The following is a 57,303-nucleotide window of genomic DNA, read 5'->3' on the forward strand; positions in this document are numbered from 1 at the left end:
TTCTGAACCGAAAACGCGTGCCATACTCCAAGGCACTCCGATCAGACAAATGAAGCCGCACATGCCCAAAGGATTGATTCGCGCTATCGGCGCCTTGCTGACTGCCCTGGCCCTCTACAGCCTGCTGGGGTTTCTGATTTTGCCGGGCATCGCCTTGCGGATCGCCAACCAGCAACTGGCCAACTACGCCACGATGCCCGCGCATATTCAGCGGATCGAACTCAACCCTTTCAGCCTTGAAGTCACTCTGTGGGGCCTGGTCATCGGTGAACCGGGCAAGGAACAGGTCGGCTTTGAACGTCTGTACGCCAACCTGCAGATCGACAGTCTTTGGACCAAGGCTCTGCACTTGTCCGATATCGAACTGGACAAACCCAAGACCGAAATCCTTTTCGGCAAGGACGGCAAACTCAATCTGCTCGGTCTGTTCAAACTACCCGCCAGCGAACCGACCCCGGCCGATCCGAACGCCAAGCCGTTCCCGCTGCGGGTAGAGCGAATCAAACTGGCCGGCGGCTATGTGCACTTCCAGGATGCGCGCCCAAGCGAGCCCATCGAATTCCTTTACGACAAACTCGATTTCGAGCTGAATAACCTCAGCACCCTGCCCGATGATAATGCCGACATGACCCTGGTCGCGGCCGGCCCGGAAGGCGGGAAAATCGACTGGAGCGGCAATTTCAGCCTGATCCCGATCGCCTCCGAAGGTAAGTTGAAAGTCACCGACGGCCAGATGAAAGTCTGGTGGCCGTACGTACGGGACACGCTGCCGCTGGCCCTGGAAAACGGCGTGCTGAACCTAAGCACCGACTACAAACTCAATCTGGCCAAAGAAACCGAACTGCTGCTGAGCAACGTCGCGGTCAGCGTCGCGCCTTTTGCTATCAACACGCCGGACGGTCGGCCGCTGGTGAAACTCGAACGCCTGGACGTCAGTGACACCACCGTCGACCTGGCCAAGCAGCAAGTCGTCGTCGGGAAAATCCGCAGCAACAAACTCGAAACCTGGGCGGCCCTGGAAGCCGATGGCCAACTGGACTGGCAGAAACTGTTCGCCAGCCAGCCATCCAAGGCAGCGGTAAAAGCTAAAGCCGAACCGACAAGCACTCCAGCAGCAGCCGATTCGCCAAAACCTGAACCGGCGCCACCGAGCAAACCGTGGCAGGTGCTGCTCAAAGACGTGCAACTGCGCGACTACCAAGTGCATCTGGCGGACCGCAAAGCACAACCGGCAGTGGCGCTGGAAGTCGGCCCGCTGAACCTGGATTTGCAGAACTTCGATAGCCTCAATGGCTCGCCTTTCAACCTCAAGCTCGACACCGGCGTGGGCAAGCAAGGCAAGATCACGGCCGACGGCCTGGTCAATCTGGCGCCGGTCAGTGCCAAGTTGAAAGTGCAAACCAAAGACATCGACCTGCGAGTCGCCCAGTCCTACATCACCCCGTTCATTCGCCTGGAACTACGCAGCGGCATGCTCGGCAGTGACTTGGCAGTGGACCTGAAAAGCACCGATCCGCTGGCGTTCAGCGTGACCGGCCGTGCCCAGGTCGATCAACTGCACACCCTCGACACCCTGAAAACCCGCGACTTCCTCAAGTGGCAGCAACTGGTGCTCGAAGGCCTGAACTATCAGCACGGCAACAGCCTGTCGATCGACAAGGTCAACCTGTTCCAGCCCTATGTGCGTTTCATGATCAACGATGACCGCACCACCAACATCGATGACTTGCTGATTCCGCAACCCGCCGATTCCGGTGCAAAAAGTGCTGCGGCCAAACCGGCGGCCAGCAAAGACAAACCGATGGGCATTCATGTAGGCGGTATTGCCATCAATGACGGCTCGGCGAACTTCGCCGACTTCAGCCTGACCCCGAACTTCGCCACTGCCGTTCAAGAGCTCAACGGAGCGATCGGCACCATCGACAGCCGTCAGGCGAAACCCGCGAGTGATCGACGTCAAGGGCAAGGTTGATCGCTATGCGCCGGTGACCATCAAGGGCGCGGTCAACCCGTTCGACCCGATGGCCAGCCTCGACATTGCCACCAGTTTCAAACGTGTTGAGCTGACCACCCTGACGCCTTACTCCGGCAAGTTCGCCGGCTACCGCATCCGCAAGGGCCGGCTCAATCTCGACCTGCATTACCTGATCACCAAGGGCCAACTGAAGGCCGAAAACAAGGTCGTGGTCGAACAACTGCAACTGGGCGAGAAAGTCGACAGCCCCGACGCCACGAGCCTGCCGCTGAAACTGGCGATCGCTTTGCTCAAGGACGTCGACGGCAAGATTTCCATCGAGTTACCGGTGACCGGCGACCTGAACAACCCGCAGTTCAGTGTGATGCCAATTGTCTGGCAGACCCTGCGTAACCTGATCGTGAAGGCGGCCGCCGCGCCGTTCAAACTGATTGGCGGGTTGATCAGTGGTGGCGGTTCGGAAGACCTCGGTACCGTGTCGTTTGCACCCGGCTCCAGTGACCTGAGCAAGGACGCCGAAGCGTCACTGATCAAACTCTCCGGCGCGCTCAAGGAACGTCCGGCCCTGCGCCTGGAAATCGAAGGCACCGCTGCGCAGAGCAGCGATGGTCCGTTGATTGCCGAGCAACGACTGGAACGCGAATACCAGTACAACTACTACAAAATGCTCCAGCGTCGCGGCGACAAAGTCCCGGCCCAGGCGTCCTTGCTGCAAGTGCCGGATGGCGAGAAAGGTCCGCTGCTGGAAGGGATTTACCGCACACGCCTCAAGACCCAACCGCCGGCTGAATGGAAGGACCTTGGCAAGGAAGAACGCACCGCCAAAATGCGCGCCGACGTGATCAAGTTCTGGAGTTCCAGCGACGTGCTGCTGCGTCAACTGGGCCAGGAACGGGCCAGCAGCATCAAGGACTTCCTGGTGGACAAGGCGCAAATGGCCGACGACCGCGTGTACTTCATCGACGCCAACCTGGGTGAAGCGCAAAGTGACGGTCGGGTGATTACACCACTGCACCTGGACGCCGAGTGATGATCAGACCATTGCTGATCGGCCTGGCCCTGGCGATGGCTGCCAGTCAGGCCAGCGCAGCCGATACCCTGCGCTGTGGCAGTCAATTGGTCAGTGTGGGGGACAGGTCCGGCGAGGTGCTGCAAAAGTGTGGCGAACCGGTCAGCCGCGATCTGCTGGGCTACAAAAAAAGCGCCAACCGACGGGAAGAGTTTCAGGTCGAGGAATGGACCTACGGACCGAATGGCGGGATGTATCAGTACCTGCGGTTTGAGGGTAATCGATTGAGAGCGATCAGCAGCAAACGCGGTAACTGAAGATCAAAAGATCGTCCGAAGGCTGCGATCTTTTGCTTTTGCGACGCTCACAATAGAACAGGCCTGCGACACGAATGTCGCAGGCCTGTAATGACCACATCCTTGTGGCCGTTCGCATGAACTCTCAGATGCGGCAGACGTATTGCTCGGCCCGCCTACCGCGCCCTCTCCCAGTCCAGGCGAGAAGTCTTGCCTTACTCGGCTTTCAGGCCGTCAGCGGAAACCGCTTTGACGCCTTTGATTTTCTTGGTGATGGCAACAGCGGTGGTCTTCTGAGCTGCGGTAACGGCTACAGTCGACGACAGCGATACAACGCCTTTGTTGGTTTCAACTTTGATGTCGGTGCCTGGAATGCCTTTTTCGGTGACCAGGTCGCTTTTGACTTTGGTAGTGATCCAGGTATCGGACGTAGCGCCTTCAGCCTTGGTCATTTCACCGGCCGCCAGAGTCATCGGGGCTTGAGTGGTGGTGGTCTGAGCGAATGCAGCGTTGGCCATGGTCAGGGTCAGCGCGGTTGCAGTAGCAGCAGCGATAGCGAACTTCTTCATACGAGTAACTCCTGTTTTTCTAGAAAGTCTGCTGCATGTCTTCTCAGCAGGGTTACTGGGTATATTGCGAACGCTGTGCCAACGTCGAATAACAAATTAACTTTATATAAATCAACAAGTTATAAAAACAGGCTATTTTCGCAATCATGCAAAATGCATGAAGATGAAATTCTGTACATGCAACTTGCCGGTTTTATCGCAGGCCTAAGGCCATGAATTGTCGAGAGTTTCCCTGCCTGCGTAACGACCGCGAAAAAAGGTTGAACCCATTACGCTCTTTTTGAGTAATCGCCTGGTCAGCAGACAAAAAAATACCCCGCCGTTGAGGGCGGGGTACGGGTCCGGCAAAGCGAGAATCAAGCGCCAGGGCAGCTCGGGGTCGAGTACATGACCAGAGCTGTGGTTGCACAACTCCAACCTGTGGTCGCACTGCGCGACAAGGTGATGACCTTACTCAATACAGGTGCAGGGGCATTAAGCAGTGTGCAAGTAATGGTGCCAGCGCCAGTGGCTACAGTGCCCGTCACAGCCAGCGTGCAGTTCTGTGTGGCCGCTAGATTGTTCGTTACGTTGGCTAGCGTCGGATCCGCAGAACCTGCATTCATCACGTCCTCATAAGCCACTTTGAGCGCCGAAATTTCCGCGATCCCGGCGGTCACCTTGGCCCGCGCCTGGTACTTGGTATAAGCCGGCAACGCAAATGTCGCCAGAATCCCGATGATCGCCACCACGATCAACAGCTCGATCAGGGTAAAACCTTTTTGAGTGTTCATAGACAAGCTCCATGCATGAGTCGGAATCTCATGATCTGAATAAGCCCCAGCACGCTCCATGCCAAACCTGCCGGGCCCTGCCCACAGGGCGCGACGTGACAATAACACCCTCTCCTACCCCCGGTAACCGCACTATCTGACACTTTTTGTCACCTGAACGCCGCTGGTTTCGCTGCATCCCTTGACTAGGCTATAAGTCATGAACTGTCTGCGTCCGGTATCCCCATGAACGACATCGCCCTTAGCGGCCTGGCCAAGCAATTGGTGCTGGCCGAACTGCTCACTGACAAAAGCGCGCAACAGGCGTATCAGCAAGCCCAACGCAATCGCATTTCCCTGGTCAGTTATCTGGTCCAGAACAAACTGGTGAGAAGCCGGCAAGTGGCGGAGATCGCCTCGGAACATTTCGGCATGGCCCTGCTGGACCTCAACTGCCTCGACAAGGAAACCCAGCCCAAAGGCCTGGTCAGCGAAAAACTGGTCCGCCAGCATCACGCCCTGCCCCTCTGGCGACGTGGCAATAAACTGTTCGTGGGGATTTCCGACCCGACCAATCACCAGGCGATCAACGACATCCAGTTCAGCACCGGGCTGAGCACCGAAGCAATTCTGGTCGAGGACGACAAGCTCAGCGACGCCATCGAGAAATTCTTCGACACCCACGCCACCGGCCTCGAAGAGATGGCCGACGTTGATCTTGATGGAGTGGAAGTCGAATCGTTCGACGACAGGCATCAGGACTCCATCGCCGGGCAAGATGCGGATGATGCGCCGGTGGTGCGTTTCGTCCACAAGATGTTGCTCGATGCGATCAAGAGCGGCTCTTCCGACTTGCACTTCGAGCCCTACGAAAAAACCTACCGCGTACGGATGCGCACCGACGGCATTCTGCGCGAAGTCGCCAAGCCACCGATTCAACTGGCCGGCCGGATCGCCGCCAGGCTGAAAGTCATGGCCAGCCTCGACATTTCCGAACGGCGGCGCCCTCAGGACGGGCGGATCAAGATGCGCCTGTCCAAGACCAAGTCCATCGACTTCCGGGTAAACACCCTGCCGACCCTGTGGGGCGAAAAAGTGGTGATCCGGATTCTCGACCCGTCCAGCGCCCAAATGGGCATCGACGCCCTCGGCTACGAACCTGACCAGAAAGCCCTGTTCATGGCCGCCCTCAAGCAGCCACAAGGGATGATTCTGGTCACCGGCCCCACCGGCTCGGGCAAAACCGTGTCGCTCTACACCGGGCTGAATATCCTCAACACCGTGGACATCAACATATCCACCGCCGAAGACCCGGTGGAGATCAACATGGAAGGCATCAACCAGGTGAACGTCAATCCCAAGCAGGGACTGGATTTCGCCCAGGCGTTGCGCTCGTTCCTGCGTCAGGACCCGGACGTGATCATGGTCGGCGAGATTCGCGACCTGGAAACCGCAGAAATAGCGATCAAGGCTGCTCAGACCGGCCACTTGGTACTGTCGACCCTGCACACCAATAGCGCCGCGGAAACCCTGACTCGCCTGCACAACATGGGCATTCCGGGTTTCAACATCGCCACCTCGGTCAGCCTGATCATCGCCCAGCGCCTGGCGCGCAAACTGTGCAGCCATTGCAAGACAGCCATCGAAATACCCCGGGAAACGCTGATCAAGGAAGGCTTCCCCGAGGAACGCATCGGCTCGTTCACGATCTATGAGCCGGTCGGTTGCGATCTCTGCAACAACGGCTACAAAGGACGAATCGGGATCTATGAAGTGGTGAAAAACACACCAGAACTGCAACGGCTGATCATGGCCGAAGGCAACTCCCTGGAAATCGAGATTCAGATGCGCAAGGACGGCTTCAACGACCTGCGTACTTCGGGCCTGATCAAGGCCATGCAAGGCATCACCAGCCTGGAAGAAATCAACCGGGTCACCAAGGACTGAACATGGCGGTCAAGGCAGCAAAAATCAGCGTGTACGCCTGGGAAGGCACGGACAAGAAAGGTACGAAAATGACCGGCGAACTGAGCGGTCAGAACCCGGCACTGATCAAGGCGCAGCTACGCAAGCAAGGCATCAATCCGGGCAAGATACGCAAAAATCCGCCTCGATTTTCAACTTCGGCAAACGCATCAAGGCTCAGGACATTTCGCTGTTCACTCGACAGATGGCGACCATGATGAAGGCCGGCGTGCCGCTGTTGCAGTCGTTCGACATCATCGGCGAAGGCTTCGAAAACCCGGCCATGCGCAAGCTGGTGGACGAGGTGAAACAAGAAGTCGCGGCGGGCAACAGCTTCGCGGCATCGCTGCGCAAGAAGCCGCAATATTTCGATGAGTTGTACTGCAACCTGGTGGACGCCGGTGAACAAGCCGGCGCCCTGGATACATTGCTGGACCGGGTGGCCACCTATAAGGAAAAGAGCGAAAGCCTCAAGGCCAAGATCAAGAAAGCCATGACGTATCCACTGGCCGTGGTGTTCGTCGCGATCATCGTCACCGGCATTCTGCTGGTCAAAGTGGTGCCGCAATTCAAAACGGTGTTCGCCGGGTTTGGCGCCGAACTGCCGTCCTTCACCCTGATGGTGATCGGCCTGTCGGAGTTCATGCAGGAGTGGTGGTGGCTGATCCTCGGCGCATTGGTCGTGGCGATCTACGGCGTGCGTCGCGCCTTCAAAAAGTCTCAGGTTTTTCGCGACCGGATGGACACCTGGCTGTTGAAACTGCCATTGGTAGGCACGCTGATGTACAAGTCCGCCGTAGCCCGTTACGCGCGCACGCTGTCGACCACGTTCGCCGCCGGCGTACCACTGGTAGATGCCCTGGAATCGGTGGCCGGCGCAACCGGCAATATCGTGTTCAAACGCGCGGTGTTGCGCATCAGGCAGGACGTGTCGACCGGCATGCAGCTGAATTTCGCCATGCGCACTTCCGGCATCTTCCCGAACATGGCGATCCAGATGGCCGCCATTGGCGAAGAGTCCGGCGCCCTGGACGACATGCTCGACAAGGTCGCCAGTTTTTACGAGGACGAAGTGGACAACATGGTCGACAACCTCACCAGCCTGATGGAGCCGTTCATCATGGTGGTGCTGGGGGTTATCGTCGGCGGGCTGGTGATTGCCATGTACCTGCCCATCTTCCAACTCGGCTCAGCGGTCTGACATGCCTTTGAATGAATACCTGAGTCTCTATCCGTTGGCCTTCGTGATCACTGCCCTGGTACTCGGCCTGGTGATCGGCAGCTTCCTCAACGTGGTGATCTGGCGCCTGCCGAAAATGCTCGAGCGGGAATGGCGAATGCAAGCCCACGATGTATTGGGCCTGCCCGGCGAAACGCCCCTGCCAACCTACAACCTGATGCTGCCCCACTCTCAGTGCCCGCACTGCGCCCACAGAATCCGTGCCTGGGAAAACATCCCGGTGCTCAGCTATCTGTTTTTGCGTGGCCGTTGCTCAAACTGCGCAACACCGATCAGCAAGCGTTACCCGCTGACCGAACTGGCCTGCGGTCTGCTTTCGGCATTTATCGCCTGGCATTTCGGTTTCGGCTGGCCTGCCTGTCTGGTGCTGGTGTTGACTTGGGGCCTGCTGGCCATGAGCCTGATCGATGCCGAACATCAACTGTTGCCCGATGTGTTGGTGCTGCCACTGTTGTGGCTGGGGCTGATCGTCAACAGCTTCGACCTGTTCGTGCCGCTGCACGATGCCTTGTGGGGCGCAGTGGCCGGCTATATGGCGCTGTGGTCGGTGTTCTGGCTGTTCAAGCTGATCACCGGCAAGGATGGCATCGGTCACGGGGACTTCAAGTTGCTGGCGATGCTGGGGGCCTGGGGCGGTTGGCAGATCCTGCCGCTGACGATCCTGTTGTCATCCTTGGTGGGCGCCATTCTCGGGGTGATTTTGTTGCGCCTGCGGGACGCGAAAACCTCGACGCCGATCCCCTTTGGTCCCTATCTGGCAATTGCCGGCTGGATTGCCTTGCTCTGGGGTGGTCAAATAACCGACTTCTATTGGCAGTTTGTCGGTTTTAAATGAATACCCCCGTGGAAAAACCCTGGATTCTCGGCCTGACCGGCGGCATCGGCAGCGGTAAAAGCGCGGCCGCCCAGCACTTTATCGACTTGGGCGTGCACGTGATCGATGCCGATCACGCCGCACGCTGGGTGGTGGAACCGGGGCGCCCGGCTCTGGCGAAGATCGCCGAGCACTTCGGCCCCGGCGTGCTGCAAGCCGACGGGCAACTGGATCGCGGCGCACTGCGCAAGCTGATCTTCGAAGTCCCGGAAGAACGCCGCTGGCTCGAAGCGCTGCTGCATCCGCTGATCGCCGAGGAAATCGTTAATCATCTGGCCAAGGCACAATCGCCTTACGCGATTCTGGTGTCGCCGCTGTTGATCGAGTCCGGGCAGTACGCCATGACCCAACGGGTTTTAGTGATCGACGCCCCGGAACAACTGCAGATCGAACGCACACTGCAGCGTGATCAGACCAGCGAGCAACAGGTTCAGGCGATCCTCAAGGCCCAGTCCAACAGGCAGGATCGCGTGAGCCATGCCGACGATGTGGTGGTCAATGACCGCGACCTCGCCTGGCTGCACAGTGAGGTCGAACGCCTGCATCACTTTTACCTAACTTTGCGTGGAGGCCAGTCATGAGCCAACCCCCTGTCGTCACCTGCCCAACTTGCGGCGCCCCTGTTGAATGGAGCGCCACCAGCACGTTCCGGCCTTTCTGTTCGGACCGTTGCAAACTGATTGACCTGGGTGCCTGGGCGTCGGAAGAACACAAGATTCCGGTCAGCCCGGATGCCGAGGACGACCTGTTCAGCGAAGACTTCGAGCCGCGTCACTGAACCGAGTCTTTATCCTCAAAAGTCAGGGCCGCATAAAACCGTAGTCCTGGCCTTCATCGAGGTTCTCTGCGAGAAACTGCAACTCATCCGCCAGATCCTCGACACTGCGCACCGCCTTGCTCTGTTGCACCACCGCGCTGAGCAAGGCGCGCAGGCTCAACCCCGGATCAAACCCCACTTCCTGCGCCGCATCCAGACTGTGACGCAACTCCTGCCTTGCCCACTCGTAGACACTCATTTCGATGCTCCTGTAGGTTTCCCGAAGCATGGAAGCGTCAGTGATTGAGGGATTTGATGTGGATCAAGACTTGGGGTCGTCGTCTTTCCACGGTGCCGAAAGGTAGCGGGTGCGATTGAACGTCTCCAGCCATTCGGGGCTAAACACCACCAATGCGCTGATCACCATGCCGTTGATGAATGCCTCGGGAAAGATGATCAGCCACAGATAGCCGATGAAGTCTTCCAGCCAGTACGGCATGGCAAAAATTTCGTCGAACCACAGCAACCAGAGCCCCACCAGCAGACAGAGCAATGCCGACAGCGCCGCCGCAAAGAAACCGGAAACGAAGATATACACAAAGGGATTACGCGGTTGCGCCCGCTCCACCAGGATCGCGCAGCACTCGGTGACCAGTACAGGAAGCAGAATCAGCAGCGAGCCATTCACCCCGACAGCCACCAAATCCTGTCGCCCAAGCAGCACCAGCCCCAGTTGCGCGACCAATCCACCGACAATCGCCAGCGGCCAGTCCAACAAGAGCGTCACCGCCGTCATGCCGATAAAGTGATACGACACGCCGGTATCAAAATCCCGTCGCACCAACCACAGCATAAACAGCGCGAACACCGTGCCAAACAGCAAATGCTGCCGACGCCGGTCGGAGAATAACTCGACCCACGGAGCGCGGCAGATCGCCCAAATCACCACGGGCACATAAATCAGCCAGCCGACTGTCAGGCTCTGCGGTGACAGCAGCTCGGCGCTTATCATGGCCGGACCTTCTCCAGCGCCTCACGCAATTGCGCAGCGCTAGCGTATTCGTGCTGCTCAACCAATTGACCGTCCTTGAGCTGTAACCACAGCACGTTATCCACAGCCCCGGGGTAGCGCGGCGCCACGCGGCCATCACGGTCAAGCATGACCCGATAGGCATAGGCGCGCATGGCGGGCACGGCGAACATTTTTGCAATCAGCCGAGGCATGCGCTGGATGTCAGCGACGAATACTGTGTGTCGCGCCTCCAGAAACCCCTTGGGCTGACCTTGTAACGCGGCATCAACCAGTTTCGCGGCGTTCATGCTGCGTGCCACCAGCAACGTCTGCGTCTGGTTGTCGAGGCTGTAGGCCTGATCGAACTGATCGAGCAGGGTCCAGGGTGCCAATCGCTCGCCTACCTCCAGCGCCTGGGCCAGAAGAGGCAGAAGACTGAGCAGTAACACCGGCCAATATTTCACGTCATTCCCTTAGTTGAGGCGCACACGCGCAGCGACTGCCAGTCTACATCGACCGTTTCGCATGCCTAGTCCGCGGCCCAAAGCAGCTACCGATTAAAGGGGCCGGAGAGTGTGTACCGTCGCGCGTGTTTTAGAAGGTCGCTGCACATGACATTGCCTTGAATGGCCCCCTTGGAGCCGATAGACAATAGGGTCAGATCAAGTCCGGTTTCTTGCCAGGTTTGAATAAGCCTGTTTCCGGTGGCGCTTGTGACCTGGCTCTCGTTTTATCGAGTCGTTTTGCGTCAGAACTCCGGCGCCAAAGCAGGATTGCACAATTTCGCGTTTTATCACGGATTCGCGCACTGAATTGGTGCATATAAAGTAGTTATTTCCCGTAGAAAAATGATGACACACTAATTAAGACTGGATATTCTCTCGTCGAGAAGAAAGGAATCTCGTTGCACTAACGTGCTCTCATTGTGATTGGACAAGGATGTGACATACATGTCTTCCCAAATGACTTCGCCTGCCACTCTCTACGAAACCGTCGGTGACGGCGTAGAATCCAGTAATGCCTCATGGAGTTTCGGAGGCGCGACCCCGCAGCACTTTGACTCGCATGTATCGAAGTCCGTACCTAAATATAAGGATGGACACGACATTGTGCTGTCGCTCAGCGACTTTTTTGTAAAGAGCGATAGCATCTGCTACGAACTTGGTAGTTCAACCGGCACCCTTACTCGGCAGCTTGCACAGCGCCACTGCGCCTCGGCGAAGTGGGTGGGTATTGATGTAGAAGATGCCATGACCCGCAAGGCGAATGAGCTCTTGAGTGCATCACCGCAGCACAACGTCAGCTTCATTACCGACGATATCCTGACCTTTCCCTACGAAAAAAGCGATCTGATAGTTGCTTACTACACTATCCAGTTTGTGCACCCGCGTATTCGCCAAGCCTTGTTCGATCGTATCTACGAGTCCTTGAACTGGGGCGGCACTTTTATCATGTTTGAAAAAGTACGCGGCCCAGATGCACGTTTTCAAGACATCCTCAGTAGCCTATATGTAGATTATAAGCGCGACCAAGGTTATAACGCCGATGAAATCCTGGCTAAAACCAGAAGTTTGAAAGGTGTACTTGAACCTTTCTCCACGGCTGGCAATATCGACATGTTATCCCGGGCCGGCTTCAAGGATATAACCAGTATATTCAAGTATATTTGCTTTGAAGGTTTCTTCTGCATCAAGTGACCGGGATGTCATCGTGAATACAACTATAGAACAACAGTATTTGCAACTTCTGCAAATGCCTGAGACATTTCGCGCGCAGAAAATGAATTGTGAACTGTGCAATTCCAAAGAGCATTGGGTTTTGTTGGAGAGTGTCCAGGGCCCCGGTGACCAGGCAATGGCATTGCCGGTGCTCGGTTGCCAGGATTGTGGGCATATTTTCCAGCAATACCGCTTCGATGAAGCCTTCTACAGCGCTTACTACGACAAATTCTACCGCCTGAGCCTGTTCGGCAATACGGAACCGGAGCGCGCCTTCTTTCTCGACCAGGTACGCCGTGGCGAACACCTGTGTCGCTACTTGCAAGATGTGCTTCCCGCCAAAGGCAAAATGCTTGACGTCGGTTGTTCCGCCGGCGGCCTGATGATTCCCTTCGCTAAGCGGGGCTGGACAGTAAGAGGCAATGACCCCGATAGGGCCTACGTGGAATACGGCAAAAATATCGGCCTGGACATCGACCTGGTGGGTGCCGAACGTATGAGCCCCAGTGGTGATTACAACCTGATCATCATCAATGGTTCGCTGGAACATGTTCATGACGTCAACCAAGTCATGCAACTTTGCCGACAGGCCAGTGCCGAGGACGGGTTGCTGTTGATTGAAGGTCGCGCGCTGGGCTATGGCATCGAGCAAGGGTTTCTAACCCATAACCATCGCCGTTACCTGAGTGCCAGCAGCATCGAGTACTTGATGTGCCTGCATGGCTGGGAACCGATCCGGACCACCCATGAGCCCGTGTGCGGGCCGACTCGGCCGGGAGCGGTGTTCGTGCTGGGGCGCGCTTGTGCCCAGCCTGCCACCGAACACCTCGAAAGCATTAAGGCCCAGGGTCGCAAGGCGCTTCAGGAGTCTTATATGCCCAGCCTGCACGCGTTGCGAGCCCGCGCATGAGTGCCTCGGCCTGTGTCCTCGAAAAATCGAGCACCCAAGTCCATTCCTGCTTCAGGGATGACCTGGTCGTGACCCCGCCGCCAGCCGATTCGGGGGCGGGGCGCTACAACCTCTACGACCCTCGTAATGATATTGGCTTTGAACTGGGCCGGGCCGAGTACTCACTCGCTTTGCTCTTCGATGGCCAGCGAAGCCAGCAAGACATTGCCGACGCCGCCCTTGCGCAGCATCGAATCAGAGGTCAGCCCTGAGAAGCTTGCGCAATTCGAGCGCAAGCTGCTCCACCTGAAACTGCTGAGCAGCGAGCAAACCGATCATAAAAAGGACCTGCGCGACCCCGCCACGGGCATCACCTACGGTCCGCTAAAAGAGCATCTGCTGATTAATCTGGTGAAAACCGACCCGCAGCGATTGCTCGATCATATTTACCGGTTGGCGCCCTGGTGCTGTCGCGCGGCATTCATTTTGCCGTTGCTGGCCCTCGCCCTGGCGAGCTTCGTGTACCTGGGCGCGCACTTCGACACGTTCATGGCCGATGCGGGCGAGACCTATATCCACAGTTACCGCTGGTTGCTCTGGCACTTCCCGGTCATTTTGACATCCATCGCCCTTCACGAATTGGGGCACGCGATGGCCTGTCGTCACTATGGGGTCAAGGTCAACGATTTCGGTATCGGCATCTACGTGTTGCTGGCCACCGGTTGGGTACGTCCGGTGCAGTCGCAATGGTCGCAGCTTCCGCTCAACCAGCGGGTGATCACCATCCTGGCAGGTCCCTTGGTCAGCCTGCTTTATGCCGGAGTGGGCATAGCCCTGTGGGCAATGTTCCGTGATACCCAAGGGGGTTTACCGGCGCTTTTTGTGGTGATGATCGTGGCATCGTTCATTTCCCTCGTACCGACGCTGCTGCCCATCTTCAATGGCGACACATACCTGGCGATTACCGAAGTGCTCGGGCAACCACGCCTGCGTCAGCGCGCTTTCAACCATGTAAAGCGCCATTGGCGCACCGCGCCGCTGGAAACGGTTCCCCCTGCATTGCGCAGGCTCTACTGGGGCACATTCCTGTTGACCTGCCTGGGCTGGGTAATCGCCTGGTGCTTCACCGCAGCCACCTTGATTCGCCTTTTCAACCACCCATAAGGACAGTGTCATGACTCAATCTACAGTGACCCCGGCTATCGCCAACACGGATGAACTCACCACCGAATCCACCACCAACGTCGCACCGCAAGCCCTCAACGAAACGGCGTTCGAGGAGTTCGACCTCGACGATATCGAAATCATCGAAAGCAAAGTTTTCGCCTGATCGCATCGCGCTTCCTCGGCGTTACGTCGAGGGAGCCGTCCTCTTTCTCTGACTGGGCAACCACATGGCTCATTTCGTTAAGCCCGAACCGATTGGTGTGGGTATCCAGTACAACCCCGAGATTCTCGACTGGTTTCCATTTGAGGACATCGAAGTCGATGTGCTGGAAATCCTTCTCGACAACATCATGGCCCCCATGGATGGCCCGCAGATTATCAGGCCCGCAGCCCAGGCGATGATCAATCGGCTGGCGGAGAAGTTCACCTTGCTGGCGCATTCCAATTACGGTTGCGACTTCGGTTTCAGCCCTATCGAAGAAACCGCCGCCGTGCAACGCCATGTGCCCTTGGCCAAGATGTTGAACAGCCCATGGGTTGCCAACCATTGTTTTTATGGCGACAACTCCTGGCTGGATATCTGGAGCAGCCCGCTGCAGTTTTCCAATGCCGAGGTGCTCCGTTGCGCCGAACGCGCGAAGACGTTGCAGGCCCGTTACGGAATGCCGCTGGCCCATGAAAACGCCGCCTATTACCTGCAATGCCCGGGCGCGGAAATGCGTGAAGCCGAGTTCCTGGCCAGGCTCGTGCAGCAGTCCGGAACCTTCTTGCACCTGGACTTGCACAACATCTACACCAATCACTTGAACCTGAAAAATTTCGACTTGCGCGACTACCTCGACACCTTGCCATTGGACAAGGTGATCTCGGTGCATCTGGCGGGCGGCAGCTGGCACGAAGGGCTTTACCACGACTGGCATGACTCGTGTGTGCCCGAACCTGTCTGGGATCTATACGAGGATCTGATGTCCCGCACCCAGCCTTCGGCGATCATCCTGGAATACCAGGGGCAGGCCCACCATGCGCTCACACGCGTGATGGACGCCAACGACGAACACATGATCGTCAGCGATGTGCGGCGCGCACAGAAAATCTGGAATCACTACACAACACCGGTAAAGGAACTGACGCATGGATGCTGAGCAGGTCTGGAAGCTGTGGCGACGCCTGCTTCGCGATGAAACACTGCAGCAGCAGTTGTACGACGCTCAGGGCGCGACGCAATGGCTGGAACATTTTCCCGATGACGAGCGGGCGATTCTGCAGGCCTATGCCAGTCAGTTTGAGCGGGTGAAATGGTTCGTCGAGAACTATCAGTTCCGCCTGGTCAATTCGTTTATCAATGCGCTGGAAACCGGTGCCCCGCTGACGTTGCGCGCACTGCTCAACATCGGGCTGGATCTGCCGGCATTGTCCAAGGCCTTTTTGCGCCAACAAAATTGGTTCGATTACGGGCCACGGGTTTATGGCTATTGCGATGCGGCGCTGGGCTTTATGCTCGAACGCCAGGAACTCGCGCCCTACCCGCAAATCCGTGACCTGATGGGGCTTGAGCGCGAATGTGTGCGCCTCTACACCGGATTGGTGGAAATCAGCGCCGTCGTGCCCGGCCATTATCAGCGCACTGATGGTGCGCGCATTTACCAGAGCCGCTATGCGCTGTCGCACTGGTTGCGGGATAAAAGCCTGCTGGGGCGCAGCAGCCCGGAAGAAACCAGCCAACACATCCTGGTGTATTTGCCCAACCCCGAGGCCCGCCACAAATTCACGCTCATCAGCCCGCGCGCGGCGCACCTGTATCGATGCCTGGAGCAACCGCAGTCGCTCGTCACCTTGATGCAGATGCTGAGTTGCGCCGACGCCGCGCAACCCAGCGGCGAAGACCTGGCATTGCTCGGTAAATTGCAACAACTCAACGCCATCAGGATGCCGGTCTAGAATATGGAAAGCTCACAGTACTTCTGGCTGCGCTCGACCGGTTTTCCCATTCACCACTTGACGGATCTGGGCCGGTTCGCCGACCTGCCATCGTGCCGCGTCTTTGAACAAGACTTCCGCTCATTGCAGGCGTTGAAGGCAACGCTGCTTGAGGAGGCCAACTCGCACTCGCCCCAGGCCTGCCGCAAACTTATCCGCAAACTCAACGAGCACCAAGTCCTGCAACTTTCTGACCTGCCGCAAGTACTGCGCGAGTCATTGGCCGAGCCTTTGCAGCACTGGAACGGTTTATTGAAGCGGACTGCGGCACGTGAAGAGGCCGTCCAGGAATATGACGCCTACCTGGAAAGTGCCCGCCAAGGGCTGATCGACTTCCTGGATGACGACGCGGTGGCCGAGGCCTTGTTCATATCCAACCCCTCGGCGATGACACGCATCAGTGAGCTGGTCCGGGATCGGTACAGCAGAAACGATACCCGCAAAAAGCAGAAGCTGCGTTTGGGCTGGAGTTACGCGCAACGTTTTTGCGCCAAGAACGATACCTCGAGTTTTTTCGGACCTTTGGCCTGGGGCCGGTTCGATGCCCACCAGACTGACAATGTACGTCTGACCCAGGGTGACAGGGCGTGGATCAAGGAGCGCCACACCTTCTTCGAGAATTGGGTGGTGCAACGACTGGTCGAACAGATCAACCGGCAATGTCCAGACACCGACCGCATGCCGTTGCAGCTCAATACCGGTTGCTATCTGCAAGGACAGGTCCTGTTCATGCCGATCGGCAAAAGCCAGCATCTCAACCCGCAAACCGCGCAGGTACTGCAGTACATCAGCGACCAACAGGGGCGGGAACCGACTTTTGCCGGGATATCGAGCGTCTGTGCCGACGTCGCGCCAGGCACGTTGCACGATCTGCTGGAACACCTGATAAGCAAACGGATCGTGCGCCGAGGCTGGCAAATATCGCCTCGCGAGCGCAACCCCATCGTGCGGTTGCAGCGCTGCCTGACCAACGCAGGAGTCTGCGCTGAGTTCGGCCAGGGCTGGCAATCGCGCCTTGAAGCATTGGAAGGCTTGCGCCGTGATTATGCCCACGGCGACCTGCTGCGCCGGACCGAATGCCTGGAGAGCTTGAACCAAGTGCTCGGAGAGGCCGGGGTCGACCTCAGCCGGGAAACCGGCGCCATGTATGTCGGCCGTTATCCGGTGTACGAAGATTGTTCGAGAAACCTGGACATCAGCCTCGGCCAAGCAATGCTCAGCCAGGTCAACGAAGAGCTGGCGCCGCTGATGCACATCAATCAGTGGCTGATCAAAGCCATCGCGCATCAGCTCAATGAAGCGTTCATTGAAGTCTGGGAGCAGCGCCAGGCTGCCAGTCCCGATCAGCCTGTAGATTTTCTCGACCTGCTCAACACCCTTGCTCCTCTGTTGCCGGCACTTGAAGCGCGCCTCATCCTCGACCTCGATCAGCGCCTGGAAACAGCCTGGACGCAACTGCTGCAGGACTTCCCAGCCCCCGAGGTGCAACTGTGTGCGGGCGACATCGAACGCCTGATCGCCCTGTTGAACGTCGATCTGGATGTCGCCGGCTTCGAGGTCTTTGGCAGCGACTATCACTCTCCGGACATCCTGCTTTCCAGTGCGTCGGTGGCGGCGTTCAATCGCGGCGACTACGAAATCATCGTGGGTGAAGTGCATCCGGCAGTCCATACGCTGAGCCAGCCCGTTGCCGCGCCATTCGGACCGTTCAATATTCAGATAAACCAACAGGTAGAGGCGATTTTCCAACGCCCTCGTCTGGTGCTGGCGGACTCGCCCGACAGTTACCAACGTTCGCACATCGACTGGCCGTTACAGCCCACGTACCTGCAATTGGTGCTGCCTTCGGGTGGCGGTTGTGTCGCGCCGAACCAGCAATTTGCCGCAGGCAGGGCAAAAGTGCTGCGGGTGGAGGGGCGCCTACAGGTGGTGGATGCCCTGGGGCAGTTCAGTGAAGACTTGCTGTGCGTGTATTCCACCCCAATGCATCGGCTGGGCTTCGCCCTGGCCGGCAGCGCAGTGGCCAAACACGAGCGCCGACGTATCTGGTTGGGCCGCACCCTCTATAAGCGCGCCTCCTGGCTGTTCGCCAGCGACTGTCTGCCCGAGCCGAAGGGCTCGGTCGACGAGCTTGAACACACACTGCAATGGCGTGCCTGGGCCGCCGATCATGGCTTGCCCCGTTATGCCTTCGTCAAGATCGATACCGAACCCAAACCGTTGTTTCTCGACTTCGACAACCCGTTGTCCTTCGACGGCATCACCAACGCGTTGAAGAACGCCGGTCAGGTGAAGTTCTCGGAAATGCGGCCGCGCCCCGATGAGCTTTGGCTTGAAGAAGAGCGGGGGCGTTTCTGCTGTGAAATACGCACAACCTTTTCCACATGCGAGGCTCTTCCAACATGAGCAATGAGAATATAGGTTCTTGCGCCAAGGCCGATCAGGAAGTCAAACACACATTTTTATACTTGTTTTTGACCATATTCGTCCCCTTTGGACTCGGGCATTTTGTGTCTTACCTGTTTCGTACTGTCAACGCCTTGATCTACGTGGATCTGGAACGGGAACTGCACCTGCCCGCCAGCAGCCTGGGCCTGCTGACCGGCGTGTACTTTCTGACTTTCGCCGCGGCGCAGATTCCGCTGGGCGTCATGCTCGACCGCTACGGTCCGCGCAGCGTGCAGGCCCCCATGCTGCTGTTCGCTGTATTGGGCTCGCTGATTTTCAGCTTCTCCCATACCGAACTGGGTCTGATCATTGGTCGCGGCCTGATCGGCCTGGGTGTTGCCGGTTCGCTGATGAGTGCGATCAAGGCGTGCGCCATCTGGCTGCCGGTCGAACGCCTGCCGCTGAGTACGGCGTGCCTGTTATCGGTAGGCGGCCTGGGTGCCATGGCGTCCACCACGCCGTTGCATGAACTGCTCAAGTGGATCTCATGGCGTGAAGCATTTTTGATTCTGGCGCTGCTGACGTTGTTCGTCTGCGTGGTCATTCATCTCAGCGTGCCGCGCACCTACAAACCCAAACACACCACTCTCGCCGAAATGTCCAAGGCCGTGGGGACGCTTTACTCCTCCTGGGTATTCTGGCGACTGGCGTTGTACTCGGTGTTTGCCCATGCGATCTACATGTCGGTGCTGTCGCTTTGGATGGGACCGTGGCTACGCGATGTCGCCCAGTTGAACGAGTCCAGCATGGCCAATACCTTGCTCTGGGGCACCGTGGCGATGGTGGCAGGCTCGCTGGCCTTCGGCTCGATCACCGACTACCTGCGGCGCTTTGGCGTGCAGCCGATCATGGTGTGCGGCGCCGGGGTTTCGATCTTCATCGTATTTCAATCGCTGATGATCAGCGGACTGCCTGTATCGCCGCTGCTGATTGCTATGGGTTTCAGCTTCTTCGGTACCTCCACCACCATGAACTACGCGATCGTGGCTCAGTCGGTATCGCCTGAACTGGCCGGGCGGGTCAGTTCGTCGTTCAATCTGGTGGTGTTCGTGCTGGCGTTCGTCCTGCAGTGGTTGATGGGGGAAATTCTGAACCTGTGGCCGGCAACCGGGCAAGGGCACCCCGTGGAGGCTTATCAGTGGTCGCTGGGAGTGATGATTGCGTTGCAGATACCGGGGGTGTTGTTGTGGCTGAGTTTTAAACCGTGGGAACTGAAAACAGCGGCGGCGCGATAAAACCAAGACTGTCAGGTCGTTTTCGCTCAGCACCCGTCAGTTAACCAGCGGCAAAAACCTGTCAGCCGCGCTCCGTATGAGCTAGCAAGATATGTCTCTGAAGGGCGGCGGCGCCAGGAGGTGCCACCCCCTTCATACACGACCAGGCAACCAAGCTCGGAGAAAGTTGCTCGCGTGTAAATGAACCACACATTCCTCCAGACGATCGAGGGTAATAATCCCTCAATGATCTGAGGCTCCCAGGAAGAATCGAGCCAATTGCTTCCTAAGCCCCACCTCGCGCAGAGCCCTGAAAATCACGACAGCCTTTTTCTCTTGTGAAAGACTTTATTTATTAAGATCACATTTGAACGCTAAGCTTGGGCCTATGGATGACTCAGATTATTTACGCCTGCTGACCATCGCGGCCGAGCAAGCCAACGCGTTCCTGTCCAATGCCCGCAAATGGGAGCGTGAGCGTTGGGTCTGTCAACGCCTGCTGCAAGGCTTGAACATTCCCTATCGCGCGGACGAATTCGCCCCGGCCGGCGAGCCACCGGACGTGCTGTTTCGAGACGCCAGTTTCGAGGTGTTCTTCGTGCTCGACGAAGGCCGGCGCCTCAACGACGAATGGCGCGACGAACTGCAACGTCGGCGCAGCGCGTTTTCCCTGAGTTCGCTGGTGCGCCGCGAGGCCAAGCCCCGGCGCATTCCGGCCAATGAGTTCTTGCTGAGACTGGCGCCGACCTTGCGCAAAAAAGCCCACAACTACAAAGAACGCGGGATGGACTTGGGGGAGCTCGATATCATCGCCTTCGCCAGTCTCAAGCGCGAAGTGCTGGACCTGAACAGCCATTTCCCGCCACCCACCGAATACCTGCGCCAAGGCTGGCGCTCGTTATCGCTGGTCGGCCCGACGTTCGCCCGCGTGCTCTTTGCCCATCCGGATGCCCCGGATTTCCTGCGCAGCAACCTGGGACGCAGCATCGTCTTCGACGTCGGGATCAGCCTTTGAGCCCGTTGCAGGAATTGATTGCCGAAGTGCCGCAACAAGGTCGCGTGCGCTGGATCGGTGTGCGCCCGGAACCTCACGTGCCGATGATCGAACTGGATGCCGTGGAAGCGCGACTTGAGGCAGGTCTGACCGGTGATCGCGCCCGTCCCGGAGTACGCAATGCGCGGCAAGTGACGCTGATTCAGTGGGAACATCTGGCTGTGATCAGTTCGCTGATGGGACGCCCGGACGAAAAACCGGTGCTGCCTGATGAATTGCGGCGCAACCTCGCTATCAGCGGTATTAACCTGTTCAGCCTCAAGGGACGTCGCTTCAAAATCGGCCAGGCGATTTTCGAAACCACCGGCTGGTGCCAACCTTGCGCACGTCTTCAAAACAACCTCGGCCCCGGGACATTTCAGGCCGTTCGCGGCCATGGCGGAATCACCGCCCGAGTGATACAAAGTGGAATCATTCGACTGGACGATACGGTGAGTGTCGAGCCCATCCCGGACAGCGGCTATGCTCCGTTCAACGTTCGTTAAATCTGCCTGTAGCTTCTACACATTCAGCAACGTCTACTCCCCTGACGAGGCCTAATATGACCAGCCGCCTGAACCCCGACGACCAGAAGCATGTCGAAGAGTACCTGCACTTGTCCCAACACCAAGTCGAGCGCCGGCCTTTCAGGCCGTGGATGCTCCTGGTGGTGGTGCTGGCAGTGACCATTGGTTTGGGCCTGTTGAGCCGACTGATCAGTTACCTGACGCTATGAGCTGCCTCGCGCTCGCTCGGGTAATCGCACCGATTTCTTTTAGCCTTGCGAGATATCCCCATGACTCATCGTATTGTTATCGTTGGCGGCGGCGCCGGCGGTCTGGAGTTGGCTACCCGTCTGGGTAAGACTCTGGGCAAGCGCGGCACGGCCAGTGTGATGCTGGTCGACGCGAACCTGACCCACATATGGAAACCGCTGTTGCACGAAGTGGCGGCAGGGTCGCTGAACTCATCCGAAGACGAACTCAACTATGTTGCCCAAGCGAAATGGAACCACTTCGAGTTCCAGCTGGGGCGCATGAGCGGGCTTGATCGCGCACAGAAAAAATCCAGCTGGCCGCCACCTACGACGACGCCGGCGTGGAACTGGTGCCGGCCCGTGAACTGGGCTACGACTCGCTGGTGATTGCCGTCGGCAGTACCACCAACGATTTCGGCACCCAGGGCGCAGCGCAGCACTGCCTGTTCCTCGACACCCGCAAACAGGCCGAGCGTTTTCATCAGCAATTGCTCAACCATTACCTGCGCGCCCATGCCGGGCAAACCGATGTCGAGGAGCAAATCAGCGTGGCCATCGTTGGCGCCGGGGCCACTGGCGTCGAGCTGGCGGCAGAACTGCACAACGCCGCCCATGAATTGGCAGCCTACGGTCTGGACCGGATCAAACCGGAAAACATGCACATCACCCTGATCGAAGCCGGGCCACGGGTGCTGCCAGCCTTGCCGGAACGTATCGGCGGGCCTGTGCATAAAACCCTGGAGAAACTCGGGGTCAACGTCATGACCAATGCGGCCGTCAGTGAAGTCACCGCCGACAGCCTGATCACTGCCGATGGCAAAGTGATCAACGCCAGCCTGAAAGTCTGGGCCGCCGGGATTCGTGCACCGGGTTTCCTGAAGGACATCGATGGCCTGGAAACCAACCGCATCAACCAGCTGCAAGTGCTGCCGACCCTGCAAACCAGCCGCGACGAGAACATCTTCGCCTTCGGTGACTGCGCCGCTTGCCCGCAACCGGGCACCGACCGCAACGTACCGCCCCGGGCCCAGGCTGCGCATCAACAGGCGTCGTTGCTGGCCAAATCCCTGAAGCTGCGGATCGAAGGCAAAGCATTGCCGGAGTACAAGTACACCGATTACGGCTCGCTGATCTCGCTGTCGCGTTTTTCGGCTGTGGGTAACTTGATGGGCAACCTCACCGGCAGCGTGATGCTGGAAGGCTGGCTGGCGCGGATGTTTTACGTGTCGTTGTACCGGATGCATCAGATGGCGTTGTATGGCGCGTTTCGGACGGCGATGTTGATGCTCGGTAGCAAGATTGGGCGCGGGACTGAGCCGCGGCTGAAACTGCACTAATATTTTCGGCGCTGGTTAGGACCTCTTCGCGGGCAAGCCTCGCTCCTACATTGGATCTGCGTCGCGCACAAAATGTGCGACCAACAAAGATCAATTGTGGGAGCGTGGCTTGCCCGCGATGCATTCACCTCGGTTTAACCTGCCTTTCGTTTACACCCGAAAGCGTTGCACCATGCCTTGCAGTGCATTGGCCAGTTTGGACAGTTCATGGCTGGAGGCGCTGGTCTGATCGGCGCCAGCGGCAGAGCGCACCGACAGGTCACGGATATTCACCAGGTTGCGATCAACTTCCCGCGCGACTTGCGCTTGCTCTTCGGCCGCACTGGCGATCACCAGGTTTCGTTCGTGAATCTCGTGCACCGAGGTAGTGATAGTCTGCAAGGCCTCGCCGGCACGCTCGGCCAACACCAACGTGCTGGCTGCCCGAGAAGCGCTGGCTTGCATGGAGTCGAGCGCCAGGCTCGACCCGCTGCGCATGCCCTGAACCATTTGCTCGATCTCCTGGGTCGACTGCTGCGTGCGATGCGCCAGTGCCCGCACTTCATCTGCGACCACCGCAAAACCGCGACCACTCTCCCCCGCGCGCGCTGCTTCAATCGCAGCGTTGAGCGCCAACAGGTTGGTTTGCTCAGCGATGGCCCGAATCACGTCCAGCACCTTGCCGATGTCCTGGGACTGATTGGCCAACGACTGCACCAGTTCGCCGGTGTGTTGTACATCGCTGGCGAGGGCGCTGATGGCGCTGGCGGTTTCGCTGACTCGCTCCTGGCCCAGATGCGCCGACTCGCTGGACTGGCGTGTGGCGTCAGACGTCGACACCGCATTGCGCGCGACTTCCTCCACGGCAGTGGTCATCTCATTGACTGCGGTGGCAGCCTGCTCGATCTCGTTGTTCTGCTGTTGCAGGCCTTGGGTGCTGTCGAGAGTCACTGCGTTCAATTCATCGGCCGCCGTGGCCAGTTGGGTGGCCGAACCGCTGATGCCTTGCAGGGTTTCGCGCAGGTTCTGCTGCATGGTCGCCAGCGCCTTGAGCAAGCGGCTGACTTCATCGTTGCCATGGGTCTGGATCGGGTTGGTGAGATCGCCTCGGGCCACGTTTTCTGCGGCATTCAAGGCTTCGTTCAGGGGGCGCACGATGCTGCGAGTCAGCAACATCGCCAAACCGACGGTGGCCAGCGCCGCCAGGGCGATGAACAGGCTGACGATCGTCCGCGATGTTTCGTAGTGCGCTGCAGAATTCTGGCTTTCGGCGGCGACTTGTTTAGCGAACAGATCTGCCAAGTCATTGAGCTGTTTGCCGGAACCATCGACCACGGTCTTCATGTCCACCAGCAGCAGCTTGGTCAACTCATCGTGACGACCTTGTTCGGCCAAGGTGAACGACTGGGCGATGCCCGAGCGGTATGCGGCGAAGGTGCTTTTGAATTGGTCATACAACTGCTTGCCTTCAGCGGTGTTGACCAATTTGTCATAGGCGGCAATCTTGTCGCTCAGCTCCTTGTCCCGGGTGTCCATCTGGCTGCGGTATTGCGCGATGTTCTTCGGATCCTGGTCCAGGGCCATGCGCAGGGAAATGGTGCGAATGCGCAGCATGATCTCGCGAATCTCGTCGCCGCCACGGATGCTCGGCAGCCACTGGCTTTCCACCGCCACCTCGCTGTCACGAATGCTCGACATCTGCCCCAGTGCAAATACCCCGAGCAATGCCACCAGCACCGCAATCAAGGCAAAACCCAGCGCTGCACGAGGGGCAATATTCAGCTGACGAAGAAACATAACGAGCGCCTTTTCTTTTTATGGGCGGGAGGGAAGCGCTGTTTGCGCTCCGATGGCTCGTTATCGGCAAGTTGTACGACGACTTGAAGCGTATTCACTTTTTCAAAGACAAAAAAATCCCCGTATCTTTCGATACGAGGATTTTTAATATGGTCGGGGTAAGGGGATTCGAACTCCTGACATCCTGCTCCCAAAGCAGGCGCGCTACCGGACTGCGCTATACCCCGGTAAAAAAAGGCGACCTCTCAGTCGCCTTCTTCTTCGATCAGCGCTTTTGGCCTCTGATCTTAAGATCTGATCCCAGCGTTAACTGGTTTCAAAAATGGTGGGTCGTGTGGGATTCGAACCGACGACCCAATTGGATTAAAAGTCCAACTGCTCTACCAACTGAGCTAACGACCCAAAAATGGTCGGGGTAAGGGGATTCGAACTCCTGACATCCTGCTCCCAAAGCAGGCGCGCTACCGGACTGCGCTATACCCCGGTTTGAAATTGGCTCCGTGACCAGGACTCGAACCTGGGACCCAATGATTAACAGTCATTTGCTCTACCGACTGAGCTATCACGGAACTACATATTTCAATTTACAACGGTGAAGCTTGCTGCATCTCTTCGACCCGTTCGCATCGCTGCGTTCGTGTGTCTGAGGCGCGCTATTCTACAATCTTAAGCACCTCTGTCAACCCCCTAAATTGCATTCAAGTTAATGATTTGCAACTTATTTCAGATTTCTGCTTGGGGAGCAGAAACCCTTCCGGGTGACTTACTGCGGGGCGCACTTTACAAGCCTTTTCCTTAGAGTTCAACAGCCTGGCGAAAAAAAGGCCTCGCAATGCGAGGCCTTCTTTATTTCACTGGCATTACGGCTCAGGAGAAAACGATTTCGTCGTTTTCTACAATGCCGACAGCCGTCTCGCCCGGCAGGAAACGACGGACAGAATCAACTGCGCCAACGGGTTCTCGATCCAGCGCTGGATCGCTCGTTTGAGCGGCCGTGCGCCATAGACCGGGTCGTAACCCACTGCGATCAACTTATCCATCGCCTCAGGGCTGAGCTCCAGTTTCAGCTCACGCTCGGTCAGGCGACTGCGCAGACGACCCAACTGGATCTCGGTGATGCCCGCAATCTGATCCCGCGCCAACGGTTCAAAGATCACCACTTCGTCGACTCGGTTGATGAACTCCGGCCGGAAGTGCGTGGAAATCGCATCCATCACTGCCGCGCGCTGGGCTTCACGATCACCGACCAACTCCTGGATCTGTACCGAGCCCAGGTTTGAGGTCATGACGATCACGGTGTTTTTGAAATCCACCGTGCGGCCATGGCTATCCGTCAGTCGGCCGTCTTCCAGCACTTGCAGCAAGATGTTGAAGACGTCCGGGTGGGCCTTCTCGACCTCGTCCAGGAGGATTACCGAGTAACGGCTTGCGACGCACCGCCTCAGTCAGGTAACCGCCCTCTTCGATAGCCTACGTAGCCTGGGTGGCGCACCGAATCAGTCGAGCCACGGAATGTTTCTCGCATGAACTCGGACATATCGATGCGAATCATCGCCTCTTCAGTCATCAAAGAGGAATTCGGCCAGCGCCTTACACAGCTCGGTCTTACCGACCCCGGTCGGGCCGAGGAACATGAACGAACCACTCGGGCGATTCGGGTCGGACAACCCGGCACGGGAACGCCGCACCGCATTGGAGACCGCGATCACCGCTTCGTCCTGGCCGATCACACGTTGGTGCAACAGGCTTTCCATCTTCATCAGCTTGTCGCGCTCGCCTTCGAGCATTTTCGACACCGGAATGCCGGTCCACTTCGACACGACTTCAGCGATCTCTTCTTCGGTCACCTTGCTGCGCAGCAACTGGTTTTCGCTTTTGCCGTGCTGGTCGACCATTTGCAGGCTGCGCTCCAAGTCCGGGATAACCCCGTATTGCAGCTCGGCCATGCGGTTCAAGTCGCCTTTGCGGCGGGCAGCTTCCAGCTCCTGACGGGACTGTTCGATTTTCTGCTGGATCTGCGCCGAGCCTTGGACTTCGGCCTTTTCCGCGTTCCAGATTTCTTCGAGGTCCGAATACTCACGTTCCAGCCGAACGATTTCTACCTGGAGTTTTTCCAGGCGTTTAATCGCCGCTTCGTCGCTTTCTTTCTTCAGCGCCTGGGATTCCACCTTCAGCTGAATCAGACGACGCTCCAGACGGTCGAGCACTTCCGGCTTGGAATCGATCTCCATGCGGATACGGCTGGCAGCCTCGTCGATCAGGTCGATGGCCTTGTCCGGCAGCTGACGCGCGGTGATGTAGCGATGGCTGAGCTTGGCCGCCGCGATGATCGCGCCGTCGGTGATCGCCACCTTGTGGTGAACCTCATACCGCTCTTTCAAGCCCCGCAAGATAGCAATGGTGTCTTCTTCACTCGGCTCTTCCACCAATACTTTCTGGAAGCGCCGCTCGAGGGCCGGCGTCCTTCTCGATGAACTCGCGGTATTCGTTGAGCGTCGTCGCTCCGATCAGGCGCAGTTCGCCGCGAGCCAGCATGCGGCTTGAGCATGTTGCCGGCATCCATGCGAGCCTTCGCCTGTTACCGGCGCCGACGACCGTGTGCAGCTCGTCGATGAACAAAATGATCTGCCCTTCCTGCTTCGACAGCTCATTAAGCAAGGATTTGAGGCGTTCTTCGAACTCGCCGCGATACTTGGCACCAGCAATCAGCGCGCCCATGTCCAGGGACAACAGACGTTTGCCTTTGAGACCATCCGGCACTTCGCCGTTGATGATCCGTTGGGCCAGGCCTTCGGCGATGGCGGTCTTACCCGACACCGGGTTCGCCGATCAGCACCGGGTTGTTCTTGGTACGGCGTTGCAGGACCTGAATGGTCCGGCGAATTTCATCGTCACGGCCAATCACCGGATCGAGCTTGCCTTCTTCGGCGCGCTTGGTCAGGTCGACGGTGTACTTATCCAGCGCCTGACGCGACTCTTCGTGGTTGGCGTCGTTAACCGCTTCGCCGCCACGCAGGTTGTTGATCGCGTTTTCCAGGGCTTTCTTGCTCACGCCTTGGCCGAGCAGCAGTTTGCCGAGCTTGTTGTTGTCGTCCATGGCGGCGAGCAACACCAGTTCGCTGGAGATGAACTGATCACCCTTCTGCTGGGCCAGGCGATCGGCCTGGTTGAGCAGACGCGCCAAATCTTGCGACATGTTCACGTCGCCAGTCGGATTCTGGATTTTCGGCAGTTGGTCGAGCTCTTTGGTCAGCTCTTTGCGCAGGCTGTTGACGTCAAAGCCGACTTGCATCAACAGGGGTTTGATCGAACCACCCTGTTGTTCAAGCATCGCTTGCATCAAGTGCGCCGGTTCAATGCCTGGATGATCGAGGCCGACGGCCAGGGATTGGGCGTCGGATAGAGCTAACTGCAATTTGCTGGTTAAACGGTCTATACGCATGGGTCACCTTCCTTTTGAGCAGGCCGGACCTAAAAAACCATCCTGAGTGAAGAAACCTGCCAGATACCTCACTAGATGCGGTCGATTCTGGGAGTTTCAAGCGTCATACGGTTGATGTAGATCAGGGAAGCTTAGTCTTCGAGCCAGATCAAAGAGGCAAACCGACCAGTGTGTGGACTGCGGCGGTAAGAAAAGAAGCGTGGATCGGTCACGGTGCAGAAACCGCCACCATAAACAGCGGTGACGCCACGAGCTGCCAGACGCAAACGCGCGAGCTCATAGATGTCGGCCATGAACTTGCCGGCGTTCTGACTCGGAACGAAGGCTTTAGCAGCCTCAGGCAGTTGCTGGATGAAGACTTCCCGTACTTCGGGGCCGACTTCAAAGGCTTGCGGGCCTATGGCCGGGCCGAGCCAGACCAGCACCTCATGCGGTGCCACGGCCAGACTGTCGAGGGTCGCCTCCAGCACACCCGCCGCCAGCCCGCGCCAGCCGGCATGGGCTGCCGCGACGCGAGTGCCGGCACGGTCGCAGAACAGTGCAGGCAGGCAATCTGCCGTCATCGCCGTGCAGGCAATACCGGGCGTCGCCGTCCAACTGGCGTCGGCAGTGGCTACCAGACCTGGATCAGCATGAGACACAGCAATGCCGTGAACCTGCTGTAACCAGGCCGGTTGAATAGAGAAATGATCGGTGAGGCGACGGCGATTTTCGGCCACAGCGTCTGGGCTGTCGTCGACGTGATCGCCGAGGTTGAGGCTGTCGAACGGCGCCAGACTGACGCCGCCCGCACGGGTGGTCACACAGGCTTTCACCCCGGCAGGCGCAGGCCAGTCGGGAATCAGCCAGCCGCTCATCCGATGAACGCCTCACGGTCTTGCTTGAGCAGGGTCAGCAACCAGACGAAATCGTCCGGAAGTGGCGATTCCCAGCTCATGCGTTTACCGGTCGTCGGATGATCCAGCTCCAGGAACCGCGCATGCAGTGCCTGACGTGGAAACGCCTTCAACGATTCGACCATGGTCACACTGGCTGCCGGCGGGATACGGAAACGACCGCCGTAGGCAGGATCTCCGACCAACGGGAAGTTGATGTGAGACATATGCACACGAATCTGGTGCGTACGACCGGTTTCCAGCTTCACCCGCACGTGAGTGTGGGAGCGGAAACGCTCGAGCACGCGGTAGTGGCTGACGGCTTGCTTGCCACCTTCCATCACCGCCATGCGCTGGCGTTGCTGGCCGTGACGACCGATCGGCGCGTTGATTTTGCCGCCGGCGGTCACCACACCGATCACGATGCACTCGTAGATCCGGCTGACGCTGCGACTCTGCAACTGTGTTACCAGCTGCGTCTGCGCTTGAATGGTCTTGGCCACCACCATCAGACCAGTGGTGTCCTTGTCCAGGCGATGCACGATACCGGCGCGGGGCACATTGATAATGTCCGGCACGTGGTGCAGCAAGGCGTTGAGCAAGGTGCCGTCAGCGTGACCGGCAGCCGGATGCACCACCAGACCCGCAGGTTTGTTGATCACCAGGATGTCGTCATCTTCATAGACGATGTCCAGCTCAATGTCCTGAGCGATCCATTCGCCCTGAGCTTCCTGCTCGGCGGTTAGCTCAAGAATGGCGCCACCATGAACGATGTCTCGCGGGCGGATAACCGCCCCATCCACAGTCAGGCGGCCGTCTTTGATCCAGGCGGAAAGGCGCGAGCGCGAGTGCTCAGCGAATAATTGTGCGGCGACTTGATCGAGGCGTTGGCCGCCCAATTCGGACGGCACCTCTGCGCGAAGTTCAATTTTATCGGACATGCTCAGACTAGGCGTCGGCACAGCCTTTGGTTTCGGCTGCGCGCTTGTGGTTAAATACGGCGTCTTTTGCCCCGATGCTATTCAAAGGGGCGCTCATCATAACAGGACGGCCCCGCCCAAGACAGCGGCCGTCATAGGGACGCAAGCCGCCATGCAAGTGAAACACCTGCTGCTGATCGCCATCCTCGCATTGACCGCTGCTTGCTCATCGAAGGAAGTCGTAGACGAAAACCTTAGCGAAGTCGAGCTGTACCAGCAGGCTCAGAAAGATCTGGATAACAGTAGCTACACCAGTGCCACAGCCAAGCTGAAGGCCCTGGAGTCGCGTTATCCGTTCGGGCGCTACGCTGATCAGGCTCAACTCGAGCTCATCTACGCCAACTACAAAAACGCCGAACCTGAGGCTGCCAAGTCTGCCGCCGAGCGTTTTATTCGTTTGCACCCACAGCATCCGAACGTGGATTACGCGTATTACCTCAAGGGTCTGACCTCCTTCGACCAGGACGTCGGCCTGCTGGCGCGCTTCCTGCCGCTGGACATGACCAAGCGTGACCCGGGCGCTGCCCGCGACTCGTACAACGAGTTCGCCCAGCTGACCAGCCGCTACCCGAACAGCCGCTACTCGCCGGATGCCAAGCAGCGCATGATTTATCTGCGCAACCTGCTGGCCTCCTACGAGATTCACGTTGCCGACTACTACCTGACTCGTCAGGCCTACGTCGCCGCCGCGAACCGTGGTCGTTATGTCGTGGAGAACTTCCAGGAAACCCCTTCGGTCGGTGACGGCCTGGCGGTGATGGTCGAGTCCTACCAGCGTCTGCACCTGGACGAACTGGCCAACACCAGCCTCGAAACCCTGAAGCTCAACTACCCGAACCACCCAAGCCTGGTGGACGGTCAGTTCAAGCCATCGGTAGCCGAAGCGGACAACCGTTCGTGGCTGAGCAAGGCGACCCTGGGCCTGATCGAATCCCGTCCGCCGCTGCCACCGGGCGAAACCCGCGCCAACCAGGACGTGCAGAAGCAGTTCCAGGACGCGAAAGATTCGATTCCTAGCGAGCTCAAGCCTAAAGATGGCAACGGCGAAGTGATCCAGGAAGAACAACACGAAGCGGAAGGCAACAACAGCGACCGTTCGTGGTTCAGCTACATGACCTTCGGTGTGTTTGACTGACACCTGCGGTTACGCAAAAAGGGAGACTTTCGAGTCTCCCTTTTTTATGGCCCTTTTTTTGTGAAGCGCTTATTACGCTGTGCGCCCGCCATGTCCTTGGCTAAACTGCCTGATCATCATTCATAAAGCAGCCCGCCATGCTTCGTTTACTGTTCTGGATCGCCCTGATTGCCGCTGCGGTATGGTTCTGGCGCAAGTTCAAAAGCCCGGCGTCTGCCGCACGGCCCAATGCCGAACTGGAAGCTGCACCGATGGTTCGCTGCGCCCACTGCGGCGTGCACCTGCCTCGCGACCGTGCGCTGAGTCTTCAACAACAGTGGTATTGCAGCCAGGCTCACCTCGAGCAAGGCCCGGGCTCCAGTGATCGCTGAGGCTTCCAGCCCCGGCAGCAAACAAGCCCAGCGACTGCTGCGCCTCTATCATCTCTACCGTTTAAGTATCGGCATCACCTTGGTGCTGTTGATCTCCAGCAACATGGACAACCAGTTGCTGATGTTCGCCAACAACGACCTGCTGCGCAGTGGCAGCTGGTTGTACCTGGTACTGAATATTCTGCTGGTGGTGTTCCTGGAGAATACCCGCCGTCCCGGCCAGTTATTCAGCCTGGCCCTGGCCGATGTGTTGCTGCTGTGCGGTCTGTTCTACGCTGCCGGCGGTGCGGCCAGCGCCATTGGCAATTTGCTGATCGTGTCCGTGGCCATCGGCAACACACTGTTGCGCGGGCGTATTGGCTTGCTGATCGCCGCAGTCGCGGCCATTGGCATTGTCGGTTTGAGCTTCCTGCTGAGTTTCAGCCGCCCCACCAGCCCCAACGACTACCTGCAAGCCGGCACGCTTGGCGCCCTGTGCTTTGCCGCGGCATTGCTGGTGCAAGGTCTGATCCGGCGTCTGGAGGTCAGCGAACACCTGGCCGAGCAGCGGGCCAGCGAAGTGGTCGGCCTTGAAGCCCTGAACGCGCTGATTTTGCAACGTATGCGCACCGGCATCCTGGTGCTCGATGACCAGCGGCGGGTGCAACTGGCCAACCACAGCGCCCGGTCCCAACTGGGCCAGGACCACCTCGACGGCGAGTTGATCGATGATTATTCACCGACCTTGGTCGAACGCCTGCAACTGTGGTTCAACAACCCGACCTTGCGACCCCAAAGTCTGAAAATCGCCAGTTCCGGCCTCGAGCTGCAACCAAGCTTCATTGCCCTGGACCAAAGCCCCCATCATCAGACCCTGGTCTTTCTCGAAGACCTCGCCCAGATCTCCCAGCAGGCCCAGCAACTGAAACTCGCCGCCCTGGGTCGCCTGACCGCCGGTATCGCCCACGAGATCCGTAATCCGCTGGGCGCCATCAGTCATGCCGCACAGTTGCTGCAGGAATCCGAGGAACTGAACGGCGCGGATAGACGTCTGACCCAGATTATTCAAGACCACTCTCAGCGAATGAATCGGGTTATCGAAAACGTCCTGCAACTGTCCCGCCGTCAGCAAACCACGCCGCAACGGCTCGATCTAAAGCCGTGGCTTGCGCGGTTCGTCGCCGAAGCCCGCGAGACCGCGACCGAACGCCAGACCATTCACCTGCGCATCGGCGCCGGCCATGTCACAACGCTGATGGACACGAATCAACTGTCCCAGATACTCGACAATTTGTTGCGCAATGGCTGGCGTCACAGCGCCCTGATTCATAAACAGGCAGAGGTCTGGCTTGAGTTGTTTGTCGACCCCGACAGCCAGTTGCCGGTCCTCGAGGTGCAGGACAATGGCCCCGGCGTGGCGCCGGACCAGCAGGCGCACTTGTTCGAACCCTTCTTCACCACCAGCAGCCAGGGCACTGGCCTGGGGCTTTATCTGTCCCGTGAGCTGTGCGAAAGCAACCAGGCGCGCCTAGACTTCAAACCACGCCAAGGCGGCGGCTGCTTTCGCATCACCTTTGCACACGGACGGAAACAAAGTTGAACATGAGCCCACGGCAAAAAGTCCTGATCGTCGACGACGAACCGGATATCCGCGAACTCCTGGAAATCACCCTGGGACGGATGAAACTCGACACTTTCAGTGCCCGCAACCTTGGCGAAGCCCAAGCCCTGCTGGCCCGGGAGTCATTCGACCTGTGCCTGACCGACATGCGCCTGCCGGACGGCACTGGTCTGGAACTGGTGCAGCACATCCAGCAACGTTACGCCCAAGTGCCGGTGGCGATGATCACCGCCTACGGCAGCCTGGAAACCGCCATCAACGCCCTCAAGGCTGGTGCCTTCGACTTTCTGACCAAACCGGTGGACCTGACCCGGCTCCGGGAACTGGTCACCAGTGCCCTGCGCCTGCCCGCACCCGGTGGCGCCAGTACCGCCATCGATCGCCGATTGCTCGGCGATTCGTTGCCCATGCGCAGCCTGCGTAAACAAATCGACAAGCTGGCCCGCAGCCAGGCACCGGTGTACATCAGCGGTGAATCCGGCAGCGGCAAGGAACTGGTCGCTCGTCTGATTCACGAACAAGGCCCGCGCGCCAATCGTCCCTTCGTCCCGGTCAACTGCGGGGCGATACCGTCGGAATTGATGGAAAGCGAATTTTTTGGCCATCGCAAAGGCAGTTTCAGCGGCGCCATCGAAGACAAACCAGGCCTGTTCCAGGCAGCCCATGGCGGCACTCTGTTCCTCGATGAAGTGGCTGATTTACCGCTGGCGATGCAGGTCAAACTGCTGCGGGCGATTCAGGAGAAAGCCGTGCGCAGCGTCGGCGGCCAGCAGGAAACCGTGGTCGATGTACGCATCCTTTGCGCCACCCATAAAGACCTCGACGCCGAAGTCAGTGCCGAACGTTTTCGTCAGGATTTGTATTATCGGCTCAACGTGATCGAGTTGCGGGTGCCGCCCCTGCGTGAACGCCGGGACGATATCGAGACACTCGCCAGCCATGTACTCAAGCGCCTGGCGGCCGGCACCGGCCAACCCGCGACAAAACTCCACCCGCTAGCCCTTGATGCGCTGAAAAGCTACCGCTTCCCAGGCAACGTGCGGGAACTGGAGAACATGCTCGAACGCGCCCACACCTTGTGCGAGAACAAACAGATCGAAGCCAGCGACTTGCGCCTGGCCGACGGTAACTGCGCTGCCGAAGCCGGCGTGCCGGACCTGACCCGGATCGACAATCTGGAAGATTATCTGGAAAACGTCGAGCGCAAACTCATCCTCCAGGCGCTGGAAGAAACCCGCTGGAACCGCACGGCGGCGGCGCAGCGGCTGAATCTGTCGTTTCGGTCGATGCGCTACAGGCTGAAGAAACTCGGTTTGGATTGAGGGCCCCTTCGCGAGCAAGCCCGCTCCCACTTTGATCTCCAGTGTTCACAAATAATATGTTCACCGACGTTCCAATGTGGGAGCGGGCTTGCTCGCGAATGCGATCTGACAGTCGACAAAGATCCTGCGACTAGATCCGCCCAACCGGCGCATACGGTGCCGGATCAATGATCGGCGCCCTGCCCAGCATCACATCCGCAAACAACTGACACGACGCCGGTGCCAGCACCAGCCCATTGCGATAATGCCCGCAATTGAGCCAGAGCCCGTCAAACCCTGGCACCCGGCCAATGTAGGGAATGCCTTCTGGCGAACCCGGCCGCAACCCGGCCCAGTGGCCCACCACCTCGGCATCCGCCAGCGCCGGAATCAACTCCACGGCCGAGGCTTTCAGGCTTTCCAGCGCCGATTCGGTGGGGGTCTTGTCGTATCCTTCGTGCTCCAGCGTACTGCCGATCAGGATATGCCCGTCGCGTCGCGGGATCGCATATCGCCCCTTGGCCAGCACCATGCTCGGCAGGAAGTTCGCCGCGCATTTGTAGAGAATCATCTGGCCTTTGACCGGCTCGACCGGGAGCTCCAGGCCAAGGCTTTTGAGCAAGTCGCCGCTCCAGGCACCAGCCGTCAGCACCACCTGATCGCCATAAATCGCGCCCGTTGATGTCTGCACCCCGACCACCGCATCGCCTTCACGGATAAACCCGCTGACTTCGCACTGCTCATGGATCGTCACGTTCGGCAGCGCCAACAGCGCCGCTTTCAAGGACTTCACCAGCCGTGGGTTGCGCACATTGGCCACATCGGCCATGTAGATCGCCCGGGAAAAACCGCTACCCAAGACAGGCACAGCGTCATGAGCCGCCGAGATATCCACAGCCCGTAGCGGACGATTTTCCCGTTTGGCCCAGGCCAGCGCTTCGGCCTCGTCGTCCAGGTCCAGCCAGTACAGCCCGGTTGTGTGCACTTCGGGGTCGACACCGGTGGCGGCAAAAAGCCTTTCACCCAGCTGTGGATAGAAATCCTGGGACCAGTGAGCCAACGCAGTAACCGCCGGGCTGTAGCGCCACGGATAGAGCGGCGAAACGATGCCACCCCCGGCCCACGATGACTCCTGGCCGACGTTCGAGCGATCCAGCAGCACAACGCTCTGTACTTCGGACGCGAGATTGAATGCGGTCAGCAGGCCGATCACCCCGCCGCCGACAATCACCACTTGCTGTTGCCTGCTCATGTTCTGATCCAACCGTTCAATAGACAGAGGGCGCAAGAGGCACCCGAAAAAGAAACTCAGCGACCCCAGCAATCCTTGGTGACCAGCCCGGCCTGGGCGTTGACCATGCCTCTGACGCCGGTACTGGTGATGGTGAAATCGCCGCACTTGTCAGTAGCCATGGCCGCGCCGACCTTGCGCACCGCCGTCACCAGGAAGGTCTGATCGGTGATGGTCGGTGTAATGGTGTAGTAGTCGTTACCCGCGCTCAGGCCTGTGACGTTGGTGTAAACGTTATTTTTTGAATAGAACCGCTCAAGAATCTGCGCTTGATCGGAAAGCAGCCCGACCACGTCGGCGCGACGGCCCTTTTTCACGTATTCGGTGAAGCTCGGATAGCCAATGGTGGCGATTATCCCGATGATCGCAATCACGATCATGATTTCGATCAGGGTAAAACCTCGGTTGGATCTGCGCATTGCCTCAACTCTCACTTACTGTATTTGTCGCCACATGATGCGACGGCTGCCGCCACCGCCGGGTTTCTCCACAAGGGAGGTGATGCCGCCGCTGGAGTCGTTCACGATCTTGCGGGACGCATTGTTGACGACCGCGTTCAGCGTTGGAATACCACCGGTGAAAATCACCCCGCTGGAAATCGCATCGTTGCTGTCGACCACCCCGTCACCATTGGTGTCGAGCACTGCGTAGTTGAGCATCTTACCGCTGAATGCATCCAGTTCGACCAGTTTGCCGGTGCCGAAACTGGCGCAAGGGTCGGTGGTATCCACGCTGGCCGTGGTGAACACGATCCGACCAGCCACCAGACTGGCCTGATTGATCACCCGCTCACCCGTCAGCACGTTGTTGTAAACCAGCGGCAGGTACCAGCCCTGCTCCGCCGGGTAAGTCGTTTCATTCTGAGTCGTGGTGATGAACTGCCCGCCGGTGCTGCTGGTGGTCACTCCGGTCACCGCCTGTGCCTGCAAACTCGACACGGTCAGTTGACCAGCGCCGCCATTGGCATCCCAGACTGCGTAAAAGGCCTGGAGATCCTTACTGGTCTTGTCGGTGGTCTCGTTGAATTTGCCGGTGCCGAAAAACACTTCCTTGCCGCCCAGGGAGTTGTCCGCCAGCAGCGGTTGCGCGGTAATCGGCTGAGTGGTGCCACCGGGAGTCGTGAACAACGGCTTGCCGGAAAAGGCCACGCCCCAGGTGTCGGTCGTCGCGCCGCTCAGGTCGAACTTCCACATGCGCCCTTTCAAGTCGCCGCCATAAGCGGCCTGCACCACGTTCTGCGAGTTGACCTTGAGCTTCACCGACGACAAGCCGTTGGTGGTTTCGGTACTGTCGATGACGATTTTCTTGATCAGCGAACCGTCACGAACATCCACCACATACAACGCCGCGACACCGGAATTGCTCCCATAACCATTGGAGATGAATGCCGCCCAGCGCCCATCGGCCAAGCGTGCCACTTCGGGGCGGGCATAGGCATAACCCAGGTCATTGAAAACGTTTGCCGTGTTCGCAGTGGTCGGCGCACTGATTTCCCACAACGCATTGAATACATTGCCCGCCGAGGCATCGAACAACTGCACGGCGTAGAACGTCTTGCCACCGGCCCCTACACCGCCAAGGGCCAGGGTTTTCCAGGCGCTGTTGAGTTGCATATCGAACACGCCGACCTGACCATCGACCAGAAACTTGTGGCTCACCCCGTTGATGTAGGCGGGATCGGCGATGTAGTGCAACGATGGCAACACACTCGAAGGCATATAGGCAAAACGTCGGGCGCCGTTGGCCGCGTTGATAACGTTGAGGAAGCCGTTGTTGGCATTGACCACCAGGCTGGCGCTCATGTTGGCCGCTTTGGTTGCCAGGTAGGCGGTGTAAGTGGAGTCGCCCACCAGGTCCGAAGCGGTTTGGTCTGTGGGCGAAGCCAGTGCCAGCGGCGAGTTGATGATGTCTCCCAGTAGCACCGTGCGTACTTTCAGCCCGGTCTTGTTGGTGCCCTTGCTCCATTCCACCAGATCATTGCCGACGATGCCGGTCGGCAGGCTCAGGCCGAGTGACGTTTGCTGGGCCGGGGAAAAGTTGCTGTAAGCCAGGGTAACCACGGCGTTGGTCAGGGAGTTCCAGGACTGGTAGATCGGAGCCGTGGCACCAGGCACGATGACCGTGTCGGTGGTCCATAACACCGCTGCGGTGTTCACCGAACCGCTAGTGGTGAAACCATAGGACTTGATCGTCCCGCGCCAGTCCTTGGGGTCGTACGTGGTCTGGTAGTAACTCGAACCGCTGGCCAGCGTGCTGCTGCTGGTGACACCACTCCCGCCGGATCCAGCCTTGGAGGTGATGTTACTCAGGGCAGAAGACAACGCCGCGTTGAGGCCGGCAGCGTCGTTAGCCTGGTAATACAAGCCTTGGCCGTAAGCCGCTGCATCCGACAACATCTGGTTGGACGAGGTGAATCCGACGGTATAGGTGTTCATGTTCTGCTTTGGGAAATCCGCGGAATTCCAGGCCTTGCCCGCCAGATCCGTACCGGTCGAACGCATGTCGATGTCGAAGGCGAACTTGGCGATATCGTCCAGATACAGCGTATCGCCCTCGTTGTCGCCATTGAGGTTGTTGCCGTCATTGTTGATCCCGTCCCAGTTCGGCAAACGGCTGCTGCCCAGAGGGTCGTTGGTCGGGAACGTGCGGTCGTAAGTCGGCAAGCCATCGGTGATCACCACGCCGTAATTCTTTTGGCAGCGGTACTGGATCGGGCTGGTGTAGGTTGTCGGCGTCGAGTTGTAGTACGGCGTCATGCCACGAAAGTAACGGGTGATTTCGTAGTAGGTTTCGGCCAATGGCGTGTTGGCGATGGCGCTCAAGTTGTTGATGGCTGAGATCAAGTTGTTGTAATTGTTGTCAGCTTGAGACTGGGTGACGCTGCCAGTGACGACCGCCAGATCGCTGATGGAACGTGCGATATATCCGCCGTTTGCGGGGCTGTTGCCGGTAGGCGGATTGAAGGTCGACAAACCGATACGCAAGCCCCGGTTACTGGTCACCAATGCCGTGGAAACGTTGCGCGCAACGTTGACTCGATAGTCGTTGGGAATCGAACCGTTAGTGAAGTCACGGTTGCTGCCGTTCGCCAGGCCCACCAGATAAGAAAGGTAGTCGCCGGTATATCGGGTGTTGCCATTACCGACAGGGTCCGGAAGCTTGATGCATTGAGGGGTCAGGCTGTTGTTGTAAAAGGCGTAGGCATTGCTGGAGCAACCGGACTGGGGAAGGCTTGAAAGAAAGATCGAATCACCGACGATATCGCTTCCGCTAAAACATAACCCCAGGAACAAATTACACTGCCTGGCCGGCGTTCGGCCCGTCACTGTCGGATCGAATCCCGCCGCATAGATGATGGTGTTCATGCTCCCCGAATCGTCGATGAGCAGCATGACATTCGGCGGCACGGCGGCGGCGCTCAACAGTGGTGAATCCGATGGCGTGAAGGCATAGGCCGGCGCCGCCAGGTACAAGGCCAATAAGGCGCCGCAAACCACTTGCGCCCATCGTCGGCTCCAGCGACCTCGAGCATCAATACTTGGCATAGACGCTCTCCACCACACTGCGAATGTTGTTACCCACGATGCCCACCGCCGTGACCCGATACAGCGTCGCCGAGGTGTTGCTCGGCACATTGATGGCCGTCAGCGTGGTGCCGATGTTCTGCACCCCATAAAAACCGCCGCCGGCGGCGATCCAATTGACCCCCGACGTGGAGTTGAGCCCGGCACCGGTCACCGTTGAGGATTCAGCCGGCGGCGCGCATTGAGCCGTGGAGCCGCACACTGCCAGCGTATAGGTTGCCAGTTGCACCGCGCTTTCGCCGATGCGCAAGTTCATCTCGGCCAGTTGAAAGGATTGATTGCGCAGGGTCACGCTGCCGGCCATTTTTTCCTGGAGGGTCGCGTTTTGCATCGATGAAATTCCGATCAACGTCAGCAGCAACAGAAACACCAGGCTGATCAACAAGGCCATTCCCTGTTGGTCTTTTTGCATTTTTGTCAGGGTTCTCATCCGGCACTCACCTACTGAAGCCGGTTGCGCAAAGCGGCAACCACGTTGAAAGTTTGATTGCGCACGCGGTTGTTGGGATCGGTCAGGGTCAAGGTCAGGCGAACACTGCGGATCAGCGCGGGGTTGGCCGGGTTGCTGCTGTAACTGGAGGCCCCCACGTCAGTGGTGCTGGTGGCGACACCGAACGACACGTTGAATGCGCTGACGTTGTTGACCAGCACCGCCTGGGTCGGCGTGCCGCTGCCGACGCCCATCAACAGTTGGTTGTTGCTGAAGCTGTAAATCAACCGGCGAATCGGGAAAGCCATTTGCCCGGAGGCCGGTGCCCGCACGCCCGTGTAGGCCGACGCACTGTTTCGACAGTCGGAAACTACCGTCCAGGTCGGCGTCCCGCCGTTACCACCCACATCTGCCGTGACCAGCGTGAGCTTGAGATTGGTGTTGTCCCAACTGATCGGCGCTAACTGACTGGCATTGAAATCACCCGCCGAACTGGCGTCAGTGACAGTCGTCAGGCAACCGAACATACCGACCCCGCGGATTTCCTGAATCATCTTGCTCAATACAAACCGCGCATCTTCCTGCATGCCGGCCGCGGTGTTCTGGCTGACGTAGGTGTTTTTGGCCGAGATAAAAATCTGCGCCACACCCAGCACCACGATCAGGCTCAGTATCAGCGCAATCATCAATTCGATCAGGCCAAAGCCTCGGCTGTAATGTTTCATGGTGTCGTCACCGGGTCGGCGGTGGCGCGACTGGTCAGAACGAAACTGCGACGCGTGTTGGCGACATTAGCGGCTCGCGAGTCATCCCAGGTGATGGTGATGGTGTACACCCGCAGATTCAGCGTAACGCTGCCAGTGGCACTCGCACCGCCGAAGTTGACGATGTTGGTGGTGAAATCGTAGAGATCCTGATCCCGGGCAACGCTCAGGTTGCCCGACGTCGGAGGCGTGACGGTATAGTCGGCGCCGGAGTTGGCGCGGATGCGGTCCATCATGTCGTAGGCGATAAAACTCGCCTGGCTGGTCATTCGCGAGCTGTCGGTGTACTTGAGCGCGTTCAACTGAACCGCCGCCGCCCCCAACAACCCCACCGTCAGAATCAGCAACGCGACCAGTACCTCGATCAGCGTCATGCCCTCCTGAGCACCCTTGCTCCGTTCCCTCATCCGCAACTTCCACCCAGTAGAATCCGTCCGTTCAAGCACACATTCAGCGTCCTGCTCTGCGCCCCCAACACATAACTGATCACCACCGCCGAGGACGGTGCCGACAAACCGCCCAGATTGTTGAAATCGATAGTGGTCACTCCTGAGGTTAGCGTCAGAGTCGCACCGCTGCTCATCGCTGGAACAACCCGCAATACATTGGCCGGTGTGCCAGTACTGTCGTAGACCGTCAGTTCCCCGGTCCAGACGCTGCCACCCGCCGTTGGGCGCAGCCGCGTGGTAATGCCCCGGTCGATGGCCTCCAGCCGTGCGTAATTGAGCCCTCGCTGCAAGTCGCCGATCTCGGTATCGGCCCGGGTGCCTTGCACCGAACGGGTAAACATCGGCACGGCCATCGTAATCAGGATCAGAAAAACCGCGAGGGTGATCAGCACCTCGACCAGCGTGAAACCTTTTGTACGATGATCCATCGGTGCCCTCCGTTGCCGTCGGCTATACCTGCCCTTACACGCTAGAACATTCGACCGGCAGATGTACGGTTGTTTTGCCATTACTCGCGCAAGGATTGCGCGAACGCAGCATTCCACGGAGGGAAATACATGCATCAGCAAGGTTTCAGCCTGATCGAACTGCTTATGGGACTGGCAATTGCCGGGATTGTTCTATTGCTGGTCAGTCCGGCGTTTGCGGCGCTTACCGAATCGAATTATCGTGAGCAGGCCGCGCAATCACTTATCAGCGGCATACGCAACGCCCGGACCGCAGCCCTCACACACAACCAGAACGTGGTGATTTACGGTATCAACGGCGATTGGAGTCAGGGTTGGCGGATCATTCTGGACATCAGTGGCAAGGGGCCTGAGGACAGCAGCAATCCGCTGCTGGTCGAGCGTGCGAGTGACGCTCGGGTGCCGATTGTCGGCAACTGGCATGTTGAAAAGTTTGTACGCTTCAGCCCTCTAGGCCAACCGTTGATGCCGGGCAGGGCCTTTCAAGCAGGGACATTGCACCTCTGCGCAGCCCGCGAACCCATCAGTCACCTACAGGTGGTGATGGCCGCGACTGGCCGCGTCCGCCTGAGCAGCCACAAGGCTGAACAGGCGTTATGTCCCGGGGGCAAAAGCCTTAAAGCAAAGAGCGCACGCGCAACTCTTTAGGCATGGAGAAGGTGATGTTCTCCTCGCGGCCGGCCAGTTCATCGGCACCGGTAGCGCCCCAGGCCTGCAACTGCTGGATCACGCCACGCACCAACACTTCAGGTGCGGAGGCACCAGCCGTGATGCCGATGCGCTCGACGCCGTCGAACCAGCTCTTTTGCAGGTCTTCGGCACCGTCGATCAGGTAGGCCGGTGTAGACATGCGCTCGGCCAGTTCACGCAAGCGATTGGAGTTGGAGCTGTTCGGGCTACCGACCACCAATACCACGTCGCACTCGTCGGCCAGTTGTTTGACCGCGTCCTGACGGTTTTGCGTGGCGTAACAGATGTCGTCCTTGCGTGGACCTCCGATGGCCGGGAAACGCAAGCGCAGGGCATCAATGACGCGACTGGTGTCGTCCATGGACAACGTGGTCTGGGTCACAAACGCCAGTTTCTCGGGATTGTGTACTTGCAACGCAGCGACGTCTTTCTCGTCTTCAACCAGGTAGATCGCGCCGCCATTGCTGCCGTCGTACTGGCCCATGGTGCCTTCGACTTCCGGGTGACCGGCATGGCCGATCAGGATGCATTCACGACCGTCACGGCTGTAGCGTGCGACTTCAATGTGCACCTTGGTCACCAGCGGGCAGGTGGCATCGAACACTTTCAGGCCACGGCCGGAGGCTTCGGTACGCACAGCCTGGGAAACGCCGTGGGCACTGAAGATCACGATGACGTCGTCCGGCACCTGATCCAGTTCTTCGACAAAGATTGCCCCGCGGTTACGCAGGTCTTCGACGACGAATTTATTGTGGACCACTTCGTGGCGCACATAGATTGGCGGCCCGAAGACTTCCAGGGCGCGGTTGACGATTTCGATCGCCCGGTCCACGCCGGCGCAGAAGCCACGGGGGTTGGCGAGTTTGATTTGCATGCTGTGCCTCGTGTCTTGCGCGCAAGAAATAGCGAAAACAGTGAAAAACTTGATGTGGGAGCGAGCTTGTTGTGGCGAGGGGGCTTGCCCCCGTCCGATTGCGCAGCAATCGTAAACCAGCCACTACGGACTCATTCAGAATCGCGTCGGCTGGTTTCAGGGGCGCTTCGCACCCCAACGGGGGCAAGCCCCCTCGCCACACAAACCCGCTCCCACACTAGACCGTGTTCGGTCAGTTACAGCGATTTGACGTCGAAGATCTCGACTTCAAAGGTCAATGTCTTGCCAGCCAGCGGGTGGTTGAAGTCGATGGTCACTTGCTCGTCATCGAAGGTTTTCACCACACCGGGCAGCTCAGTATTGGCCGCATCGTTGAAGATCACCAGCAAACCCGGCGACAGCTCCATGTCCTTGAACTGCGAACGCGGGATGATCTGTACGTTTTGCGGGTTAGGCTGACCAAAGGCGTTTTCCGGCGCAATCGTCAGCGTCCGCTTATCGCCAGCCTTGAAGCCGAACAGGGCCGCTTCGAAACCTGGCAGCAGGTTACCGTCGCCGACCTTGAAGGTCGCCGGGGCTTTGTCGAAGGTGCTGTCGACGGTGTCGCCGTTCTCCAGGCGCAGTGCAAAGTGCAAGGTGACTTCCGTGTTCTGGCGGATGCGTTGCTCAGCCAATACCTGTTCAGTCATGAACGGTTTCTCCGGTCTTCTTACTTTTGAACATGTCCAGCGCGAGCATCACTGCCCCGACGCTGATGGCGCTATCAGCAAAGTTGAACGCCGGGAAATACCAGCGGTTCTGCCAATGCACCAGAATGAAGTCGATCACATGGCCCAGGGCAATGCGGTCATACAGGTTGCCCAACGCGCCACCCAGCACCAGCGCCAAGGCGACAGCCAGCCAGGTTTCGTTGCGGCCCAGGCGTTTAAGCCAGACCACCAGCACCGCACTGACCACGACGGCGATCAGCGCAAACAACCAGCGCTGCCAGCCAGAGCTGTCGGCCAGGAAGCTGAACGCCGCGCCGGTGTTGTAGGCCAGGGTCCAGCTGAACAAATCGGGGATCACCACGATTTGCTGATACATCTCGAGCTTGCCTTCAAAGTAGAACTTGCTGGCCTGGTCAATGACCAGGACCAGCAGGCTCAACCAGAGCCAGCTCAGCCGTCCGAAACGGCCAGCCGCGTTAGGCATAATGACGAACCTCGCCAGCGCCGCTGATGTTGTCGACGCAACGACCGCAGATTTCCGGATGTTCCGGGTTCACGCCGACGTCTTCACGGCAGTGCCAGCAACGGGCGCACTTGGCGAAGGCCGACTTGACGATTTTCAGCTTCAAGCCGCTGACTTCGGTGACTACCGCGTCTTCTGGCGCCTGAACAAAAGGCGCAACGCTGGCGGTCGACGTGATCAGTACAAAGCGCAGTTCATTGCTCAGCTTGGCCAGGTCGGCGCTCAGCGCCTCCTCGGCGAACAGCGTCACTTCGGCTTGCAGGTTGCCACCGACAGCTTTCGCTGCACGCTGGATTTCCATTTCCTTGTTGACCGCGACCTTCACCGCCATGATCCGCTCCCAGTAGGCGCGGCCCAGTTCAACGTTGTCCGGCAGCTCGGTCAGGCCTTCGTACCAGGTGTTGAGCATCACCGATTCGTTACGCTCGCCCGGCAGGTATTCCCACAGTTCGTCGGCGGTGAACGCCAGGATCGGCGCGATCCAGCGCACCAGCGCTTCGCTGATGTGGTACAGCGCGGTTTGCGCCGAACGGCGGGCCTTGCTGTTGGCGCCAGTGGTGTACTGACGGTCCTTGATGATGTCGAGGTAGAACCCGCCCAACTCCTGCACGCAGAAGTTGTGGATCTTGGAGTAGACGTTCCAGAAGCGGTATTCACCGTAGTGCTCTTGCAACTCGCGTTGCAGCAGCAAGGTGCGGTCCACGGCCCAACGGTCCAGCGCCAGCATTTCTTCGGCCGGCAGGATGTCGGTGGCCGGGTTGAAACCGGTCAGGTTCGAGAGCAGGAAGCGCGCGGTGTTACGGATACGCCGGTAGGCGTCCGCACTGCGTTGCAGGATCTGGTCGGAAACCGCCATTTCACCCGAGTAATCGGTGGAAGCGACCCACAGACGCATGATGTCGGCGCCCAGAGTGTCGTTGACCTTTTGCGGCGCGATCACGTTGCCCAAGGACTTGGACATCTTGCGGCCCGACTCATCCACGGTGAAACCGTGGGTCAGCAGCTCGCGGTACGGCGCGTGGTTGTCGATGGCGCAACCGGTCAGCAGCGACGAGTGGAACCAGCCGCGGTGTTGATCCGAGCCTTCCAGGTACAGGTCGGCACGCGGGCCGGTCTCGTGGCCCATCGGGTGCGAACCGCGCAGGACGTGCCAATGCGTGGTGCCCGAATCGAACCAGACGTCCAGGGTGTCGCTGATTTTGTCGTAAAGCGGCGCTTCGTCACCGAGCAGCTCGGCAGCGTCCATCTTGAACCAGGCTTCGATGCCTTCGACTTCAACGCGCCTGGCGACTTCTTCCATCAGCTCGGCGGTACGTGGGTGCAGTTCGCCGCTTTCCTTATTCAGGAAGAACGGGATCGGTACGCCCCAGTTGCGCTGACGGGAGATGCACCAGTCCGGACGGTTGGCGATCATCGAGTGCAGGCGCGCCTGGCCCCAGGCCGGAACGAACTTGGTTTCTTCGATGGCTTTGATCGCCCGCTTGCGCAGGGTTTCGCCGGAAGTCGGCTCTTTGTCCATGCCGATGAACCACTGCGCGGTGGCGCGGTAGATCAGCGGGGTCTTGTGACGCCAGCAGTGCATGTAGCTGTGTTCGATGATGGTGGTGTGCAGCAGCGCACCGACTTCGGTCAGCTTGTCGACGATGGCCGGGTTGGCTTTCCAGATGAACTGGCCGCCAAAGAACTCCAGCGACGTCGCGTACACGCCGTTGCTTTGTACCGGGTTGAGGATGTCGTCGTTGACCATGCCATACGCTTTGCAGGTCACGAAGTCGTCCACGCCGTAGGCCGGTGCGGAGTGAACCACGCCGGTGCCAGCGCCCAGCTCAACGTACTCGGCCAGGTAAACCGGCGACAAGCGATCGTAGAACGGGTGACGGAAGTTGATCAGCTCCAGCTCTTTACCGGTGGTGGTCGCGATGACCGAACCTTCCAGGCTGTAACGGGCCAGGCACGACTCGACCAGCTCTTCAGCCAGTACCAGCAGTTTGTCGCCGACATCGACCAGGGCATAGTTGAATTCCGGGTGGACGTTCAGCGCCTGGTTGGCCGGGATAGTCCACGGGGTGGTGGTCCAGATCACGATCGAAGCAGGCTTGGCCAGCGACGGCAGACCGAAAGCGGCAGCCAGTTTGGCTTCGTCGGCAATCGGGAAGGCTACGTCGATGGTCGAAGACTTTTTGTTCTCGTACTCGACTTCCGCTTCAGCCAGGGCCGAACCGCAGTCAAAGCACCAGTTCACAGGCTTGAGGCCCTTGAACACGAAACCGCCCTTGACGATTTCGGCGAGTGCGCGGATTTCACCAGCCTCGTTTTTGAAGTCCATGGTCTTGTACGGGTTGGCGAAATCGCCCAACACGCCCAGACGGATGAATTCGGACTTCTGGCCTTCGATCTGCTCGGTGGCGTAGGCACGGCACAGTTCGCGGGTTTTGTCCGCGCCCAGGTTTTTGCCGTGGGTCACTTCGACTTTGTGCTCGATCGGCAGGCCGTGGCAGTCCCAGCCCGGAACATAAGGCGCGTCGAAACCCGAAAGGGTCTTCGAGCGGATGATCATGTCCTTGAGAATCTTGTTCAGCGCATGACCGATGTGAATCGTGCCGTTGGCGTACGGAGGACCGTCGTGAAGCACGAACTTCGGACGATCCTTGCCAATTTCGCGCAACTTACCGTACAGGCCAATGCTGTCCCAGCGCTGCAGAATCTGCGGTTCGCGCTGGGGCAGGCCGGCCTTCATTGGGAAGGCGGTGTCCGGAAGGTTTAGCGTGGCTTTATAGTCGGTCATTTAAGGCTCTTCATTAGCGATTGGCGCTAGGTGCGACAGGGCACGGGCGGCGGCGACATCCGCATTGATCGCCGTCTTAAGCGCCTCCAGAGAGGCGAAACGCTGCTCTTCACGCAGCTTGTGGTGGAAAACCACCGTCAAACGCCGGTCATACAGATCGCCGGCAAAATCTAAAAGATGCACTTCGAGGTGGGCTTTGCCATCACCTTGGACCGTTGGCCGCACGCCGATGTTGGCGACGCCTGGCCAGGTCTTGCCGTCGATGTCGACGTTGACCAGGTAAACCCCGGTCAGCGGCACGCGACGGCGCTTGAGTTGTATGTTGGCAGTTGGCGTACCGAGTTGGCGCGCCAGCTTCTGGCCATGCAGGACGCGCCCGGCAATCCGGAACGGACGACCGAGCAAGCGTTCGGCCAAGGCAAAATCGGCAGCGGCCAGGGCATTACGCACCTGGGTGCTGCTGACGCGAATACCGTCCAGCTCGACGGTTTGCGCAGCCTCGACGGTAAACCCCTGCAGGACGCCGGCCTGTTGCAGGAAATCGAAATCCCCTACCCGATCACAGCCAAAACGGAAGTCGTCACCGACCTCCAAATGCTGCACGCCCAGACCGTCTACCAGAATCGTATCGACGAATTCGCTGGCGCTGAGTTTGCTCAGGCGCTGGTTGAACGCCAGGCACAAGACCCGGTCGACCCCTTCGTCGGCCAACAGCTGCAGTTTGTCCCGCAACCGGGCCAGACGGGCCGGGGCCGTGTCTGGGGCGAAGAATTCCCGCGGCTGCGGCTCAAAAATCACCACGCAGCTGGGTACGTTCAACTCGAGCGCGCGTTCACGCAGCCGGGCCAGGATAGCCTGGTGACCACGGTGAACACCGTCAAAGTTGCCAATAGTGGCGACACAGCCCCGATGCTGGGGGCGCAGATTGTGGAGGCCTCGAACCAGCTGCATAACGCGCTTCTTGCTCATAAAGTGGTCGATTATAACCACACCCGGCGGCCGACGACAGGCAACACCGTAACCCAAAGTGATCGAGCCGACAAAACTGCCGGCCCGCCCGTGTTTATCGAGGTAAAGACCTCAGCTCAACGCCTTGCGATTGAAGTCGCGCAAACGGAAGCCCATCAACAGCAACATGCCGAAATAGGACACCATGCCCGCCACCACCAAGGCGCCCAGACGCAGGAAACGCTCAAGCATATGCCCCTGATCCCAGGCCGGCATGAAATGCATTCCGGCCAGCAATACCGCGGACATCACTAGCACAGCAATCACCAGCTTAAGGCCGAACTTCCCCCAGCCCGGTTGCGGTTGGTACATCTGTTGTTTGCGCAGTTGATAGAACAACAAACTGGCGTTAATGCAGGCACCAACACTGATAGCCAGTGCCAGGCCGGCATGGGCCAGTGGACCGATCAACACCAGGTTGAACAGCTGGGTAACAATAAGGGTGAAAATCGCGATTTTCACCGGTGTGCGGATGTTTTGTTGCGCATAAAAGCCCGGCGCCAGCACTTTGATCACGATAATCCCGAGCAAACCGACCGAATAAGCGATCAACGCCCGCTGAGTCATCGATGCATCAAACGCGCTGAACTGGCCGTACTGGAACAACGAAACGGTCAGCGGCTCCGCCAGAATCCCCAGTGCCAGGGAGCACGGCAACACCAGCACGAAGCACAGGCGCAGGCCCCAATCGAGGATTCGCGAATACTCGTGGCGATCCTTGCTGGCGTAAGTCTTGGCCAGGGTCGGCAGCAGAATCGTGCCCAACGCCACGCCCAGCACGCCGGACGGCAACTCCATCAAGCGGTCGGCGTAATACATCCACGATACAGAGCCGGCTACCAGGAACGAGGCGAAGATGGTGTTGATGATCAGGGAAATCTGACTGACGGAAACCCCAAGAATCGCCGGCAACATTTGCTTCATTACCCGCCAGACGCCGGTGTCGCGCAGATTCAGCCGCGGCAACACCAGCATGCCGATCTTTTTCAGATGCGGCAGTTGATAGAGCAGTTGCGCCAGGCCACCGACCAGCACCGCCCAGCCCAGGGCCATGACCGGCGGGTTGAAGTACGGCGTCAGGAACACCGAAAAGATGATCATGCTGACGTTCAGCAGCGTCGGCACGAAGGCCGGCACCGAGAAACGGTTATAGGTATTGAGGATCGCCCCGGCCAATGAGGACAGGGAGATCAATAAGATGTAGGGAAAAGTCACCCGCAACAGGCTGGACGTCAGTTCGAATTTTTCCGGTGTATCGGTGAAACCCGGCGCCGTGGCCCAGATAACCCAGGGTGCGGCGATCATGCCCAGCGCCGTCACCAGCGCCAGCACCAACGTCAGCAGGCCCGAGACGTAGGCAATAAAGGTTCGCGTCGCCTCTTCGCCTTTCTGGCTCTTGTATTCGGCAAGAATCGGCACGAATGCCTGGGAAAACGCCCCTTCGGCGAAGATCCGCCGTAACAGATTGGGCAGTTTAAAGGCGATAAAGAAGGCGTCGGTCGCCATCCCCGCACCAAATGTACGTGCGATGAGCGTGTCACGAACGAACCCCAGAACCCGGGAAAGCATTGTGATAGAGCTGACGGCGGCTAACGATTTGAGCAGATTCATTGAAAGAGTTTGTGCCTGTCGATAAACAGCAGGCGAACAAAGCGCCTACTTATGCGATACTCCGCGCCGCAGCAGCACAGAGCCAAAGCTCGCGAGTTTACAGGTCAAGCGCCGGAAATAAATATCCCGCCTCTTTATACCTACCACTTAGCGGAACGTCTCAACCGCCCTTGACAAGACATCAACTCATCGGCATGATTCGCGGCCTATTTTGTTTGCTATTTCCTAAAAAGTCTTTCGAGGAGCTCGACGGTGGCCAACACACCTTCCGCCAAAAAACGTGCAAAACAGGCTGAGAAGCGTCGCAGCCACAACGCCAGCCTGCGTTCCATGGTTCGTACCTACATCAAGAATGTAGTTAAGGCCATCGACGCAAAAGACGCTGAAAAAGCTCAAGCTGCTTACGTTCTGGCCGTGCCAGTTATCGACCGTATGGCCGATAAAGGCATCATCCACAAGAACAAGGCTGCTCGTCATAAGAGCCGCCTGAACGGTCACGTCAAGGCTCTGAACCTTGCTGTTGCCGCATAAGCGATAAGCTTGTTAAAAAACCGACCCTAGGGTCGGTTTTTTATTGCCTGCGATTTAGCAAATCCAGCACAAAAAATGTGGGAGCGGGCTTGCTCGCGAAGGCGGCGCATCAGTCGACATCTGCATTGACTGACACACGGCTTTCGCGAGCAAGCCCGCTCCCACATTCTGGATCTGCGCTAACTTATTGAGCGTGAGCCCATGGCAAGATCGGAATCGCCGTCACCGCATTCTGCGGGCTACCCTCGATCAAACGATCGCTATAGACCAGGTACACCAGCGTATTGCGCTTCTTGTCGAGGAACCGCACCACCTGCATGGTCTTGAAGACCAGCGAAGTGCGCTCCTTGAACACCTCTTCACCATCCTTCAGCTCGCCTTTGAAGCTGATCGGCCCGACTTGGCGGCAAGCCAAGGACGCTTCAGCGCGATCTTCAGCCAGACCCAAGCCACCCTTCACGCCGCCCGTCTTGGCGCGCGACAAGTAGCAGGTCACGCCATCGACCTTCGGATCATCGAAAGCCTCGACGACGATGCGGTCATTCGGGCCGACAAACTTGAACACCGTCGACACCCGACCAATTTCCTCGGCCGAGGCCAGCAGCGGCATTGCCAACAGCAGACCCAACAATCCTTTTGCCACGCGCATTGAGATATTCCTTCAGACCAGAATCAGGTTATCGCGGTGAACCAGCTCTGGCTCCGCCATGTAACCCAATAAACCGACAATCGCCTCAGACGACTGACCGATGATTTTTTGTGCCTCAAGGGCGCTGTAGTTAGCGAGACCACGAGCAATTTCGCGACCGTCTGGCGCCACACACACCACCATTTCTCCACGACGGAAACTGCCCTGGACCAGCTTGACACCCACCGGCAGCAAACTTTTATTGCCCTTGGACAATGCCGCTACCGCACCCTCATCCAGCACGAGGGTGCCACGGGTTTGCAGATGCCCGGCCAGCCACTGCTTACGCGCAGCCAGCAAGCCGCGCTCAGGCGACAGCAGGGTGCCGATGCGCTCGCCAGCCTTGAGACGATCCAGCACACGATCAATGCGCCCACCGACGATGATGGTGTGCGCACCGGAACGTGCCGCCAGGCGCGCAGCACGCAATTTGGTCTGCATGCCGCCACGACCCAGCGCACCACCGGTACCACCCGCCACTGCATCCAGCGCCGGATCATCAGCGCGCGCTTCGTAAATCAGCTTGGCGCCAGGGTTGTTACGCGGATCAGCGTCGAACATCCCGTCACGATCGGTCAGGATCACCAGCAAGTCAGCCTCGACCAGGTTGGCCACCAGCGCCGCCAGCGTGTCGTTGTCGCCGAAACGAATTTCGTCGGTGACCACGGTGTCGTTCTCGTTGATCACCGGAATGACCTTGAGTTCGACCAGCGCGCGCAAGGTACTACGGGCGTTCAGGTAGCGCTTGCGGTCGGACAGGTCGTCGTGCGTCAGGAGAATCTGCGCGGTATGCCGGCCATGCTCGGCAAAGCTCGACTCCCAGGCCTGCACCAACCCCATCTGACCGATGGCGGCAGCCGCCTGCAACTCGTGCATTGCACTGGGTCGTACGGTCCAGCCCAGCCGACTCATGCCAGCAGCCACCGCCCCGGAGGACACCAGCACCAGCTCGACGCCCGCCTCATGCAAGGCCACCATCTGTTCAACCCAGACACCCATTGCCGCGCGATCCAGGCCCTTGCCGTCCGCCGTCAGCAAAGCGCTGCCGATCTTCACGACCCAACGCTGCGCACCTGTCACCTTGCTCCGCATCATCTTCAACCTTAGTTTGAGGACAGCGCGACCCAGCGCTGCCCATAACGTTATTCGGTGACTACCGATTTCCAGATACTAAAACGCCGCTCCAGAGAGCGGCGTTTAAGTTTATCGCAACGAATCAGTCACGCACGTAAATGATTTCCGGACCGTCTTCGTCATCCACATCTTCTTCGTCCCAATCATCGTCGCCGATGTCATGGACCGACTTCACGCCGGTGCGGCGCAGGGCACGCTGGTCATCCAGGGCCTGCAACTGAGCACGGGCTTCGTCTTCGATGCGCTGATCGAGGTCTGCCAACTCTTCTTTGTAGGCCGGGTCGTTCGCCAGGCGATCAGCACGATCTTCCATGTATCGCATGATGTCGTGGCACAGACGCTCGGTACCGAGCTTGGAGATGGCCGAGATCACGTAGACCGGACCGGTCCATTCCAGGCGATCAACGATCTCCTTGACGCGCTCATCGTGCTCTTCTTCAAGGATCTGGTCGCACTTGTTCAGCACCAACCAACGATCACGCTCAGCCAGGGACGGGCTGAACTTGGTCAGTTCGCTGACGATGACTTCAGCAGCATCTGGTGCGCTGGCGTCATCGAGTGGCGCCATGTCCACGAGGTGCAACAGCAGGCGGGTACGCGACAAGTGCTTGAGGAAGCGAATCCCCAGGCCCGCGCCGTCGGAAGCCCCTTCGATCAGCCCCGGAATATCCGCGACCACGAAGCTTTTCCAGCGATCGACAGAAACCACGCCCAGGTTCGGCACCAACGTGGTGAACGGGTAGTCAGCGACTTTCGGCTTGGCGGCCGACACCGAACGGATAAAGGTACTTTTGCCAGCGTTCGGCAAGCCCAGCAGGCCAACGTCGGCCAACACTTTCATTTCCAGCTTGAGATCACGCGCCTCACCCGGCTTACCCGGAGTGGTCTGACGCGGAGCACGGTTGGTACTGGATTTGAAACGGGTGTTACCCAGACCGTGCCAGCCGCCATGAGCCACCAACAGACGTTGGCCGGCCTTGGTCAGGTCGCCAATGACTTCCTGAGTGGCGGAGTCGATAACGGTCGTGCCCACTGGAACGCGCAGTACCAGCTCTTCACCTTTTTTACCGGTGCAGTCGGTGCTACCGCCGTTGGAACCGCGCTCGGCATCGAAGTGCCGGGTATAACGGTAGTCCACCAGGGTGTTGAGGTTTTCGTCGGCGATCATGTAGACCGAGCCGCCATCACCACCGTCACCGCCGTTCGGACCACCGTTCTCAATGAATTTTTCGCGACGGAAGCTCATGCAACCGTTGCCGCCGTCGCCGGCCTTTACTCGAATAGATACTTCATCAACAAACTTCATAACAAAACGCCTCTCGTCATACGGACGAGCCGAAAAACACTAAGACATAAGACTCTTGCAAAAATGAGCGCAGCGACCTCAAGCAACTACCGCAAATCCAGCTGCTTTCGCCCATCACAAACAGCTTTGCAAGAGACTCACCCCACAAACGAAAAAGCCCCGTCGCGAGACAGGGCTTTTCCAGCATCTACGTAATTATGCCGCGACGACTGCAGTCTTCGGGACAATGCTCACGTAACGGCGGTTGAAAGCGCCTTTTACTTCAAACTTGATCACGCCGTCGATTTTAGCGAACAGAGTGTGATCTTTACCCATGCCAACACCGTAACCGGCGTGGAATTGGGTGCCGCGCTGACGCACGATGATGTTGCCCGGAATGATAACCTGGCCGCCATACATCTTCACGCCAAGGCGTTTGGCTTCTGAGTCGCGACCGTTACGGGTACTACCACCAGCTTTTTTGTGTGCCATGAGTCAATTCTCCTAGTGAGGAATTAGGCTGAAATTAAGCCTGAATACCGGTGATTTTGATCTCGGTGTACCACTGGCGGTGGCCCATACGCTTCATGTGGTGCTTACGACGACGGAACTTGATGATGCGGATTTTATCGTGACGACCTTGGGAAATCACTTCAGCCACAACGGTAGCGCCTGCAACAACTGGAGCGCCGATGTTCACGTCATCGCCATCGGCGACCAACAGAACGCGATCAAAAGTAACGGATTCGCCGGTAGCGATTTCCAGTTTTTCGATCTTCAGGTATTCACCTGGGGCGACCTTGTATTGCTTGCCACCAGTAACAATTACTGCGTACGACATGGTATTTCTCCGATAATCCTGCTCACCCAGCTCTTTATAAGAAGAGGTATTGGCTGGCATGGCTGCATAGGGCTGGAAGGCCTGATTGCAATTGCGTAAGGCAGGTGCTGCCCAGGAAGTTCAGGGTGCGCGATTGTACGCAAGCTGCCGAAGTGTTGCAAGAGGCCGTCCATCGCGCCTTGACAGGTCCGGACGTGGGTCCTAGCATGCCGCGCAACCCTTCTGGAGCAACTGTCGCTGATGCAACCCCAAGCTTTCTACCGCGCGGTGGCGGACGATTTTAGCGCCGTCGACGGCATCATCAAGAAGCAGCTGACTTCCCGAGTGCCGCTGGTATCGAAAATCGGCGACTACATTACCTCGGCCGGCGGTAAACGCCTGCGTCCTCTACTAGTGTTGCTGTGTGGCAAGGCCCTGGGTCGCGAAGGCGATGACTTGCGCCTGCTGGCCGCCACTATCGAGTTCCTGCACACCGCCACCCTGCTGCATGACGACGTGGTCGACATGTCCGGCATGCGCCGTGGCCGTTCGACCGCCAACGCCATGTGGGGCAACGCCCCAAGCGTGCTGGTCGGCGACTTCCTGTATTCGCGCTCCTTCGAAATGATGGTCGAACTGGGCTCCATGCAAGTCATGAAGATCCTTTCGCAAGCCACGCGGATCATCGCCGAAGGCGAAGTGCTGCAGCTGTCGAAGATCCGTGACGCCAGCACCACCGAAGAAACCTACATGGAAGTCATCCGCGGCAAAACCGCGATGCTCTTCGAAGCTTCGACCCACAGCGCAGCAGCCCTGTGCGAAGCCACCCCGGAACAGAGCGAAGCGCTGCGCACCTTCGGTGATCACCTGGGCGTAGCCTTCCAATTGGTCGACGACCTGCTGGATTACAAAGGTGATGCGGAAACCCTGGGCAAGAACGTCGGTGACGATCTGGCCGAAGGCAAGCCGACCCTGCCGCTGATCTACACCATGCGCGAAGGCACACCCGAGCAGGCTGCACTGGTACGCCAGGCGATCCAGAAAGGTGGCATCGAAGACCTGGAAAGCATCCGCGGGGCCGTTGAAGCTTCCGGTTCGCTGGAATACACCGCGCAACTGGCCCGTGATTACGTGGCCCGTGCAATCAAATGCCTCGACGCCCTGCCGGCCAGCGAATATCGCGATGCGCTGGTCGAGTTGAGCGAGTTTGCGGTAGCCCGCACGCACTGATTGCAACCACAGCAAGATCAAAATATCGCAGCCTTCGGCAGCTCCTACAGGGTACACATTCCCATGCAGGAGCTGCCGAAGGCAGCGATCTTTTGCTGTTAGCCCCCTCCCCATAGAAACCCTATACAATGTGCGACTTTTAGCGATCCTCAAACCAAGGAGCCTTAGTGAGCACGTTGCCACCCTGCCCAAAATGCAATTCCGAATACACCTACGAAGACGGCGCACAACTGATCTGCCCGGAGTGCGCCCACGAATGGACCGCCGGCGGCGAAGCTGAAGTGGGGTCCGATGACACCGTGAAGAAGGATTCGGTGGGCAATGTCCTGCAAGACGGCGACACCATCACCGTGATCAAAGACCTCAAGGTCAAGGGCAGCTCGACCGTGGTGAAGGTCGGCACGAAGGTGCGCGGACATCCGCCTGGTCGACGGCGTCGGCGACCACGACATCGACTGCAAGATCGACGGCATCGGCCCGATGAAGCTCAAATCCGAGTTCGTCAGAAAAGTCTGATTCTGCTGTCTTCCATCCCGCGCCCGGCGTGGGATGGTGCTTCGCCCTCCCCCGCTTCGTCCAGCAATCCCTCGCAGTAGCCAAACGCCAGTCGTTTTGACCCTACGCAATCTTTACCCATAAAAAAACACAAGCCGCCAATAGGCCCTTGCTATTTTATGAATAAGAATTATTCTCATTGAAACCAATCAATGGAGATGAGACCCATGACTTATTTGATCGATGCCTGGCTGGACCGCCCACACCCTTACCTCAGGATCCTGCATCGGGAAACCGGGGAAGTTTGTGCGGTACTTGAAGAAGAAGCCTTGAACGAGTTGCAGGATCAGGGTGACCTGGACGTCAGTGGCTTGAGTTCCAGCGAGCCGGTAGTGCTCAAGGAACTGGTGCGTAATCTGTTTCTGTTCTGCTATGCCCGGGCGTTGCGCCCGACCAATGAACTGCACCATAAGCTCGAAATATGAGTAACGCTAAAAACCCTGTAGGAGCGAAGCTTGCTCGCGAACCAGGCAACTCGGTTCCAACTTGAAACCGGGTTGATGCCTTCGCGGGCAAGCCTCGCTCCTACAGGATCACGGTCTTACAGAACGTCGAGCAGCTCGACGTCGAATACCAGTACGCTGTGCGGCGCAATGCTGCCAACGCCTTGAGCGCCGTAAGCCAGTTCGCTCGGCACGTACAGACGCCATTTGCTACCGGCGTTCATCAGTTGCAGGGCTTCGGTCCAGCCAGCGATCACGCCGCCAACCGGGAATTCTGCAGGCTCGCCGCGCTCGTAGGAGCTGTCGAACACAGTGCCGTCGATCAGGGTGCCGTGGTAGTGAGTGCGCACTTGATCTTCACGGGTCGGCTTGGCGCCTTCACCTTGAGTCAGTACTTCGAATTGCAGGCCGGAAGCCAGAGTGGTGATGCCGTCACGCTTGGCGTTTTCAGCCAGGAATGCCAGGCCTTCGCCAGCAGCGGCTTCAGCTTTGGCAGCCGCTTCGGCTTGCATGATCTCGCGGATCACTTTGAAGCTGGCGGACATTTCTTCCTGACCCACACGGCTTGGCTTGCCGGCGAACGCGTCAGTCAGGCCAGCCAGGATCGAATCCAGGTTAACGCCCGGTGGCGGGTTGTCGCGCAGTTGGTCGCCCAACTGACGGCCGATACCGTAGCTGACGCGAGTTTCGTCGGTGGACAGATTTACTTCGGACATGACACTGCTCCGCTGTGCGGACAGCCCTGGAACGTGCCGTGCGTGCACAGCGCATCCCGGAGCGCCCGGAACCAAAAGGGCGAGCAGACTAGCACAGATGCCGTGGCATTGATGAGGGCGTCAGTGCTGCCATGTACTACGAAAGGCGATCGGCACCTTCAGGCTTTCCTGCACACTTTCGCCGAGCCCGCACATTTCGTCGTGAACCGAAGTGTGCACAAGGTTGAACTGTACGGCGGGACAGGC

The 57,303-nt window shown here is 58.5% G+C and carries 52 protein-coding genes, 4 tRNA genes and 5 pseudogenes (1 of these 61 only partly in view); 28 read left to right on the forward strand and 33 right to left on the reverse strand.

What is annotated here, in order from left to right:
* Positions 1-61: 61 nt before the first annotated feature.
* Positions 62-3,005 (forward strand): annotated as a pseudogene (locus RHM58_RS03490) (DUF748 domain-containing protein).
* Positions 3,005-3,301 (forward strand): DUF2845 domain-containing protein, encoded by a 297-nt coding sequence (locus RHM58_RS03495; RefSeq protein ID WP_201198037.1) that lies wholly within the window; start codon positions 3,005-3,007, stop codon positions 3,299-3,301. Before RHM58_RS03490 ends, RHM58_RS03495 begins: the two are co-directional and overlap by 1 nt.
* A 194-nt stretch (positions 3,302-3,495) precedes the next feature.
* Here the strand turns inward: RHM58_RS03495 and RHM58_RS03500 are convergent, their stop codons facing one another.
* The gene (locus RHM58_RS03500) at positions 3,496-3,849 is read right to left on the reverse strand and encodes a BON domain-containing protein (protein WP_201198038.1); all 354 of its coding nucleotides are present in this window, start codon (positions 3,847-3,849) and stop codon (positions 3,496-3,498) included.
* 356 nt (positions 3,850-4,205) lie between these two features.
* Positions 4,206-4,622: a pilin gene (locus RHM58_RS03505; protein WP_322269670.1), complete on the reverse strand. Its 417-nt coding sequence runs from the start codon at positions 4,620-4,622 to the stop codon at positions 4,206-4,208.
* A gap of 225 nt (positions 4,623-4,847) precedes the next feature.
* Here RHM58_RS03505 and pilB point away from each other — a divergent pair, with 225 nt between their 5' ends.
* The 5 genes and pseudogenes from pilB to yacG all read left to right on the forward strand — a co-directional run bounded on the left by pilB (position 4,848) and on the right by yacG (position 9,458).
* Positions 4,848-6,548, forward strand: coding sequence for a type IV-A pilus assembly ATPase PilB (gene pilB / locus RHM58_RS03510; protein WP_201198040.1), 1,701 nt, complete (start codon positions 4,848-4,850; stop codon positions 6,546-6,548).
* Positions 6,549-6,550: 2 nt separating this feature from the next.
* Positions 6,551-7,767 (forward strand): annotated as a pseudogene (locus tag RHM58_RS03515) (type II secretion system F family protein).
* 1 nt (position 7,768) lies between these two features.
* Positions 7,769-8,641 (forward strand): prepilin peptidase, encoded by an 873-nt coding sequence (locus tag RHM58_RS03520; RefSeq protein WP_322269671.1) that lies wholly within the window; start codon positions 7,769-7,771, stop codon positions 8,639-8,641.
* Positions 8,638-9,261 carry a dephospho-CoA kinase gene (coaE, locus tag RHM58_RS03525; RefSeq protein ID WP_201198043.1) on the forward strand — a complete coding sequence of 208 codons (624 nt, stop codon included), beginning with the start codon at positions 8,638-8,640 and terminating at the stop codon, positions 9,259-9,261. Before RHM58_RS03520 ends, coaE begins: the two co-directional genes overlap by 4 nt.
* Positions 9,258-9,458 (forward strand): DNA gyrase inhibitor YacG, encoded by a 201-nt coding sequence (yacG, locus tag RHM58_RS03530; RefSeq protein WP_201194621.1) that lies wholly within the window; start codon positions 9,258-9,260, stop codon positions 9,456-9,458. Before coaE ends, yacG begins: the two co-directional genes overlap by 4 nt.
* 22 nt (positions 9,459-9,480) lie before the next feature.
* On the opposite strand, the gene RHM58_RS03535 is transcribed toward yacG, so the two are convergent.
* The 3 genes from RHM58_RS03535 to RHM58_RS03545 form a co-directional block, all read right to left on the reverse strand.
* Positions 9,481-9,696: a hypothetical protein gene (locus RHM58_RS03535; RefSeq protein WP_201198044.1), complete on the reverse strand. Its 216-nt coding sequence runs from the start codon at positions 9,694-9,696 to the stop codon at positions 9,481-9,483.
* Positions 9,697-9,759: 63 nt separating this feature from the next.
* Positions 9,760-10,449 (reverse strand): energy-coupling factor ABC transporter permease, encoded by a 690-nt coding sequence (locus RHM58_RS03540; protein WP_322269674.1) that lies wholly within the window; start codon positions 10,447-10,449, stop codon positions 9,760-9,762.
* Positions 10,446-10,913: an FAD/FMN-containing dehydrogenase gene (locus RHM58_RS03545; RefSeq protein ID WP_201255794.1), complete on the reverse strand. Its 468-nt coding sequence runs from the start codon at positions 10,911-10,913 to the stop codon at positions 10,446-10,448. Before RHM58_RS03545 ends, RHM58_RS03540 begins: the two co-directional genes overlap by 4 nt.
* Before the next feature lie 486 nt (positions 10,914-11,399).
* Here RHM58_RS03545 and RHM58_RS03550 point away from each other — a divergent pair, with 486 nt between their 5' ends.
* From RHM58_RS03550 to RHM58_RS03605, 12 genes and pseudogenes are all read left to right on the forward strand, one after another.
* On the forward strand, positions 11,400-12,146 hold the full coding sequence (locus RHM58_RS03550) for a methyltransferase domain-containing protein (protein ID WP_242486279.1): 747 nt from the start codon (positions 11,400-11,402) through the stop codon (positions 12,144-12,146).
* A gap of 121 nt (positions 12,147-12,267) precedes the next feature.
* Positions 12,268-13,077, forward strand: a complete 810-nt coding sequence (locus RHM58_RS03555; protein ID WP_322269676.1) for a class I SAM-dependent methyltransferase — start codon at positions 12,268-12,270, stop codon at positions 13,075-13,077.
* A gap of 126 nt (positions 13,078-13,203) precedes the next feature.
* Positions 13,204-14,220, forward strand: a complete 1,017-nt coding sequence (locus RHM58_RS03560; RefSeq protein WP_322269677.1) for a M50 family metallopeptidase — start codon at positions 13,204-13,206, stop codon at positions 14,218-14,220.
* 10 nt (positions 14,221-14,230) lie between these two features.
* Entirely contained in the window at positions 14,231-14,386 is a 156-nt protein-coding gene (locus tag RHM58_RS03565) for a TglA family RiPP precursor (protein WP_201255792.1), read from the forward strand.
* Between the two features lie 64 nt (positions 14,387-14,450).
* A complete protein-coding gene (locus RHM58_RS03570; protein WP_322269678.1) occupies positions 14,451-15,365 on the forward strand; it encodes a DUF692 domain-containing protein in 915 nt (304 codons plus the stop codon).
* Positions 15,355-16,161, forward strand: coding sequence for a hypothetical protein (locus RHM58_RS03575; RefSeq protein ID WP_201255790.1), 807 nt, complete (start codon positions 15,355-15,357; stop codon positions 16,159-16,161). The genes RHM58_RS03570 and RHM58_RS03575 overlap by 11 nt, the downstream gene beginning before the upstream one ends.
* 3 nt (positions 16,162-16,164) lie before the next feature.
* Positions 16,165-18,606, forward strand: coding sequence for a lantibiotic dehydratase (locus RHM58_RS03580; protein ID WP_322269679.1), 2,442 nt, complete (start codon positions 16,165-16,167; stop codon positions 18,604-18,606).
* Positions 18,603-19,883, forward strand: a complete 1,281-nt coding sequence (locus tag RHM58_RS03585) for an MFS transporter (RefSeq protein ID WP_201255788.1) — start codon at positions 18,603-18,605, stop codon at positions 19,881-19,883. The genes RHM58_RS03580 and RHM58_RS03585 overlap by 4 nt, the downstream gene beginning before the upstream one ends.
* A gap of 367 nt (positions 19,884-20,250) precedes the next feature.
* Positions 20,251-20,877 (forward strand): DUF1780 domain-containing protein, encoded by a 627-nt coding sequence (locus tag RHM58_RS03590; protein ID WP_008154887.1) that lies wholly within the window; start codon positions 20,251-20,253, stop codon positions 20,875-20,877.
* Complete coding sequence (locus RHM58_RS03595) at positions 20,874-21,401, forward strand: MOSC domain-containing protein (protein WP_201198045.1); 528 nt, start codon at positions 20,874-20,876, stop codon at positions 21,399-21,401. The genes RHM58_RS03590 and RHM58_RS03595 overlap by 4 nt, the downstream gene beginning before the upstream one ends.
* Positions 21,402-21,457: 56 nt before the next feature.
* Positions 21,458-21,631, forward strand: a complete 174-nt coding sequence (locus RHM58_RS03600; protein ID WP_007938396.1) for a DUF3094 domain-containing protein — start codon at positions 21,458-21,460, stop codon at positions 21,629-21,631.
* 60 nt (positions 21,632-21,691) lie between these two features.
* Positions 21,692-22,989 (forward strand): annotated as a pseudogene (locus RHM58_RS03605) (NAD(P)/FAD-dependent oxidoreductase).
* A gap of 150 nt (positions 22,990-23,139) precedes the next feature.
* Here the strand turns inward: RHM58_RS03605 and RHM58_RS03610 are convergent.
* The 8 genes and pseudogenes from RHM58_RS03610 to rluD form a co-directional block, all read right to left on the reverse strand.
* Entirely contained in the window at positions 23,140-24,765 is a 1,626-nt protein-coding gene (locus RHM58_RS03610; RefSeq protein WP_201198047.1) for a methyl-accepting chemotaxis protein, read from the reverse strand.
* 150 nt (positions 24,766-24,915) lie between these two features.
* Positions 24,916-24,992 (reverse strand) — tRNA-Pro (locus tag RHM58_RS03615).
* A gap of 96 nt (positions 24,993-25,088) precedes the next feature.
* Positions 25,089-25,167: transfer RNA gene (locus tag RHM58_RS03620), tRNA-Lys, on the reverse strand.
* 5 nt (positions 25,168-25,172) lie between these two features.
* Positions 25,173-25,249: transfer RNA gene (locus tag RHM58_RS03625), tRNA-Pro, on the reverse strand.
* A gap of 9 nt (positions 25,250-25,258) precedes the next feature.
* Positions 25,259-25,334: transfer RNA gene (locus tag RHM58_RS03630), tRNA-Asn, on the reverse strand.
* A 298-nt stretch (positions 25,335-25,632) separates the two neighbouring features.
* Positions 25,633-28,207, reverse strand: a pseudogene (gene clpB / locus RHM58_RS03635) (ATP-dependent chaperone ClpB).
* Positions 28,208-28,338: 131 nt separating this feature from the next.
* Positions 28,339-29,064, reverse strand: a complete 726-nt coding sequence (pgeF, locus tag RHM58_RS03645; RefSeq protein ID WP_322269682.1) for a peptidoglycan editing factor PgeF — start codon at positions 29,062-29,064, stop codon at positions 28,339-28,341.
* Positions 29,061-30,023, reverse strand: coding sequence for a 23S rRNA pseudouridine(1911/1915/1917) synthase RluD (rluD, locus tag RHM58_RS03650; RefSeq protein ID WP_201198050.1), 963 nt, complete (start codon positions 30,021-30,023; stop codon positions 29,061-29,063). Before rluD ends, pgeF begins: the two co-directional genes overlap by 4 nt.
* 151 nt (positions 30,024-30,174) lie before the next feature.
* On the opposite strand from rluD, the gene RHM58_RS03655 reads away from it, so the two are divergent.
* The 4 genes from RHM58_RS03655 to RHM58_RS03670 all read left to right on the forward strand — a co-directional run bounded on the left by RHM58_RS03655 (position 30,175) and on the right by RHM58_RS03670 (position 34,490).
* Positions 30,175-31,197, forward strand: a complete 1,023-nt coding sequence (locus tag RHM58_RS03655; protein ID WP_201198051.1) for an outer membrane protein assembly factor BamD — start codon at positions 30,175-30,177, stop codon at positions 31,195-31,197.
* A gap of 137 nt (positions 31,198-31,334) precedes the next feature.
* Positions 31,335-31,568: a PP0621 family protein gene (locus tag RHM58_RS03660; protein ID WP_201255787.1), complete on the forward strand. Its 234-nt coding sequence runs from the start codon at positions 31,335-31,337 to the stop codon at positions 31,566-31,568.
* Positions 31,558-33,147, forward strand: a complete 1,590-nt coding sequence (locus tag RHM58_RS03665) for a sensor histidine kinase (protein WP_201198053.1) — start codon at positions 31,558-31,560, stop codon at positions 33,145-33,147. The genes RHM58_RS03660 and RHM58_RS03665 overlap by 11 nt, the downstream gene beginning before the upstream one ends.
* Positions 33,148-33,149: 2 nt before the next feature.
* On the forward strand, positions 33,150-34,490 hold the full coding sequence (locus RHM58_RS03670) for a sigma-54-dependent transcriptional regulator (RefSeq protein ID WP_322269684.1): 1,341 nt from the start codon (positions 33,150-33,152) through the stop codon (positions 34,488-34,490).
* 130 nt (positions 34,491-34,620) lie between these two features.
* On the opposite strand, the gene thiO is transcribed toward RHM58_RS03670, so the two are convergent.
* From thiO to RHM58_RS03705, 7 genes are read right to left on the reverse strand one after another with little or no spacing between them, the layout of a single operon-like run.
* Entirely contained in the window at positions 34,621-35,721 is a 1,101-nt protein-coding gene (thiO, locus tag RHM58_RS03675) for a glycine oxidase ThiO (RefSeq protein ID WP_322269685.1), read from the reverse strand.
* Between the two features lie 56 nt (positions 35,722-35,777).
* Positions 35,778-36,179 (reverse strand): type IV pilin protein, encoded by a 402-nt coding sequence (locus tag RHM58_RS03680; RefSeq protein ID WP_201198056.1) that lies wholly within the window; start codon positions 36,177-36,179, stop codon positions 35,778-35,780.
* A gap of 15 nt (positions 36,180-36,194) precedes the next feature.
* Positions 36,195-39,305, reverse strand: coding sequence for a pilus assembly protein (locus tag RHM58_RS03685; RefSeq protein ID WP_322269686.1), 3,111 nt, complete (start codon positions 39,303-39,305; stop codon positions 36,195-36,197).
* On the reverse strand, positions 39,292-39,774 hold the full coding sequence (locus RHM58_RS03690) for a pilus assembly PilX family protein (RefSeq protein WP_322269687.1): 483 nt from the start codon (positions 39,772-39,774) through the stop codon (positions 39,292-39,294). The genes RHM58_RS03685 and RHM58_RS03690 overlap by 14 nt, the downstream gene beginning before the upstream one ends.
* Before the next feature lie 11 nt (positions 39,775-39,785).
* On the reverse strand, positions 39,786-40,499 hold the full coding sequence (locus tag RHM58_RS03695) for a PilW family protein (RefSeq protein ID WP_201198059.1): 714 nt from the start codon (positions 40,497-40,499) through the stop codon (positions 39,786-39,788).
* Entirely contained in the window at positions 40,496-40,945 is a 450-nt protein-coding gene (pilV, locus tag RHM58_RS03700) for a type IV pilus modification protein PilV (protein WP_201198060.1), read from the reverse strand. Before pilV ends, RHM58_RS03695 begins: the two co-directional genes overlap by 4 nt.
* Entirely contained in the window at positions 40,942-41,415 is a 474-nt protein-coding gene (locus RHM58_RS03705) for a GspH/FimT family pseudopilin (RefSeq protein ID WP_201198061.1), read from the reverse strand. The genes pilV and RHM58_RS03705 overlap by 4 nt, the downstream gene beginning before the upstream one ends.
* Before the next feature lie 129 nt (positions 41,416-41,544).
* Here RHM58_RS03705 and RHM58_RS03710 point away from each other — a divergent pair, with 129 nt between their 5' ends.
* A complete protein-coding gene (locus tag RHM58_RS03710; protein ID WP_322269690.1) occupies positions 41,545-42,102 on the forward strand; it encodes a GspH/FimT family pseudopilin in 558 nt (185 codons plus the stop codon).
* Here the strand turns inward: RHM58_RS03710 and ispH are convergent.
* The 6 genes from ispH to murJ form a co-directional block, all read right to left on the reverse strand.
* Positions 42,071-43,018, reverse strand: a complete 948-nt coding sequence (ispH, locus tag RHM58_RS03715) for a 4-hydroxy-3-methylbut-2-enyl diphosphate reductase (RefSeq protein ID WP_201255784.1) — start codon at positions 43,016-43,018, stop codon at positions 42,071-42,073. The genes RHM58_RS03710 and ispH overlap by 32 nt on opposite strands.
* Before the next feature lie 236 nt (positions 43,019-43,254).
* Positions 43,255-43,692 carry an FKBP-type peptidyl-prolyl cis-trans isomerase gene (fkpB, locus tag RHM58_RS03720; RefSeq protein WP_201194680.1) on the reverse strand — a complete coding sequence of 146 codons (438 nt, stop codon included), beginning with the start codon at positions 43,690-43,692 and terminating at the stop codon, positions 43,255-43,257.
* A gap of 7 nt (positions 43,693-43,699) precedes the next feature.
* A complete protein-coding gene (gene lspA / locus RHM58_RS03725) occupies positions 43,700-44,212 on the reverse strand; it encodes a signal peptidase II (RefSeq protein ID WP_201194590.1) in 513 nt (170 codons plus the stop codon).
* Complete coding sequence (gene ileS, locus RHM58_RS03730) at positions 44,205-47,036, reverse strand: isoleucine--tRNA ligase (protein WP_322269692.1); 2,832 nt, start codon at positions 47,034-47,036, stop codon at positions 44,205-44,207. Before ileS ends, lspA begins: the two co-directional genes overlap by 8 nt.
* Positions 47,037-47,987 carry a bifunctional riboflavin kinase/FAD synthetase gene (gene ribF, locus RHM58_RS03735; protein ID WP_201198065.1) on the reverse strand — a complete coding sequence of 317 codons (951 nt, stop codon included), beginning with the start codon at positions 47,985-47,987 and terminating at the stop codon, positions 47,037-47,039.
* 129 nt (positions 47,988-48,116) lie between these two features.
* The gene (murJ, locus tag RHM58_RS03740; protein ID WP_322269694.1) at positions 48,117-49,655 is read right to left on the reverse strand and encodes a murein biosynthesis integral membrane protein MurJ; all 1,539 of its coding nucleotides are present in this window, start codon (positions 49,653-49,655) and stop codon (positions 48,117-48,119) included.
* Between the two features lie 252 nt (positions 49,656-49,907).
* Here murJ and rpsT point away from each other — a divergent pair, with 252 nt between their 5' ends.
* Positions 49,908-50,186, forward strand: coding sequence for a 30S ribosomal protein S20 (rpsT, locus tag RHM58_RS03745; protein ID WP_008154937.1), 279 nt, complete (start codon positions 49,908-49,910; stop codon positions 50,184-50,186).
* Positions 50,187-50,370: 184 nt separating this feature from the next.
* Here the strand turns inward: rpsT and RHM58_RS03750 are convergent, their stop codons facing one another.
* From RHM58_RS03750 to rplU, 5 genes are all read right to left on the reverse strand, one after another.
* Positions 50,371-50,835: a CreA family protein gene (locus tag RHM58_RS03750; RefSeq protein WP_322269695.1), complete on the reverse strand. Its 465-nt coding sequence runs from the start codon at positions 50,833-50,835 to the stop codon at positions 50,371-50,373.
* Positions 50,836-50,847: 12 nt separating this feature from the next.
* Entirely contained in the window at positions 50,848-51,966 is a 1,119-nt protein-coding gene (proB, locus tag RHM58_RS03755; protein ID WP_322270809.1) for a glutamate 5-kinase, read from the reverse strand.
* Between the two features lie 124 nt (positions 51,967-52,090).
* Positions 52,091-53,314, reverse strand: a complete 1,224-nt coding sequence (cgtA, locus tag RHM58_RS03760) for an Obg family GTPase CgtA (protein ID WP_201198068.1) — start codon at positions 53,312-53,314, stop codon at positions 52,091-52,093.
* A 195-nt stretch (positions 53,315-53,509) separates the two neighbouring features.
* On the reverse strand, positions 53,510-53,785 hold the full coding sequence (rpmA, locus tag RHM58_RS03765; RefSeq protein WP_046048788.1) for a 50S ribosomal protein L27: 276 nt from the start codon (positions 53,783-53,785) through the stop codon (positions 53,510-53,512).
* A 34-nt stretch (positions 53,786-53,819) separates the two neighbouring features.
* Positions 53,820-54,134 (reverse strand): 50S ribosomal protein L21, encoded by a 315-nt coding sequence (rplU, locus tag RHM58_RS03770; protein WP_201198069.1) that lies wholly within the window; start codon positions 54,132-54,134, stop codon positions 53,820-53,822.
* A gap of 240 nt (positions 54,135-54,374) precedes the next feature.
* Between rplU and RHM58_RS03775 the strand changes: the two genes are divergently transcribed.
* The 3 genes and pseudogenes from RHM58_RS03775 to RHM58_RS03785 all read left to right on the forward strand — a co-directional run bounded on the left by RHM58_RS03775 (position 54,375) and on the right by RHM58_RS03785 (position 56,323).
* Positions 54,375-55,343 carry a polyprenyl synthetase family protein gene (locus tag RHM58_RS03775; RefSeq protein ID WP_201198070.1) on the forward strand — a complete coding sequence of 323 codons (969 nt, stop codon included), beginning with the start codon at positions 54,375-54,377 and terminating at the stop codon, positions 55,341-55,343.
* Between the two features lie 167 nt (positions 55,344-55,510).
* Positions 55,511-55,859: pseudogene (locus RHM58_RS03780) on the forward strand (zinc ribbon domain-containing protein YjdM).
* Positions 55,860-56,065: 206 nt separating this feature from the next.
* Entirely contained in the window at positions 56,066-56,323 is a 258-nt protein-coding gene (locus RHM58_RS03785; RefSeq protein ID WP_201198072.1) for a hypothetical protein, read from the forward strand.
* A 116-nt stretch (positions 56,324-56,439) separates the two neighbouring features.
* Here the strand turns inward: RHM58_RS03785 and RHM58_RS03790 are convergent, their stop codons facing one another.
* Together RHM58_RS03790 and RHM58_RS03795 are read right to left on the reverse strand one after the other, a co-directional pair.
* The gene (locus RHM58_RS03790; RefSeq protein ID WP_201198073.1) at positions 56,440-57,057 is read right to left on the reverse strand and encodes an FKBP-type peptidyl-prolyl cis-trans isomerase; all 618 of its coding nucleotides are present in this window, start codon (positions 57,055-57,057) and stop codon (positions 56,440-56,442) included.
* 120 nt (positions 57,058-57,177) lie between these two features.
* Positions 57,178-57,303, reverse strand: the end of a protein-coding gene (locus RHM58_RS03795; RefSeq protein WP_322269697.1) for a DUF6482 family protein. It continues 186 nt past the right edge of the window; only the last 126 of its 312 coding nucleotides appear in the window; its start codon lies off the right edge, out of view; the stop codon is at positions 57,178-57,180.

It is taken from the genome of Pseudomonas sp. 10S4 (assembly GCF_034344865.1).
In the GTDB taxonomy this organism is placed as follows: Bacteria; Pseudomonadota; Gammaproteobacteria; order Pseudomonadales; family Pseudomonadaceae; genus Aquipseudomonas.

Bases quoted from the DNA above. Each gene is read 5' to 3' on its own strand.
- pilV (WP_201198060.1), bottom strand. From the start codon at position 40,945: ATGAGGGAACGGAGCAAGGGTGCTCAGGAGGGCATGACGCTGATCGAG.
- coaE (WP_201198043.1), top strand. From the start codon at position 8,638: ATGAATACCCCCGTGGAAAAACCCTGGATTCTCGGCCTGACCGGCGGC.
- RHM58_RS03670 (WP_322269684.1), top strand. From the start codon at position 33,150: ATGAGCCCACGGCAAAAAGTCCTGATCGTCGACGACGAACCGGATATC.
- RHM58_RS03695 (WP_201198059.1), bottom strand. From the start codon at position 40,499: ATGAAACATTACAGCCGAGGCTTTGGCCTGATCGAATTGATGATTGCG.
- RHM58_RS03690 (WP_322269687.1), bottom strand. From the start codon at position 39,774: ATGAGAACCCTGACAAAAATGCAAAAAGACCAACAGGGAATGGCCTTG.
- rpmA (WP_046048788.1), bottom strand. From the start codon at position 53,785: ATGGCACACAAAAAAGCTGGTGGTAGTACCCGTAACGGTCGCGACTCA.
- rluD (WP_201198050.1), bottom strand. From the start codon at position 30,023: ATGTCCGATAAAATTGAACTTCGCGCAGAGGTGCCGTCCGAATTGGGC.
- RHM58_RS03495 (WP_201198037.1), top strand. From the start codon at position 3,005: ATGATCAGACCATTGCTGATCGGCCTGGCCCTGGCGATGGCTGCCAGT.
- cgtA (WP_201198068.1), bottom strand. From the start codon at position 53,314: ATGAAGTTTGTTGATGAAGTATCTATTCGAGTAAAGGCCGGCGACGGC.
- RHM58_RS03560 (WP_322269677.1), top strand. From the start codon at position 13,204: ATGATATTGGCTTTGAACTGGGCCGGGCCGAGTACTCACTCGCTTTGC.
- RHM58_RS03655 (WP_201198051.1), top strand. From the start codon at position 30,175: ATGCAAGTGAAACACCTGCTGCTGATCGCCATCCTCGCATTGACCGCT.
- lspA (WP_201194590.1), bottom strand. From the start codon at position 44,212: ATGCCTAACGCGGCTGGCCGTTTCGGACGGCTGAGCTGGCTCTGGTTG.
- RHM58_RS03705 (WP_201198061.1), bottom strand. From the start codon at position 41,415: ATGGATCATCGTACAAAAGGTTTCACGCTGGTCGAGGTGCTGATCACC.
- pgeF (WP_322269682.1), bottom strand. From the start codon at position 29,064: ATGAGCGGCTGGCTGATTCCCGACTGGCCTGCGCCTGCCGGGGTGAAA.
- murJ (WP_322269694.1), bottom strand. From the start codon at position 49,655: ATGAATCTGCTCAAATCGTTAGCCGCCGTCAGCTCTATCACAATGCTT.
- RHM58_RS03505 (WP_322269670.1), bottom strand. From the start codon at position 4,622: ATGAACACTCAAAAAGGTTTTACCCTGATCGAGCTGTTGATCGTGGTG.
- thiO (WP_322269685.1), bottom strand. From the start codon at position 35,721: ATGAGCAGGCAACAGCAAGTGGTGATTGTCGGCGGCGGGGTGATCGGC.
- RHM58_RS03570 (WP_322269678.1), top strand. From the start codon at position 14,451: ATGGCTCATTTCGTTAAGCCCGAACCGATTGGTGTGGGTATCCAGTAC.
- RHM58_RS03785 (WP_201198072.1), top strand. From the start codon at position 56,066: ATGACTTATTTGATCGATGCCTGGCTGGACCGCCCACACCCTTACCTC.
- yacG (WP_201194621.1), top strand. From the start codon at position 9,258: ATGAGCCAACCCCCTGTCGTCACCTGCCCAACTTGCGGCGCCCCTGTT.
- proB (WP_322270809.1), bottom strand. From the start codon at position 51,966: ATGCGGAGCAAGGTGACAGGTGCGCAGCGTTGGGTCGTGAAGATCGGC.
- ispH (WP_201255784.1), bottom strand. From the start codon at position 43,018: ATGCAAATCAAACTCGCCAACCCCCGTGGCTTCTGCGCCGGCGTGGAC.
- RHM58_RS03565 (WP_201255792.1), top strand. From the start codon at position 14,231: ATGACTCAATCTACAGTGACCCCGGCTATCGCCAACACGGATGAACTC.
- RHM58_RS03500 (WP_201198038.1), bottom strand. From the start codon at position 3,849: ATGAAGAAGTTCGCTATCGCTGCTGCTACTGCAACCGCGCTGACCCTG.
- RHM58_RS03790 (WP_201198073.1), bottom strand. From the start codon at position 57,057: ATGTCCGAAGTAAATCTGTCCACCGACGAAACTCGCGTCAGCTACGGT.
- RHM58_RS03550 (WP_242486279.1), top strand. From the start codon at position 11,400: ATGTCTTCCCAAATGACTTCGCCTGCCACTCTCTACGAAACCGTCGGT.
- RHM58_RS03710 (WP_322269690.1), top strand. From the start codon at position 41,545: ATGCATCAGCAAGGTTTCAGCCTGATCGAACTGCTTATGGGACTGGCA.
- rplU (WP_201198069.1), bottom strand. From the start codon at position 54,134: ATGTCGTACGCAGTAATTGTTACTGGTGGCAAGCAATACAAGGTCGCC.
- RHM58_RS03590 (WP_008154887.1), top strand. From the start codon at position 20,251: ATGGATGACTCAGATTATTTACGCCTGCTGACCATCGCGGCCGAGCAA.
- RHM58_RS03680 (WP_201198056.1), bottom strand. From the start codon at position 36,179: ATGCGCAGATCCAACCGAGGTTTTACCCTGATCGAAATCATGATCGTG.
- RHM58_RS03580 (WP_322269679.1), top strand. From the start codon at position 16,165: ATGGAAAGCTCACAGTACTTCTGGCTGCGCTCGACCGGTTTTCCCATT.
- RHM58_RS03750 (WP_322269695.1), bottom strand. From the start codon at position 50,835: ATGCGCGTGGCAAAAGGATTGTTGGGTCTGCTGTTGGCAATGCCGCTG.
- ribF (WP_201198065.1), bottom strand. From the start codon at position 47,987: ATGCAGCTGGTTCGAGGCCTCCACAATCTGCGCCCCCAGCATCGGGGC.
- RHM58_RS03540 (WP_322269674.1), bottom strand. From the start codon at position 10,449: ATGATAAGCGCCGAGCTGCTGTCACCGCAGAGCCTGACAGTCGGCTGG.
- RHM58_RS03660 (WP_201255787.1), top strand. From the start codon at position 31,335: ATGCTTCGTTTACTGTTCTGGATCGCCCTGATTGCCGCTGCGGTATGG.
- RHM58_RS03610 (WP_201198047.1), bottom strand. From the start codon at position 24,765: ATGTTTCTTCGTCAGCTGAATATTGCCCCTCGTGCAGCGCTGGGTTTT.
- RHM58_RS03535 (WP_201198044.1), bottom strand. From the start codon at position 9,696: ATGAGTGTCTACGAGTGGGCAAGGCAGGAGTTGCGTCACAGTCTGGAT.
- RHM58_RS03775 (WP_201198070.1), top strand. From the start codon at position 54,375: ATGCAACCCCAAGCTTTCTACCGCGCGGTGGCGGACGATTTTAGCGCC.
- RHM58_RS03520 (WP_322269671.1), top strand. From the start codon at position 7,769: ATGCCTTTGAATGAATACCTGAGTCTCTATCCGTTGGCCTTCGTGATC.
- RHM58_RS03575 (WP_201255790.1), top strand. From the start codon at position 15,355: ATGGATGCTGAGCAGGTCTGGAAGCTGTGGCGACGCCTGCTTCGCGAT.
- RHM58_RS03685 (WP_322269686.1), bottom strand. From the start codon at position 39,305: ATGCCAAGTATTGATGCTCGAGGTCGCTGGAGCCGACGATGGGCGCAA.
- ileS (WP_322269692.1), bottom strand. From the start codon at position 47,036: ATGACCGACTATAAAGCCACGCTAAACCTTCCGGACACCGCCTTCCCA.
- pilB (WP_201198040.1), top strand. From the start codon at position 4,848: ATGAACGACATCGCCCTTAGCGGCCTGGCCAAGCAATTGGTGCTGGCC.
- RHM58_RS03600 (WP_007938396.1), top strand. From the start codon at position 21,458: ATGACCAGCCGCCTGAACCCCGACGACCAGAAGCATGTCGAAGAGTAC.
- RHM58_RS03585 (WP_201255788.1), top strand. From the start codon at position 18,603: ATGAGCAATGAGAATATAGGTTCTTGCGCCAAGGCCGATCAGGAAGTC.